Annotated in this window: 45 protein-coding genes (2 of these 45 only partly in view); 31 read left to right on the forward strand and 14 right to left on the reverse strand. The window is 44.6% G+C overall.

Translation table 11 applies throughout. From position 1 onward, the window contains the following. The 7 genes from GZN30_RS17030 to vctC all read left to right on the forward strand — a co-directional run. Window positions 1-262: the 3' portion of an AAA family ATPase gene (locus tag GZN30_RS17030; protein WP_075652354.1), read on the forward strand. 212 nt of this gene lie to the left of the window's left edge; 262 of the gene's 474 nt are visible here — the last part of the coding sequence; the start codon falls outside the window, past its left edge; it ends in the stop codon at window positions 260-262. Between the two features lie 674 nt (window positions 263-936). Beyond that, window positions 937-1,269: a type II toxin-antitoxin system RelE/ParE family toxin gene (locus tag GZN30_RS21390; RefSeq protein ID WP_075651968.1), complete on the forward strand. Its 333-nt coding sequence runs from the start codon at window positions 937-939 to the stop codon at window positions 1,267-1,269. A gap of 2 nt (window positions 1,270-1,271) precedes the next feature. Next, window positions 1,272-1,556, forward strand: coding sequence for a NadS family protein (nadS, locus tag GZN30_RS17040; RefSeq protein WP_075651970.1), 285 nt, complete (start codon window positions 1,272-1,274; stop codon window positions 1,554-1,556). A 686-nt stretch (window positions 1,557-2,242) separates the two neighbouring features. Further along, window positions 2,243-3,148: a siderophore ABC transporter substrate-binding protein gene (locus GZN30_RS17045; RefSeq protein ID WP_075652352.1), complete on the forward strand. Its 906-nt coding sequence runs from the start codon at window positions 2,243-2,245 to the stop codon at window positions 3,146-3,148. A 68-nt stretch (window positions 3,149-3,216) separates the two neighbouring features. Beyond that, window positions 3,217-4,152: an iron chelate uptake ABC transporter permease subunit VctD gene (gene vctD, locus GZN30_RS17050; RefSeq protein ID WP_075652351.1), complete on the forward strand. Its 936-nt coding sequence runs from the start codon at window positions 3,217-3,219 to the stop codon at window positions 4,150-4,152. Next, window positions 4,142-5,092: an iron chelate uptake ABC transporter permease subunit VctG gene (vctG, locus tag GZN30_RS17055; protein WP_075652350.1), complete on the forward strand. Its 951-nt coding sequence runs from the start codon at window positions 4,142-4,144 to the stop codon at window positions 5,090-5,092. The genes vctD and vctG overlap by 11 nt, the downstream gene beginning before the upstream one ends. A gap of 7 nt (window positions 5,093-5,099) precedes the next feature. Then, complete coding sequence (gene vctC, locus GZN30_RS17060) at window positions 5,100-5,855, forward strand: iron chelate ABC transporter ATP-binding protein VctC (RefSeq protein ID WP_075652349.1); 756 nt, start codon at window positions 5,100-5,102, stop codon at window positions 5,853-5,855. Window positions 5,856-5,915: 60 nt separating this feature from the next. Here vctC and cueR read toward each other — a convergent pair whose 3' ends face one another. Beyond that, complete coding sequence (cueR, locus tag GZN30_RS17065) at window positions 5,916-6,302, reverse strand: Cu(I)-responsive transcriptional regulator (protein ID WP_075652348.1); 387 nt, start codon at window positions 6,300-6,302, stop codon at window positions 5,916-5,918. Window positions 6,303-6,768: 466 nt separating this feature from the next. Between cueR and GZN30_RS17070 the strand changes: the two genes are divergently transcribed. Together GZN30_RS17070 and brnQ are read left to right on the forward strand one after the other, a co-directional pair. Further along, window positions 6,769-7,962, forward strand: coding sequence for an acetate/propionate family kinase (locus tag GZN30_RS17070; protein WP_075652347.1), 1,194 nt, complete (start codon window positions 6,769-6,771; stop codon window positions 7,960-7,962). Window positions 7,963-8,401: 439 nt separating this feature from the next. Further along, window positions 8,402-9,727 (forward strand): branched-chain amino acid transport system II carrier protein, encoded by a 1,326-nt coding sequence (brnQ, locus tag GZN30_RS17075; protein ID WP_075652346.1) that lies wholly within the window; start codon window positions 8,402-8,404, stop codon window positions 9,725-9,727. A 59-nt stretch (window positions 9,728-9,786) separates the two neighbouring features. On the opposite strand, the gene GZN30_RS17080 is transcribed toward brnQ, so the two are convergent. After that, a complete protein-coding gene (locus tag GZN30_RS17080; protein WP_161987089.1) occupies window positions 9,787-10,677 on the reverse strand; it encodes a GGDEF domain-containing protein in 891 nt (296 codons plus the stop codon). 853 nt (window positions 10,678-11,530) lie between these two features. Here GZN30_RS17080 and ectA point away from each other — a divergent pair. The 6 genes from ectA (at window position 11,531) to GZN30_RS17110 (ending at window position 18,307) form a co-directional block, all read left to right on the forward strand. After that, window positions 11,531-12,064 carry a diaminobutyrate acetyltransferase gene (gene ectA / locus GZN30_RS17085; RefSeq protein ID WP_075652344.1) on the forward strand — a complete coding sequence of 178 codons (534 nt, stop codon included), beginning with the start codon at window positions 11,531-11,533 and terminating at the stop codon, window positions 12,062-12,064. Between the two features lie 34 nt (window positions 12,065-12,098). Beyond that, window positions 12,099-13,367: a diaminobutyrate--2-oxoglutarate transaminase gene (gene ectB, locus GZN30_RS17090; protein WP_075652343.1), complete on the forward strand. Its 1,269-nt coding sequence runs from the start codon at window positions 12,099-12,101 to the stop codon at window positions 13,365-13,367. Between the two features lie 15 nt (window positions 13,368-13,382). After that, window positions 13,383-13,769 (forward strand): ectoine synthase, encoded by a 387-nt coding sequence (locus GZN30_RS17095; protein ID WP_075652342.1) that lies wholly within the window; start codon window positions 13,383-13,385, stop codon window positions 13,767-13,769. A gap of 157 nt (window positions 13,770-13,926) precedes the next feature. Then, window positions 13,927-15,345: an aspartate kinase gene (locus GZN30_RS17100; protein ID WP_075652341.1), complete on the forward strand. Its 1,419-nt coding sequence runs from the start codon at window positions 13,927-13,929 to the stop codon at window positions 15,343-15,345. 322 nt (window positions 15,346-15,667) lie between these two features. Continuing rightward, window positions 15,668-17,200 (forward strand): putative basic amino acid antiporter YfcC, encoded by a 1,533-nt coding sequence (gene yfcC, locus GZN30_RS17105; RefSeq protein ID WP_075652340.1) that lies wholly within the window; start codon window positions 15,668-15,670, stop codon window positions 17,198-17,200. Window positions 17,201-17,311: 111 nt separating this feature from the next. Continuing rightward, the gene (locus GZN30_RS17110) at window positions 17,312-18,307 is read left to right on the forward strand and encodes a succinylglutamate desuccinylase/aspartoacylase family protein (protein ID WP_075652339.1); all 996 of its coding nucleotides are present in this window, start codon (window positions 17,312-17,314) and stop codon (window positions 18,305-18,307) included. Window positions 18,308-18,371: 64 nt separating this feature from the next. Here GZN30_RS17110 and GZN30_RS17115 read toward each other — a convergent pair whose 3' ends face one another. Together GZN30_RS17115 and GZN30_RS17120 are read right to left on the reverse strand one after the other, a co-directional pair. After that, on the reverse strand, window positions 18,372-19,154 hold the full coding sequence (locus GZN30_RS17115) for a slipin family protein (protein ID WP_075652338.1): 783 nt from the start codon (window positions 19,152-19,154) through the stop codon (window positions 18,372-18,374). Between the two features lie 9 nt (window positions 19,155-19,163). Beyond that, the gene (locus GZN30_RS17120; protein ID WP_075652337.1) at window positions 19,164-20,531 is read right to left on the reverse strand and encodes an NfeD family protein; all 1,368 of its coding nucleotides are present in this window, start codon (window positions 20,529-20,531) and stop codon (window positions 19,164-19,166) included. A 606-nt stretch (window positions 20,532-21,137) separates the two neighbouring features. On the opposite strand from GZN30_RS17120, the gene GZN30_RS17125 reads away from it, so the two are divergent. From GZN30_RS17125 to GZN30_RS17145, 5 genes are all read left to right on the forward strand, one after another. Next, on the forward strand, window positions 21,138-21,656 hold the full coding sequence (locus tag GZN30_RS17125; RefSeq protein ID WP_075652336.1) for a GNAT family N-acetyltransferase: 519 nt from the start codon (window positions 21,138-21,140) through the stop codon (window positions 21,654-21,656). Window positions 21,657-21,687: 31 nt separating this feature from the next. Then, the gene (locus GZN30_RS17130) at window positions 21,688-22,062 is read left to right on the forward strand and encodes a GFA family protein (protein ID WP_075652335.1); all 375 of its coding nucleotides are present in this window, start codon (window positions 21,688-21,690) and stop codon (window positions 22,060-22,062) included. A 19-nt stretch (window positions 22,063-22,081) separates the two neighbouring features. After that, window positions 22,082-22,531: a GNAT family N-acetyltransferase gene (locus tag GZN30_RS17135; RefSeq protein WP_075652334.1), complete on the forward strand. Its 450-nt coding sequence runs from the start codon at window positions 22,082-22,084 to the stop codon at window positions 22,529-22,531. Window positions 22,532-22,560: 29 nt separating this feature from the next. Beyond that, window positions 22,561-23,082 carry an RNA 2',3'-cyclic phosphodiesterase gene (gene thpR, locus GZN30_RS17140; protein ID WP_075652333.1) on the forward strand — a complete coding sequence of 174 codons (522 nt, stop codon included), beginning with the start codon at window positions 22,561-22,563 and terminating at the stop codon, window positions 23,080-23,082. A gap of 118 nt (window positions 23,083-23,200) precedes the next feature. After that, entirely contained in the window at window positions 23,201-24,208 is a 1,008-nt protein-coding gene (locus GZN30_RS17145) for a tetratricopeptide repeat protein (protein ID WP_167521319.1), read from the forward strand. Window positions 24,209-24,252: 44 nt separating this feature from the next. On the opposite strand, the gene GZN30_RS17150 is transcribed toward GZN30_RS17145, so the two are convergent. The 3 genes from GZN30_RS17150 to GZN30_RS17160 all read right to left on the reverse strand — a co-directional run bounded on the left by GZN30_RS17150 (window position 24,253) and on the right by GZN30_RS17160 (window position 27,268). Beyond that, window positions 24,253-24,855, reverse strand: coding sequence for a LysE family translocator (locus tag GZN30_RS17150; RefSeq protein ID WP_075652332.1), 603 nt, complete (start codon window positions 24,853-24,855; stop codon window positions 24,253-24,255). Window positions 24,856-24,963: 108 nt separating this feature from the next. Next, on the reverse strand, window positions 24,964-25,803 hold the full coding sequence (locus tag GZN30_RS17155) for an AraC family transcriptional regulator (RefSeq protein WP_075652331.1): 840 nt from the start codon (window positions 25,801-25,803) through the stop codon (window positions 24,964-24,966). An 85-nt stretch (window positions 25,804-25,888) separates the two neighbouring features. Beyond that, window positions 25,889-27,268: an aminotransferase-like domain-containing protein gene (locus GZN30_RS17160; RefSeq protein WP_075652330.1), complete on the reverse strand. Its 1,380-nt coding sequence runs from the start codon at window positions 27,266-27,268 to the stop codon at window positions 25,889-25,891. Window positions 27,269-27,376: 108 nt separating this feature from the next. On the opposite strand from GZN30_RS17160, the gene GZN30_RS17165 reads away from it, so the two are divergent. Beyond that, entirely contained in the window at window positions 27,377-28,285 is a 909-nt protein-coding gene (locus GZN30_RS17165; RefSeq protein WP_075652329.1) for a DMT family transporter, read from the forward strand. A gap of 24 nt (window positions 28,286-28,309) precedes the next feature. Here GZN30_RS17165 and GZN30_RS17170 read toward each other — a convergent pair whose 3' ends face one another. The 3 genes from GZN30_RS17170 to GZN30_RS17180 are packed head-to-tail and all read right to left on the reverse strand — an operon-like array spanning window position 28,310 to window position 30,813. Further along, entirely contained in the window at window positions 28,310-28,414 is a 105-nt protein-coding gene (locus tag GZN30_RS17170; protein WP_075652328.1) for a DUF2474 family protein, read from the reverse strand. Further along, window positions 28,414-29,412: a cytochrome d ubiquinol oxidase subunit II gene (cydB, locus tag GZN30_RS17175; protein WP_075652327.1), complete on the reverse strand. Its 999-nt coding sequence runs from the start codon at window positions 29,410-29,412 to the stop codon at window positions 28,414-28,416. Before cydB ends, GZN30_RS17170 begins: the two co-directional genes overlap by 1 nt. A 12-nt stretch (window positions 29,413-29,424) precedes the next feature. Next, window positions 29,425-30,813 carry a cytochrome ubiquinol oxidase subunit I gene (locus GZN30_RS17180; protein ID WP_075652326.1) on the reverse strand — a complete coding sequence of 463 codons (1,389 nt, stop codon included), beginning with the start codon at window positions 30,811-30,813 and terminating at the stop codon, window positions 29,425-29,427. A gap of 159 nt (window positions 30,814-30,972) precedes the next feature. Between GZN30_RS17180 and GZN30_RS17185 the strand changes: the two genes are divergently transcribed. Both GZN30_RS17185 and GZN30_RS17190 read left to right on the forward strand, forming a co-directional pair. Continuing rightward, window positions 30,973-32,214, forward strand: coding sequence for an NADH:ubiquinone reductase (Na(+)-transporting) subunit B (locus GZN30_RS17185; protein ID WP_075652325.1), 1,242 nt, complete (start codon window positions 30,973-30,975; stop codon window positions 32,212-32,214). Continuing rightward, window positions 32,204-32,347, forward strand: a complete 144-nt coding sequence (locus tag GZN30_RS17190; RefSeq protein ID WP_075652324.1) for a DUF2256 domain-containing protein — start codon at window positions 32,204-32,206, stop codon at window positions 32,345-32,347. Before GZN30_RS17185 ends, GZN30_RS17190 begins: the two co-directional genes overlap by 11 nt. 74 nt (window positions 32,348-32,421) lie before the next feature. On the opposite strand, the gene GZN30_RS17195 is transcribed toward GZN30_RS17190, so the two are convergent. Both GZN30_RS17195 and GZN30_RS17200 read right to left on the reverse strand, forming a co-directional pair. Continuing rightward, window positions 32,422-33,126, reverse strand: a complete 705-nt coding sequence (locus GZN30_RS17195; RefSeq protein WP_161987091.1) for an SDR family oxidoreductase — start codon at window positions 33,124-33,126, stop codon at window positions 32,422-32,424. 124 nt (window positions 33,127-33,250) lie between these two features. Beyond that, window positions 33,251-34,543, reverse strand: coding sequence for an NAD(P)/FAD-dependent oxidoreductase (locus GZN30_RS17200; RefSeq protein ID WP_075652322.1), 1,293 nt, complete (start codon window positions 34,541-34,543; stop codon window positions 33,251-33,253). Between the two features lie 233 nt (window positions 34,544-34,776). On the opposite strand from GZN30_RS17200, the gene GZN30_RS17205 reads away from it, so the two are divergent. After that, the gene (locus tag GZN30_RS17205; protein WP_161987094.1) at window positions 34,777-35,787 is read left to right on the forward strand and encodes an ABC transporter substrate-binding protein; all 1,011 of its coding nucleotides are present in this window, start codon (window positions 34,777-34,779) and stop codon (window positions 35,785-35,787) included. 84 nt (window positions 35,788-35,871) lie between these two features. Here the strand turns inward: GZN30_RS17205 and GZN30_RS17210 are convergent, their stop codons facing one another. Then, window positions 35,872-36,483 (reverse strand): LysE family translocator, encoded by a 612-nt coding sequence (locus GZN30_RS17210; RefSeq protein ID WP_075648937.1) that lies wholly within the window; start codon window positions 36,481-36,483, stop codon window positions 35,872-35,874. 108 nt (window positions 36,484-36,591) lie between these two features. Here GZN30_RS17210 and GZN30_RS17215 point away from each other — a divergent pair, with 108 nt between their 5' ends. The 6 genes from GZN30_RS17215 to GZN30_RS17240 all read left to right on the forward strand — a co-directional run bounded on the left by GZN30_RS17215 (window position 36,592) and on the right by GZN30_RS17240 (window position 46,030). Beyond that, window positions 36,592-37,470: a LysR substrate-binding domain-containing protein gene (locus GZN30_RS17215; protein WP_075648938.1), complete on the forward strand. Its 879-nt coding sequence runs from the start codon at window positions 36,592-36,594 to the stop codon at window positions 37,468-37,470. 215 nt (window positions 37,471-37,685) lie between these two features. Then, the gene (locus GZN30_RS17220; RefSeq protein ID WP_075648939.1) at window positions 37,686-39,245 is read left to right on the forward strand and encodes an amidase; all 1,560 of its coding nucleotides are present in this window, start codon (window positions 37,686-37,688) and stop codon (window positions 39,243-39,245) included. A 114-nt stretch (window positions 39,246-39,359) separates the two neighbouring features. Continuing rightward, entirely contained in the window at window positions 39,360-40,358 is a 999-nt protein-coding gene (locus GZN30_RS17225) for a DUF2860 family protein (RefSeq protein WP_075648940.1), read from the forward strand. Window positions 40,359-40,453: 95 nt separating this feature from the next. After that, complete coding sequence (locus tag GZN30_RS17230; protein WP_075648941.1) at window positions 40,454-41,476, forward strand: helix-turn-helix transcriptional regulator; 1,023 nt, start codon at window positions 40,454-40,456, stop codon at window positions 41,474-41,476. Between the two features lie 36 nt (window positions 41,477-41,512). Further along, a complete protein-coding gene (locus GZN30_RS17235; RefSeq protein WP_075648942.1) occupies window positions 41,513-42,178 on the forward strand; it encodes a DNA alkylation repair protein in 666 nt (221 codons plus the stop codon). Window positions 42,179-42,775: 597 nt separating this feature from the next. Continuing rightward, window positions 42,776-46,030, forward strand: coding sequence for a M66 family metalloprotease (locus tag GZN30_RS17240; protein ID WP_075648943.1), 3,255 nt, complete (start codon window positions 42,776-42,778; stop codon window positions 46,028-46,030). A gap of 82 nt (window positions 46,031-46,112) precedes the next feature. Here the strand turns inward: GZN30_RS17240 and katG are convergent, their stop codons facing one another. Beyond that, the gene (gene katG / locus GZN30_RS17245) at window positions 46,113-48,293 is read right to left on the reverse strand and encodes a catalase/peroxidase HPI (protein ID WP_075648944.1); all 2,181 of its coding nucleotides are present in this window, start codon (window positions 48,291-48,293) and stop codon (window positions 46,113-46,115) included. Between the two features lie 391 nt (window positions 48,294-48,684). Here katG and GZN30_RS17250 point away from each other — a divergent pair, with 391 nt between their 5' ends. Then, on the forward strand, window positions 48,685-57,671 hold the start of the coding sequence (locus GZN30_RS17250) for a retention module-containing protein (protein WP_075648945.1). 9,676 nt of this gene lie beyond the right edge of the window; only the first 8,987 of its 18,663 coding nucleotides appear in the window; the start codon lies at window positions 48,685-48,687; the stop codon falls past the right edge of the window.

A 57,671-nucleotide genomic window follows, 5' to 3' on the forward strand; every position in this document is an offset into this window, starting at 1 on the left:
TGGGGTGCCGGTTATTTTTGATTTTGGTTTCTGGCGTAAAGCAGATCGTGATGCCGTTGTCGCTTGGGCGTCGCAATTGGGTATCGACAGTGAAGTGCATTATTTAGATGTTTCATTTAATACCTGTAAGCAAAGGGCGTTTACTCGCAATGCAGATCGAAATGGCAAGTCCTATGAAATGACCCCTGAAATGTTAGAGCTATTTTGGTCTTGGTTTGAAACTCCTGACTCAACTGAGCACGTTGTGTTGATTCAGCAATAAATGTCGGGAGTATTCACGTCTCCCGAAGTATCGCATTCTCCTTTAAAGCGACAGACACGATTACCCGCTAGTGAATGAGTTCGTTTGATCACCATCGCGAGCCCCTCGCGATTCCGTAAGCTTGCGCTTTGGCGCGAGCGTTCCCGCATCTCAATTCCACATTATTGTCTCTCGAAGCCCTGCTTGGTAGGGCGTTCCAAATTCTCAAGACTTACACATATTGTATGTCCCGCTTAAGACTTTGGCGTATTTCTCTACATTTGTACAAGCGGTCCAATTACTCTTTGCCTTGCCAAAGAGTAATCAGAAAGGCGTTTGATTTGCTGTTGTTGTCCGGACGGTTTTAGGTGTTCCCGACACCGAAAACCTAAAAAATCGTCCTGATTTTTTCCTAGGGAGTCGGTTCGTTCTAGTTGAAGCGCTAAGTTTTGGATTTATTGATTAGTTTTGTTGATCGCCATCGCGATTCCGTAAGCTTGCGCTTTAGCGCGAGCGTTCCCGCATCTCGATTCCATATTATTGTCTCTCGAAGCCCTGCATGGCAGGGCGTTCCAAATTCTCAAGACTTACACATATTGTATGTCCCGCTTAAGACTTTGGCGTATTTCTCAACATTTGTGCAAGTGGTCCAATTATTCTTTGCCTTGAGTAATCCATTGGCTTACTATTGAAGTATGCATACAATCGTCGAGTTGCCTGAATACAAGAAACGAGTCGAGAAACTCCTTTCAGATGGCGAGAACAAACAAATCATCAGTTATCTTGCTGAGCATCCGAAAGCAGGTGTGTTAATGCAAGGAACTGGTGGTGTTCGTAAGCTTCGATGGGCGCGAGAGAGTGGTGGAAAAAGTAGTGGTGTGCGAGTTATTTACTACTATCACAATGAAGACATACCACTGTTTCTGCTGTCACTCTTTGGCAAAAATGAAAAAGCCAACTTATCAAAAGCAGAATGTAATGTGCTGAGCAAGCTAACCAAAATACTTGCAGACAGTTATAGGAGGTAATTATGACTGACGCATTTAAAAGCATCCAACAGGGGTTAATGGAAGCGATTGAGTTTGCAGAAGGTCAAACTCAATCAGCTACCGTTCATAAGTTCGATTCTGTTGATGTTAAAGCTCTTCGGAATAATGTGGGAATGACTCAAGCAGAATTTGCCGCAACATTTGGTATTAGCCTCGGCACATTACGTCATTGGGAGCGTGGTGACAGAACCCCAAGAGGACCAGCACTCGTGTTGCTCAATGTTCTTGCTAAAGATCCGCAAGCAGTTATCCGAGCTCTGACATAATAAGCCTTACGATTTTTAGGCTTGCTCGTATCCCGATTCCATCTTTTCATTTCTCGAAGCCCTGCTTGGTAGGGCGTTCTAAATTCTCAAGACTTACACATATTGTATGTCCCGCTTAAGACTTTGGCGTATTTCTCTACATTTGTACAAGCGGTCCAATTACTCTTTGCCTTGCCAAAGAGTAATCAGAAAGGCGTCTGATTTGCTGTTGTTGTCCGGACGGTTTTAGGTGTTCCCGACACCGAAAACCTAAAAAATCGTCCTGATTTTTTCCTAGGGAGTCGGTTCGTTCTAGTTGAAGCGCTAAGTTTTGGATTTGTTGATTAGTTTTGTTGATCGCCATCGCGATTCCGTGAGCTTGCGCTTTGGCGCGAGCGTCCCCGCATCCAGAAGCACCGCGTACGCCCTTAGAGGGACAGACGTAATTAGATACTAGTGAATCAGTCCATTTGTTCACCATCGCGAGCCCCCTCGCGATTCCGTGAGCTCGTGCTTTAGCGCGAGCGTTCCCGCATCTCGATTCCATATTCTCGTTTCTCGAAGCTCATGCAAAAAGCATGAGCGTTCCACCAATTCTCTTTAACACCTCTCAATCTTTGTTTACGAATGTAAAAAACGTAAATGCGAGATGACTTCAATTTAAATCTAAATGATAATGCATTGCATTAGTAATTATGGAGTTGGGTATGAAAGCATCAGTTTTAGCGTTGATGACAGGCTTAGTTGCACTATCTGCAAATGCAGAGATGATTGAAATTGAGCATCAAAAGGGAACGACAAAGGTAGAAACGAATCCTGAGCGAGTGGTTGTAATTGGTGTTGGTGCACTGGATGCAGCAGTCACTTTAGGTGTTGAGCCTGTGGCTATTTCAACGGTAAGCATCTTTCCTGATTACCTAGCGCAATACCGTGATTACAAGTTTGTTTCGGCAGGTAGCCTGTCTGAGCCAAACTTTGAAACGATTTATATGCAAAAACCTGATTTGATCATTGTCGGTTCGCGTGCTGCGAAGCAGTTTGATGAACTGTCAAAAATTGCACCAACGATTGTTTTTGCCGCTGATGCAGAAGAAGGTTACTGGAAGAGTACCCAACAGCAATGGCGTAACCTTGGTCAGGTATTTGAGAAGCAAGAATTTGTTGAGCAGAAGATCGCTCAGCTTGATAAAGAATTTAAAGCAATTAGTGACTACAACCAAACGAATAAAGTTGATGCACTAACAGTAATGAGCTCTGGCGGCAATATCACCGCATTTGGCGCTGATTCACGTTTTTCAGCGATTTACCAAGATTTTGGATTCCAACAAACCGCGCGAAACGTTAAAGCAAAAACTCACGGTGACTTGGTGTCTTACGAGTTTATTCGTGAAACTAACCCTTCAACGCTACTGATTGTTGATAAAGATCAGTTGACCAACAAGGGTAACAGCACAGTTAAACGCGATTTTGAAAATGATCTAGTAAAAGCGACTAAAGCGTACCAAAACAAGCAAATGGCTTATCTAGACATTAGCGCTTGGTACTTGGCTATCTCGGGCATTCAAGCGACCGAACAGATGATTAACGATGTTAAATCATCAATGGCGCAATAAAATTAAAATTTGAAGTGTTTGCCCAAGCAATGCAAGTTGTTTGGGCTTTTTGACGTTAGAGGCATGTTTTGAAGAAGTTACTCCCAATACTGTTTTTACTCAGTATCGGTTCTCTGTTTGTTGGCGTGAGCGATTTAAGCCCTATGGCACTGCTCGCAGGGGATGCGAATAGTTGGCATCTATTGTTTACCAGTCGTATTCCACGTCTCGTTGCGGTGATTCTTGCCGGCGCAGGTTTGAGTATTGCTGGTCTTATCATGCAGCAAATCAGCCAAAACCGTTTTGCTGCGCCTTCTACGTCAGGCACTATCGAGTGTGCCATGCTGGGTTATATTTTGAGCTTGGTGCTGTTTGGTTCTCAGCAAATCTGGCTAATCTTTTTAATTTCTATTCTTGGCACTTTGCTGTTTGTTCAGTTTATCAATCGAATTCAATTCAAGAACGCTATTTTTGTCCCGCTGATCGGCATCATTTTTGGTAACGTGGTTGACTCACTGGCAACCTTCATTGCTTATAAATACGATGCACTACAGAACCTTTCTGGTTGGACAGTGGCGAACTTTGCTAACCTGCTGCAAGGTGATTATGAGCTGCTTTATATTGCGATTCCGATTGCGATTTTCAGTTATTTATATGCCACGCGTATCTCGGCAGTGGGCTTAGGCAAGGACTTTGCGACTAACTTGGGTTTGAACTATCAACAAGTGATTGTTATCGGCGTTATGCTGGTGTCGATTATGGCGGCGAGCGTAGTGATGATTGTGGGTCAGCTGCCTTTCCTTGGTCTAATCGTGCCAAACCTAGTGAGCAAGTTCTATGGGGATAACTTACGTCGTAATATCCCTTTGACCGCCGTTCTGGGTGCCTTGATAGTGCTTTGTTGCGACTTGGCTGGACGCTTAATTATTTTCCCTTATGAGATCCCAATTTCCATGATCATCAGTATTTTAGGTGGCAGTGTGTTCGTGTTCTTTATTCTGCGAGGTCAAAAAAATGCAGGATAGAACCAAACTCCTGATCCTAGGTGCGATTGCTGTCGTGTTTGCTGCGCTGTTTATCGGTCTAGGGTTAAATGCTGACAACTACCAATATTTTTTATCGCGCCGCGTGCCTAAGGTGCTAGCGATGATCTTAGCGGGTGTTGCGATTGGTCAGTCTGCGTTAGCATTCCAAACCATCACTAACAACCGCATTTTAACACCGAGCATCATGGGCTTTGATGCGCTGTACATGTTTACCCAAGTTTTGGTTGTGGCGGTGTTTGGCGGCTTAAGTAGTTATGTAATGAATGACTATTTGAACTTCTCATTGTCAGTTACGGTAATGCTTGGCTTCTCAATGTTGCTGTTTACATTCTACTTTAAGAGCAATAAACAGAACTTGATGGTATTGCTGCTACTTGGCGTCATCTTAGGTCAACTGTTTGGCAGTATTTCCTCATTTTTGACCATGCTAATGGATCCAAATGATTTTGCTGCGTTGCAAGAGAGCATGTTTGCAAGTTTCAACAACATTAAAGTTGAACTGGTCTATATGTGTGCACCGCTGCTTCTCATCATCAGCGCATTGCTATTTAGACTAAACCGCGTACTGGATGTTTTCTGGCTCGACAAAGATAACGCGACCAGCTTAGGTATCGACGTTAAGCGTGTCACCATGCAGGTGCTCGTGCTTTCTGCGTGTTTGATTGCTATTTCTACCGCATTGATTGGTCCAATTATGTTCTTTGGTCTGCTGGTAACTAACTTGGCGCGTGAAATGCTGCGCAGCTATCAACATCGCGTATTACTGCTTGGTGTATCGTTGCTATCAGTTGCTTCGTTACTGGCAGGGCAGTGGATTGTAGAGAATCTGTTTGGTTTCTCCACCACACTTAGTGTTGTAATTAACTTTATCGGCGGCATCTACTTCTTATCAATGCTGCTTAGAAACAAAATCGTTTAGGTTCACTATGATTAAATTAGAAAAACTAACCAAACTTTTCGGTCAAAATGCAGTAGTTAAAAAAGCTAGTGCAGAGTTTGAGAAAGGCAAAGTTACCTCGATCATTGGACCTAATGGTGCTGGTAAAAGTACGTTGCTTTCCATGGCGAGCCGCTTAGTGAGTAAAGATGAAGGACAAGTCTTTATTGATTGCAAAGAGATTGCTGATTGGGACACCAAAGAGTTGGCGAAACGCCTTGCTGTGCTGCGTCAAGCGAACTCGATTACGATGCGCTTTACCGTGCGTGAGATGATCGCTTTTGGTCGTTTTCCTTACAGCCAAGGTAAACTTACCTCGGAAGATCAGACAATCATCAACCAAGCGATTGAGTACCTAGATTTGGTTGCCATTCAACATAAGTATCTGGATGAATTGAGTGGCGGTCAGCGTCAACTTGCCTTTATTGCCATGGTAATTGCGCAAGACACAGACTACGTGTTTTTAGATGAACCACTTAACAACCTTGATATTAAACACTCACTGCAAATCATGCGTAATGTGGGTCGACTGGCTCGTGAGATGAACAAAGCGGTGGTGGTGGTGATCCATGATATCAACTTTGCTGCTTGTTACTCAGATAAGATTATCGCGCTTAAGAAAGGGCAGGTCGTTGCTCAGGGTGATGTCGAAGCCGTTATCCAAGCTGATGTGCTTGAGAGCATCTACGAGACGCCATTTAACATCATTGAGATGGATGGCAAACGTATGTGTACCTACTACTAGCGGTTGGTTATTCGCCTACAGAAAGCCTTTCCAGTGGAAAGGCTTTTGTACGAAAGGGGGTTACTTTGTCAGATCTTCAATGATCGGACAGCAACTACTTGAATTCCCTGGGCAGGCAGCAATCCACTGTTGCAATTGATGTTCTATCTCTTTGAGTTGACGGATTTTGAGTTCAACTTCTTGCAGTTTTTCTTGTGCTTTGGCTTTTACTTCACTGCTCTTACGTTCAGGGTTTCTCGCGAGTTGAACAAACTCTTTGCATTCTATCAAAGAGAATCCTGCATTTTTTGCACGCGAAACGAGGTTGAGTTCTTGCAGGTGCTGCGCTGAATATTCTCGGTAACCCGATTCACTACGGTGGGGTGGGGTGATGATTCCTTTGTCTTCATATAGACGAATAGACTTACTTGACAGCCCCGTTAGCGTGGCTACTTCACCAATGTTCATTAGCTCAATCTCGATGTAAACTTGCCTATATTCTAACTTCTAGAGCCCATTTTGCCTATGCAGAAGAGTCTGTGCCAGACAAGCCAGTGTGTATGGACTAAAATTTTTTTAGAATCTAGCACGAAAAAGCCGGATTTTTGCAACAAATTAGGATATATAACGCCACAGATTTTGAAGTTTCAGTTAGCAAAATTGCTACAAGCTAGGTTTCATAAGGGATTTGGCGATAGCAACCATAGAATGTAAAACTAGCAAACTAATCTTCATTATCTTGATAGAGCTACCATTTTGATTAAATTCCGTCCGCGAAAAAAATCGAATATTGCTTTAGATCAACAAACAAACGTTTCTATTGGTCTAAAAATTAAAACAAAGTTGAAAGATTCAAAAAAAATTTGAATAATTAAACTCAATACACAATGGAGCGAAAGCTTCGATAATAAGTATGAAACAGGATACGTACCACATGTCTAATTCGTTTGTATTGGTGATTAACTCAGGCAGTTCTTCACTAAAATTTGCAGTAATCGATTCGCAAACTGGCGACGCGATTGTTAGCGGTTTAGGTGAGTGCTTTGGATTACCGGAAGCCGTCATTAGTTGGAAATACAATGGTGAGAAAACCGAAGAGGCGATCACTGCTGCCGACAATCATCACCAACATGCGATTAACCGCATTGTGGACCTAATTGAATCTCTTGGATTCACAAAAGATTTGGTTGCTGTGGGTCACCGTATCGTTCACGGCGGCGAGAAGTTTACTTCTACCGTTCGTATCGACGAGAAAGTACTGGCGGAAATCGAAAGCCTTTCAGACCTGGCTCCGCTCCACAACCCTGCAGGCGCGAAAGGTATTCAAGCAGCTATGGTAGCTTTCCCAAGCTTGCCACAGTTTGCTGTTTTCGACACAGCATTCCACCAAACTATGCCTAAGAAAGCGTTCACTGGCGCTATCTCTAACGAGCTTTACACTGATTACGGTATTCGCCGTTACGGTTTCCACGGCACTAGCCACTACTACGTTAGCCGTGAAGCTGCGAAGTTGGTTGGCAAACCAGTGGAAGAAGCAAGCTTTATCTCTGTTCACCTAGGTAACGGTGCATCTGTATGTGCAATCGAAAACGGTGAGTCAGTAGATACTTCAATGGGCTTTACTCCGCTATCTGGTCTAATGATGGGCACACGTTGTGGTGACCTTGACCCTGGTATCATCGAGTTCCTACTGAAGAAAGGCTGGAGCCAAGAGCAAGTATTTGAAGCACTGAACAAGAAATCAGGCTTCCTAGGTGTGTCTGGTCTAACTTCAGATGCACGTGGTGTACTAGAAGCGATGGAAAATGGTCACGAAGGTGCGAAACTAGCATTTGAAGTGTTCACTTACCGCGTAGCGAAATACATCGGTTCTTACCTAATCCCACTAAGCAAGCTTGACGCTGTGATCTTTACTGGTGGTATCGGTGAGAACTCTCTACCAATTCGTCGCGAAATCTTGAGCAATCTTAAGCTTCTAGGTTTCGTTGAAGATGAAAAGGGCAACGAAGACGCTCGCTTTGGTAACGCAGGTGTAATTGCAAAATCTGACATGCTAAATGCCATTGCTGTAGTTATTCCGACTAACGAAGAGTTCGTTATCGCTCAGCAGTCAGTAGAACTGCTATAAAAATCTACTCATTTTTGGGAAATAAGTCGAAGCCCTTTCCGCATGGAAAGGGCTTTTCTTTTTGCAGGTGAAATTTTAGAGAGTAAAACTGGCACAAAAAGAAAATGTAACTTTTCTGTCTGTAAGTGGTTTACTTTGTAAATTATTGGCTCTATATTGGTCCCGTAGACGTAACATATCACTAGGACATATCCATGCCTTTACTATTAGCACACCACACTGCCGCTTTTCGCCGAGCAACGCGTTGTGCTTTGTCACGTCTAACATCAACTGTTTCAGTCGTCATTCTAGTCATTATTAACTAGGCTGGCGGCAATTTCCCGTCAGCCAGGCTGACGGAGAGATTCCACATCGTTAATACCCTTATTTTCCCCCCAGCCAGCTGACGGTCCATTACAAAAAAGATTAGAGTAATGTCTAATCGTACGAGGACTGTACATTGAAAAATCAAAGTTCGTTAGCGATAGGTTTGATGACATTTGCCATGTTTCTTGGCGCGGGGAACATCATTTTTCCACCTTTCTTAGGTTTAGAAGCTGGCACACAGTATTTGCCCGCTATGGCAGGGTTTCTGATCACTGCGGTGGGATTACCCGCGCTTACCTTAATTGTTTTTGGTCGTTTGAGCGATAGTGCTCAACTGACCCAAGCGTTACCTAAACCGATTGCGACAGGCTTCTGGGTGCTGCTGTTTACTGCGGTGGGTCCTGCTTTTGCGATGCCACGAGCGGTAACCGTTGCCTACGAAATGGGTATTAAGCCATTTGTTTCTGGTGATTATCTGGCGCTGTTCTCATTCATCTTTGTTGCCCTGACATTGGTATTGGCACTACAGCGTGGCAAGTTGGTTGACTATATCGGCAAATTTATGACACCAATGTTGGTATTGATGCTGGCGGCGCTGGCTCTAGCGGCGTTAGTGATGCCTTTAGGCGAGTTGAGTACGCCGACGATGGATTATCAGCAACAAGCATTAACCAGTGGCTTAATTCAAGGCTATATGACCATGGATGCGATCGCTGCGGTTGGTTTTGGTTGGGTGATCATCAAAGCGATCACTGACAAAGGTCATGTGACTTCAAAATCGATTTTTAAAGTGACGTTAAAAGTAACCTTGGTTTACGCACTATTGATGTCAGGTTGCTACCTTGCGATGGCTTACGTTGGTGCTACGTCGGCAAGCATTGCAGAGGGTGTGACTAATGGTGGTGAGCTTCTAACTCGTTACGCAGCAGAAGTATTTGGTACGTTTGGTTTAGTTTTACTTTCGGGCATCATCATCATGGCGTGTCTAACCACGACGGTAGGTCTGACTAACGCTTGCGCTGAGTACTATCAGCAAACCTTTAACTCACCGTTCTCACTAACGGCAGTGATTGTTGTCGTGCTTACTGGCGTGATTGCTAACTTTGGTTTGAACCAGATCCTTGCGGTGAGTTTGCCTGCAATTCTAATTTTGTGCCCAGTTGCTATCGCGCTGGTTTTGACGGCACTTGTCATCCCGACGGATCGAGCGAATTGGTTTGCGTATGTTGCGGTAGTGGCAATCAGTTTGCTGTTGGGTTCTATTGATGCGTTAAGCATTCTTGAGATGCTGCCTGACTCCTTGGCATCACTATTAAACCAATACTTACCGCTGTTTAGTGCGCATGCGAGTTGGTTTATGCCTGTTGTTGCGTTAATCGCCGTATCAAAGTGGAAACTGTCGCGCCAAATCGAAACGCAAACTGCAGAGCTAGATATCGCAGTTAAGACCAATCGTTAAGCGTGTAAACGGATAAGAACTAGAGACTTCCCTGAGGCGCTTGAGGGAAGTCTCATTAATTAAGCGACAGTAATCTGCTGAGCGAAAATGATGCGATCTTTTCCGCCGCTTTTGGCTTGATATAGCGCGCTATCAGCTGCTTGAATGAGCTCGATATAACTAATATCTTGCAATATCGGAGAGTATGCAGCCCCCACACTTAGGGTTAGAGAGTGCACGTTTTGGCTATTTGAGTTAGTGATCTTGAGCTCACGCACTGCAACTAAGATCTCCTCAGCGATCATTTTTAATTGCGCTTCTGTTAAGCCTACAAATGCGAAGATGAATTCTTCTCCGCCATAGCGAGCGAGAATGAAATCCTGTGTCTTTACAATGGTCTTCAATCGATTGGCGATAGCGACCAAACATTGATCGCCTTCCAAATGACCATATTTATCATTAATTGACTTGAAATTATCGATATCCAGCATGAGTATCGATAAAGAAGAGTAGTTATTTTTAGAGCTGGCTGCAGTATCGTCTAAATATCGTTGTAGTGCTCTTCGATTGGCAATCATTGTTAGAGGATCAATAAAAACAAGTTGCTCAAGTTTTGATGTTAAATATTCTAGTTCTTTGTTTTTTAATTCAAGTTCTTTATTTGCAATAATTAACTGATCTTGATACTTTCTTCGTACAATATTTTGCGAAATGATAAAACCAAGCATCTTGAGAATATTAACTTGCGAGGGTTTTAATGGCGTTGCAGTGATTAAGTTGTCACACGCTATCCAACCAATGGCTTCATTGCCATCCCAAAGGGTGACATAGCCGTTCCAACCGATACCCACATTCGCAAAATTGTGTAATAAAGAGGTGTGTTGCTGAAAGCCGATAAAGGTACGGTTACGAATCATCTCAGAAGCAAATACATGTTCATCAATGGTGGAAGTAAACCAGCGCTCATCCACGACATTGCCTTCAGTATCAGTGCCATAGGTGCCTTGAACTTGGTTGTCTCCCGTGATTAGAAAGATCGCTAACCTATCAATAGTTAGATTAACTATCGCATGTTCGACCGCAATTCTATACATCTCGTCATTGGATTCTGCGCGCCCTAATAGATAGGAAATATCATGCAAGATGTCTATTTCTTTATTATATCGAGTTTGACGTGTACTCATGAAAACTGACCTAGTAATTTATTATTATTTTATAAAGTTTAAAACATAAGAATATGTAGGGTTAACCTCACATTCAGATAGATAAAATAATATTAAATTGCCGCTAATTCGTGATCTATTACGCAAAAGTGTGGGGTGGTTCAACATTATGTTGTCGAAGAATTAAGACTTTTGATCAATAGCGAAAAGTAACTTTGTGAAAATTGTCATGATATCGATTACATTATGATTTATAAAAATATTCATAGTAATCGCTAGAGCGCATAGGTAGCTGCATTAATATCACAAATTGCTATTAAATCGATTATTAATATTAATGGTGGTAGTCATTTTATTGTAAGCAAGTGTTTTAGAATCCTATCGGATATGCGCAAATCTGTTTATTTAGATTGTTGCTTTGATAGCTACCGCTCCACATTCTTACTTGTTAGCAGGTACATGTAATTTACTTACTCACGACATAGGGGATCTTAACGGATTAGTGATTCATTTAAGTTAGAGTTCAAACTAAAATCACCTACTTTTATGCGAGTAATATCACATTAATGCCCCTTATTTGAGCAAAAATTTGATTTTTGCCTCCCTTTGGTGCGCATAATAATAAGGGATTTTGATTAGAGCTCTAAGGAAAGTTTCTAACATGATTACAGTAGAACCTTGGTTGGATTCGCCGGATACGAAAACCAAACTAAGTAAACAATTGATATTTCGTGAACCTAATGTCACCGATGGAGATAGTATTTTTAGTTTGATAGCGGCTTGTCCGCCTTTAGACACCAATTCTTCATACTGCAACTTCTTACAAGCTACTCATTTCAGCAATACCTGTATTTTGGTTGAGCAAGACAACCGTGTTGGCGGTTTCATCTCTGCTTACCGCAAGCCAGATCAGCAAGATGTGCTTTTTGTCTGGCAAGTAGCTGTCTCTCCAGATTTTCGAGGCAAAGGTCTCGCATCCCGCATGTTAAACGCTCTGCTAGCCAGAGACGGTTTAGAGAATATTAAAGCGATAGAAACCACTATTACTAAGTCAAACAAGGCTTCTTGGGCGTTATTTGAAAAGTTCGATGCCAGCCAAGGCGGACAAGGAGATGTGACGATCTTCTTAGACGAACAAGCCCACTTTAAAGGTAAGCACGACACTGAATACCTCTATCGCATTCCCACCAAATAACTTCAATTTTAACTAGGAAAGATACGGTCTTATTATGGACATTTTTAACAAGCAAGAATCTAAGGTTCGTTCGTACTCGAACAGTTTTCCCGTGGTTTTCACCAAAGCACAAGGTAGTTGGTTAGAGACGGAAAACGGCGAGCGTTACTTGGATTTTCTTGCCGGAGCAGGTTCTTTAAATTACGGTCACAACAATCCAGAGCTAAAACAAGCGCTAGTTGAATATATTTTGGCGGATGGCATTACTCATGGCTTGGATATGCACTCTGAGGCGAAAGCTAATTTCCTACAAGTGCTGAAAAACGTCATTCTTGAGCCAAGAAACCTAGATTACAAAGTGCAGTTTACTGGACCGACTGGTACGAACGCAGTAGAGGCAGCACTAAAGCTGGCTAAAAAAGCCAAAGGGCGCAGTAGCGTAGTCGCCTTTACTAACGGTTTCCACGGCTGTACGGCAGGTGCGCTTGCCGCCACTGGTAATCAGCACCACCGTCAAGGCGCGCCACAAGGTAGCTTGTCAGGTATTACGCGGATTCCTTTTGAAGGATATGCAGGTGTGGATGGGTTAGCGTTGTTTGAAACCATGCTTAACGATAATTCAGCGGGCATGGATAAGCCAGCGGCAGTACTTTTGGAAACGGTGCAAGGCGAGGGGGGGCTTAATGTCGCTTCTAATGCATGGCTTCAACGTCTAAGCAAGATCTGTAAGGCTAACGATATCTTGCTGATTGTCGATGATATTCAAGCGGGGTGCGGTCGCACAGGTACCTTCTTTAGCTTTGAACCAGCGGGTATTCAACCTGATATTGTGACCTTGTCAAAATCAATCGGTGGCTATGGTTTACCGATGGCAGTTGTGCTGCTTAAACCTGAGTTAGATATTTGGAAACCGGGTGAACACAACGGTACTTTTCGTGGCAACAACCACGCCTTCGTAACAGCCGCAAAAGCGTTAGAGCTATATTGGTCAGATAACGCGTTAGAAAAGCACATTGCGCGCAGTTCACAACAGGTTACTGAGGTGATTGAAAAGCAACTTAAGCGCTTCCCTGAACTGTTTGTACAACAGAAAGGGCGCGGAATGATGATTGGCATTGAATGTCAAAATGGCGCTCTTGCTGGCGATATTGCCAAAGCGTGTTTTGCTAACGGTATGATCATCGAAACCGCAGGTCCTAACGATGAAGTGGTGAAATTTTTCTGCCCGCTAACCATCACTGAGTCTGAACTTGGACAAGGTCTCGCGATTTTCGAGCAAGCCGTTGAGTCCATCGCGCAGAAACACTTCAAAAAAGCATCTTAAAAATAGGAAATAATCATGATTGTTAGAACGCTAGAGGAATGCCGTAATAGCGAACGTCGCGTAGCATCAGAAACGTGGGAAAGTGTTCGTATGCTGCTTAAAGATGACAAGATGGGTTTTTCGTTCCATATCACGACTATCTTTGAGAATACTGAAACCCATATTCACTATCAAAACCACTTGGAGTCGGTTTACTGCATGAGTGGGGAAGGCGAAATTGAAGTGGTGGGCGGTGAGACTTACCCGATTAAACCAGGTACGCTCTATATTCTGGATAAGCATGACGAGCACTATCTCCGTGCTTACAAAGATACCCCTATGGTGATGGCATGCGTGTTTAATCCACCAATCACAGGCGCAGAGACTCACGACGAAAACGGTGTATACCCTCTGATTGATTAATGAATCAAAAGCTAACTTTGTCTGAAACGGTGAGGCGATTAAGCCTCACTGTTTTTATCCCAATTTTGTTTTTAACTCAGGCGTTGAATCACTTAATCAATTTGCTTAACCAGTTTAATTAAGTGATTCAATTTAATAATTCGACTAAGGACAGTCCATGACTTATACCGTAGAAAAAATCGGCGGTACATCTATGTCTGCTTTTGACGCAGTGCTAGACAATATTATTCTTCGCCCTAAAGACCCGTATAACCGAGTGTTCGTGGTATCAGCTTACGGTGGTATGACCGATGTACTGCTGGAGAACAAGAAAAACGGTAAACCTGGCGTGTATCAACTGATTGCCAAACGCGATGACACTTGGGGGGAAGCGCTCGCCCAAGTAGAACGACAGATGTTATTAGTTAATGAGAACATCTTTGCTGATCCAATGAGTCGTATGCGCGCGGATAAATACATTCGCTCTCGCATTGCTGAAGCCAAAAATTGTATCAGCAATATTCTCGATACTTGTCGCTATGGTCAATTTTCTTTGCGTCATTATCTGCCACAGATTCGCGAGTTTTTGTCGTCGATTGGCGAAGTCCATAGTGCGTATAACAGTGCACTCAAGTTAAAGACGTTAGGGATCAACGCTACGTTTGTTGACCTGTCAGGTTGGGATTGCCAAAAACCGCTGACACTGGATGAAACCATCGCCGAAGCGTTTGAAAAAATAGATGTAACTAAAGAGCTACCGATAGTGACGGGTTATGCTTATACCAAAGATGGTTTGATGAAGACCTATGATAGAGGTTACAGCGAAATGACCTTTAGCCGTATCGCGTCGATCACCAATGCGGATCTCGCCATCATCCACAAAGAATATCATCTAAGTTCAGCCGACCCGCGTATTGTAGGAACCGACCAAGTGCTGCCGATTGGCAAAACTAATTTTGATGTGGCGGATCAACTTGCGAGTTTGGGTATGGAAGCGATTCACCCCAATGCGGCGGCAGGCTTACGTCAAAGCGGGATTCAACTGCAAATCAAAAATACGTTTGAGCCAGAGCATCCAGGCACATTGATTTCATCGGACTACAGTCCAGAAACCGACAAGATTGAAATCATTGCTGGTAAAGAGAAGGTTTTCGCTCTGCACTTATTTGATCAAACCATGGTGGGGCAGGTGGATAACGTCAGTTATGATTTAATGCAGATCATTGCAGAGACCCGCGTAAACCTGATCGGTAAAGAGATGAACGCTAACTCGATTACTTATTACTTAGGTGGTCATGAAGATGCATTGAATAAGGTGCTTTATCGTGCTGAGAAGCGTTATCCTAATGCGTCAATCAAGGGGCGCATGGTTGCGCTAATTTCGGTGATTGGCTCGCAGATTGATACTAACAAAACTTTAACTAAGGGTGTGCTTTCTCTTATGGAGAACGATGTGACGCCAATTGCGGTTCACTCATCAATGCGCAATGTGAACGTCCAATTTGTCGTGGCAGACAATGAGTACCAACAGACAATTTGTGCGCTGCATAAGGTATTTTGCCTACCGAAAAAAGAGCAGCAAGCGTTAATGGCATAAATATCCATTAATCTCTGACGAAGTTGCGTGATTCAAAGAGTTGGCTTGCCCAGCTCTTTGTTGTCTTTGATAGCTGAAAAATTGCGCATTAGCAGGGATGTTTGGAATACGAAATACAGTTAAGGACGATGAAGTAATAAAGTTGTTATTGACGTTAATTATCCACAAATATTATTAACTAAACCAAAACGATTGATGCTTAATATATCACCGTTTTATGCGTGCTTAATGAATTTATAGTCTGATATATACTATTTTGTTGACTTTTTATTCTGTAGTTTGCGATATTTCACGCATCTGAAAACTAAGCGTGAAAAAGGTTATGTCTCACACTCATGCACAGCCAGCGGACTCGGCTGTAACGAAGAAATCTTGGCAGATGCCAGATACCCTAATTTTAATCTTCTTTGTTGGTATCTTTGCTGCGATTCTTACTTACTTAATCCCTGCGGGCTCTTTTGATAGCCAACAGGTGACATACATGGTCGATGGTGCTGAAAAGACACGTACAGTTATTGACCCTAACTCTTTTGCTTATGCGACTGATGAAGCTGGTGAACTGGTTTACAACACGGTAAGCCTATTTGCTTCAGGCGGTGGCATTGGTCTAATGAACTTCCCATTTGAAGGTCTAACTTCAGGCTCGAAATGGGGCAGTGCAATCGGCGTAATCATGTTTATGCTGGTGATCGGTGGTGCATTTGGTGTGGTAATGCGCACCGGTACTATCGACAACGGTATCCTACGTCTGATTGATAAAACCAAAGGTAATGAATCACTATTTATCCCTGTACTTTTCCTACTGTTCTCACTTGGTGGTGCAGTATTTGGTATGGGTGAAGAAGCGGTGGCGTTTGCAATTATTATTGCACCGCTAATGGTTCGCCTTGGCTATGATGGTATCACTACTGTTATGGTTACCTACATTGCAACTCAAATTGGTTTTGCAACGTCTTGGATGAACCCATTCTCTGTAGCGATTGCACAAGGCATCGCGGGTATTCCAGTTCTTTCTGGTATGACCGTACGTATGGGTCTATGGGCTGGCTTTACGCTTATCGGTATCGCTTTCACTATGGCATACGCAGCGCGCATCAAAGCAAATCCAGAGCTATCATACAGCCGTCGTACTGACGCGTACTTCCACCAACAAGAAGCATCGGTTGCTGAGTCTCGTTGGAACATTGGCGATACGCTAGTACTTCTAACCGTAGTAGCTTCGACTGCATGGGTGGTATGGGGCGTAGTAATGCACGCTTGGTACATTCCAGAGATCGCATCGCAATTCTTCACTATGGGCTTTGTGGTCGCGATTATTGGTACGATTTTCCGCTTGAACGGTATGACACTAAACGAAGCAGCGGCAGCGTTTAAAGAAGGTGCCAGCATCATGCTAGCACCAGCACTACTAGTGGGTTGTGCGAAAGGTGTACTACTGCTGCTAGGTGGCGGTTCTTCAGAAGAGCCAAGTGTACTGAACTCAATCCTAAACGGTGCAGGTAGTATGTTAAGCGGTTTGCCAGCAGTGGCATCGGCATGGCTAATGTACGTGTTCCAGTCAGTGTTCAACTTCTTTGTAACCTCAGGTTCTGGTCAAGCAGCACTAACAATGCCACTACTATCGCCGCTGTCTGATATCGCAGGCGTGACTCGTCAAGTAGCGGTATTGGCATTCCAACTGGGTGACGGTTTCACTAACGTAATCGTACCAACTTCAGCGCCTCTAATGGCAACACTTGGTGTATGTCGTATCGATTGGGGTGACTGGGCGAAATTCTGCTGGCGCTTTATGCTACTATTGTTCGCAATTTCGAGCGTAGTGGTAGTAGTTGCTCAGCTAATGGGCTTCTCATAATAAACTCAAGCGAGTTTGATGCTTAGATTCGATGGCGAGATATTTATCTCGCCATTTTTTATTGTCTGCCTCAGTTGATAGGCAAACAAAGATTTTGGAGAGACCATTTTAATGGCGACACAATACTTAGACGATGTGATTCAAGGTCACCGCGTTATTCACTCTTTAGATGTGGTAGATTTGGCTGCAGGTGAGCACAAGTTCATGTTCCGTATTGCCACGGATGCACTTTCTCAATGGCAACATTTGCCAGTAATGGTATTCAAGGGCGAAAAGCCGGGCAAAAAAATCATGATCACTGCGGGTGTTCATGGTGATGAATACAATGGCGTATTAGCCGCGCAGAAGACGGCGCGCGAATTAGTTGGTAAAGAACTCGCGGGTACGGTGACGATTGTGCCGATGATCAACCTGACGGGTATGCTAAACCATAGACGTGATTTCTTCTCGGCAGATCCAGATGCGTCTCCTTGTAACTTAAACCGCTTCTTCCCAGGTGATGCAAACGGTAATGAGGCAAATCGTTTTATCCATGCATTGTGGCACAACTTGCTAAAATCGAATGCGGACTTGGCGATTGATCTGCATACCCAAACCAGTGGTACAGTATACCCACTGTATGTGTTTGCGGATTTCCGTTTAGAGCAGGCAATTGAGATGGCGCGTTTGATTAATCCAGACGCTATCTTAAATGATCCAGGCGATGCCGGTGTACTTGAGACAGTATGGAACACCAGTGGCATTCCAAGCATTACGATTGAAGTGGGTATGGGTCGCTACACTGAATTGGATCTGATTGAGCGTACCGTGAATGGTATCTTTAACGTGCTTAAACGTCATGAGTTGCTTCAAGGTGAAGTGGAAGCGGTTGTTCCATGCCTAGAGGGACAGGATATCACGAGTATTCGTGCGGACATCGGTGGTTTTGTTATCCCGCAAGTTGCGATGATGGATAAAGTAGAGCAAGACCAATTGGTTGCGATTCAATACGATAACTTTGGTGATGAGCTGAAGCGTTACTGCGCACCAAGTGCAGGCACGGTTCTGAGCCACAATATTGAGTCAATTCGCGCTCCGGGTTCTTTGGTCGTACGCTTGATCCACTAAAATCTCGCTTCTCAGAGCTCGACTTTAAATTCTCAAAGGTCTAAGCCATGCTTAGACCTTTGCTCTATTCGTCTTCGTTTGATTTAACGTTCTCAGCGGTCTTTGCCAATGTTGATAAGGTTTCAACTAAGTTCATCGGCATTGGAAAAACAATGGTTGAGGTTTTTTCATTGGCGATTTCCGTCAGTGTCTGCATATAGCGAAGTTGGAGCGCATTGGGTGCTTCGTTAAGCATTTCGGCGGCTTCTTTCAGTTTGCTCGATGCTTCTAACTCACCCGTTGCGTGGATCACTTTCGCGCGGCGGTTTCGTTCGGCTTCCGCTTGTCTTGCCAGAGCTCTCACCATACTATCGTTAAGATCAACATGCTTTACTTCAACAGTGGCAATCTTGATCCCCCAATCATCGGTTTGTTGATCTAAGATCGCTTGCAAATCTTTGTTGAGTCGCTCTCGCTCAGAAAGCAGTTCGTCAAGTTCGTGTTGTCCCAATACCGAGCGTAAAGTCGTTTGCGCCAATTGGCTGGTGGCATCGCTATAGCTTTCAATGTTGTTGATTGCCATTTGTGGGTCGACGACGCGGAAGTAGACCACCGCGTTGACTCTGACTGAGACATTGTCTCGGGTAATTAAGTCTTGGGTTGGCACATCCAGTACCACGGTACGCAGATCGACACGAACCATTTGTTGAATAAAAGGGATCAAAATAATAAGCCCCGGTCCTTTGACTTCCTGGAATCGTCCAAGAAAGAACACGACGCCACGTTCATACTCACGTAAAACTTTGAATACTTGCGTCGCCAATGCGAGTAACAGTACAAGTACAACCGCTGTGGTATAGAGCATCATAAGCGCCTCCTAATTTTTAGCGTGTTGTTTTTTCACGGTTAAGGTTAACCCTTCAATTTGAGTCACTTCGACTTTATCGCCAGTTTGTAAGGGCTCTTCTCCCTTGTAGAGCGCGCTCCAAAGTGCGCCATTAAGTTGCACGCGCCCCTTACCGTCGATGAATGAATCGGTCACGATGGCGAGTTGACCAGCCATGGTTTCAACGCCCGTTGTGACGCCTTTTTTGCGTATCCTTAGCAGCAAGGCGATAGTTAAGAGAATGATAACCGCAGAAACGGCAGCGACGCCAAAAATCAGTGGTAGGGCGACTTGAAAGCCGGGGATGTCACTATCCATAAGAAAGATCGAGCCTAAAACAAATGCCACGATTCCACCAAGCCCGAGAATGCCAAAACTTGGGCTGAACCCTTCTGCAACCATTAAAGCTATCCCAAGCAGCAACAAACCAAGTCCTGCATAGTTTACAGGCATCATTTGCAGTGCGTACATCGCCAGTAGCAAACAGATCCCGCCCAATACGCCGGGCAAACCAATTCCTGGGTTGTAGAATTCTAGCAAAAGCCCATAAATACCAATCAGCATTAGGATATACGCAACGTTTGGATTGGTGATGACAGCCAGTAGTTCAGCGCGCCAGTCGGGTTGCCGAAGCTCGAAGCTGGGATTATCAAAATTTAGAGTAAGTTCTAAGCTATTAACCGTGACAGTGCGACCATTGGCAAGGTTAACCAGTTCTTTGGGTGAGGCGGCAATGTAATCAATTACGTTAAGCGCTAATGCTTCTTCGGCATCTAAACTCGCCGCTTCAGTCACAGACTTTTCTGCCCATTCCGCGTTACGACCATGTAGCTTTGCTAATCCTTTGATGTAAGCTTTAGCATCATTAATAACTTTTTTCTCCATGGCAGTTTTGGTTGGTACCTTGTCTTGGTTTTCACTTGGAGAAGCGGAGTCTGCCGTATCATCGTTGGAGGCGTCATCACTTGGTTTAGCGGGACTTGCGCCCCCGATCTGTACAGGTGTTGATGCGCCTAAATTAGTTGCTTTTGCCATTGAGGCAACATGACTAGCCAGTAGAATGTAAGTCCCAGCGCTTGCCGCCCGAGCACCAGAGGGGCCAACCCAGGTTGCAACCGGAACACTGGAGGTTGTGATGGCGCGAATAATGTCACGCATCGCGCTGTCTAAACCGCCAGGCGTATCCATTTTTAAAATCACTAGGCTAACGCCAGAGGTTTGAGCCAGTTCGATTTCTCGACTGATGTAGTCGCTTGTCGCGGGTCCGATTGCCCCCTTCACTGGGACAACCCAAACGGTTTGTGCGTAAGCTGCGCACGATAGCAGTAAGGTTAGGAAGAATGTGCAAAATTTTTTCATACAACCTCCAGAAGTAAGGCACTCCATAGCAAAAGCTATTTAAGGCTAGGGCGTACCATCGACCACCACTGATGTTGTTCTTGATTGTTGTTTTAATTATAGCTACGTATCATTCGCAGATAAGGTTTACATCAACAACGGTGTAATAAGGAAAAGCATTAAAGTAGCTGTCGTTCAGCGGAAAAGGAGTATGATGGGCGCCAGTTGGCTTGCTTAGCCCTTTCCACGTTAGATCATAGGTATGTTAGATACACAGATATGTTCTGTTACTAAACAAACTCAGTATCTAGTTTATGGATATTAGGGTTAACGCTATGCTTGTTATGGGTTTTATTGATTGGATTGTTCATGTTTATTGTTACGCGCCTGATTAAATTAGCTTTGATTTCTGCTGTGTTTTTGACCATTTTTGACCTTGTTGAACACGGTCATATCACTTGGGTGTCACGCCTGCTAGGCATTCATTAATTTCTTCTATCTTCGCGCTTGAAAGTAACCAATTTTTGATTGTTTAACTTTTGAGCGCACACAATTCTTATTTTCCCCTCGCGTCTTGCTTAAAGTGACGTTACTGTATTTGATTAACATTTAGTTAACGGATGATGTATGAGGTTAAGTCCCCCCAAAGTCGAACTAGAGCAGTCGTTTTTGCAGTTTTACTTTGATTATGTCGCGCATGATCCAGTCAATGGAGAGTATTACTCTGAGTGTTTGCATGACTTCATTGGTTATGTCACTCGATTAAAGCAAGAGTCTCTCGGGATCAATTTGCGATCAGGTTATGTACCTTGCAGCCATTTTTGGTTGGTGAATCGCTGTGATGAGGTGATAGGGGTTATCCGTATTCGGCACAACATCGACAGCGCTTTTCTCGCGCATGAGGCAGGGCACGTGGGTTATGACATTTGTCCATCGAAACGTGGACAGGGGTATGGACAAAAGATGTTGTCGTTAGCGTTAAGCGAGGTCGCCAAGTTAGGGATTAATAAGGCACTGGTCACGGCAAATAAACAAAACCAAGCTTCACGCAGAGTCATTGAGGTCAATGGTGGTCAGTTTGAAGGTTATGTGCAGAGTGAAATCTTTGATGAGTGCATAGCTCGCTATTGGATTGAAGTCACATAATTCATTTAATTGAGACTATACGGAGGTAGTCATGCATATTAAACCGGTTCATAACGCGAGCTGCCACTGCGGTGCTGTCGAGCTTAAGTTAACGATGCCAAATGGCTTAGAAGATCCAAGACGGTGTTCCTGCTCAATGTGTCGTAAACGAGGAGCCATCGCTGCATCTGTCTTATTAGACAATCTCGAAGTCGTAAAAGGCGAGGAGAATCTCACTCTATACCAGTTCAATACGATGACTGCAAAGCACTACTTTTGTAAAACTTGCGGTATCTATACCCATCACCAACGTCGGTCTAACCCGCATCAGTTTGCGATTAATGTTGCCTGTTTAGAGGGTATCAATGCTTATGAGCTTGAACCGGTAAAAATATTCGATGGTATTCACCATCCATCAGATAAATAAATATCAGCTAGGATTGATAATGAACTTAGTCATAGGATGTGACTCGTTACTTATTGAGCAATCGCATGCGATACGTCAGGAAGTGTTTGTCATCGAGCAAGGTATGCCACTCGAGCTTGATCGTGATGGAAAGGATTCTGTTTCTCAACATGCGATTCTCTATTTGGATTGTCAGCCAGTTGGTTGCGCACGCTTAACCATTTCACAGCACAGGGCAGTATTATCCCGAGTTGCGGTTCTTGATGCTTACCGAGGAGCGAAATTGGCAGATATGTTGGTCAATGCGCTGTTGCGTTATGCTCGGCGTCAGCGAGTGCATTATGTTAGCGTGGATGCCCATCAATACCTCGAAGATCATTATAAAAAGCTGGGTTTTACCTTTGCCAAACATGGCGAGGTTGTGGGCAAACACCAGTTAATTGAGTTAGCTATAAGCTTGGAAACACCTGTTAACGTTATGACGGCTTAGCTCTGCGTTAAACTGAGTAAGGATCAGCGATGAGAGTGTTTTATGCGTTAACGTTTACCCCTTCATCACGGCAAGCAATTACGCATTTGCAGCAAAAGTTAGCCGCGGTGGCTAAACGTAATCAAATGGTGGATTGCGATAATTTCCATATTACCCTAGAGTTCGTCGGCGAAATATCTCAGGATGATCTTGAACGCTATGCTAACGTGATAGAACAACTTCATGTAGAAAACAGATATGTCGAGGTGACAAGTATCGGGGCGTTTGGGCGTGGAAAAGAGAAACTGATTTGGCTGGCGGTTAGTCAGGAAACGTGGTTAATGGAATTACAGCAACAATTAGCGATACAGTTAGCCAAACTTGGATTTGAACCAGAAACTCGCGGTTATATCCCTCATATTACCCTTGCTCGTCATACGCAATTAGATGGTCATCTTGAGCCGTTAACCATGGTGCCTCAGCAACTACAATTAGACACTGTTGCGCTAATGGAAAGTCGCCGCGATGGGAAGAAGTTGAGATATATTCCTCTTAAGAAACTGAATTTATAGATTTTTGTGCTTTAGACCTAATTTCAACAGTGATAAAGCGTGACTTAACCTAGAGTTGCTTAAAAAGCTCGGTGTTATAGTCGCGCAGTACTCAATATCACGACATGGAAAGGTTTGAATGATAAAGCAACGTTGCACTTTCTTAACCTCATTGACATTGGTTTTATCAGCCAATGCTGCCGCTTACGACCTCAGCGAAGAATATTTTGAAGCAGATGAACTTGCCATATTAAAAGAAGCGGAAACGTCAAATGATCCTGGCGTATTGCTATTAGCTGCTGATTTGCTAATTGAAGATGCAATGTATCAAGAAAACGTCGAACGCGGCTTTCAGTATATGACGAGACTAGCGCAAGCAGGTGAAGAGAAAGCAATGATTGCTCTAGCTGACCAACACTATGGCAATGAAGAGTACAAACAAGCACTTGCTTGGTACCACAAAGCAGAAAAGAGTAACGACCCTTATGTGCTTTACAGCTTAGGCGTAATGTATTTTGACGGTGAAGGAACTAAGGTTGACTACCAAAAAGCCAATCAATATTACTTAGCCGCAGCAAAAGGTGGTGATGCTGATGCCATGTACCAACTGGCTTTTTCATACAATGATGGCAAAGGTGTCAGCCAAGACTTTACCCAAGCAGCACATTGGTTTGAGCAAGCTGCTAACAAGGGGGATGTAAGTGCGATGTATAACTTAGGCATCGCTTATCTCAATGGTGAGGGGGTTGTGCAGAACTGCACTAAAGCGATGCAGCTATTTAGCCATGCGATTAAGCAAGATGAACATGCACTTTCTTATGCCAAAATGGGCGATATTTACTCTTACGCTGAGTTTAAACAGCTTTGCGGTTTTAATACCACTGACTATAAAAAGGCGTTGGACTACTACACTGCTGGAGCGATGCAGGGCAATGCTTATAGCCAGTATTCGGTGGGTTACGCCTATCGAAATGGGCAAGGCGCTTGGAGTGATTTCGTTAAAGCCCTTGCATGGTTTGAAGTGGCGCAAGAATATGGTGAACCGGACGCGATAAAAGGCATTACTGACGTTAAACGGTATATGTCCAAAGAAGATATTGGCGCAGCTCAGCAACTTAAAAGCGCATTGCTGGATCAAATCTGGTAGGCGATCTTTTATCAAGAGCTTGCGAAAACAAGCTCTTGGTGTTCTCAATTGTTTATCGGTAGGTATATGTGTTCATAACCAATTGAAAAAGCAACGTACACTAACAGCAGCGCCATGAGTTTGTTGAAGGTAGTGAGTATCGAACTAGATTGCAGTTTTCTACCCAGTATTGAGCCTAAAGCGGCATAGCTTGTTGGTGCGCCTGTTGCCAACAGTGCTAACACCACTGACCAAAAGAGAATATTCCAACCATCAATATTTGCACTAGGGAACTGAACGGTTGAAATCGGTAAAGTAGCCACCACACCTTTAGGATTAAGTAATTGCAATCCTAAGCCATCCCAATACGTGAGTTTGCTTAGTTGTGATTTATTGCCTATCTCAACCGTACTGCAACCCACTTTGTACGCAATATACAGAATATAGCTACATCCCAGAGCAGCGAAGTAGGGTAAAAAGCTTGGTTGAACGTATTCTTCCCCCAAATAACCAAAGCACAAAAACAGTAGCAGCATCGCACTACCCACCCCAAAAAAGTAACCAAATGAGTGTTTGAATAGTCCGCTAAGACCGCTGTGCAAGCCGAGAAAATTGACAGGTCCAGGGCTATACATAATCGCTAATGCGTAAATAAAAATCTCGGTCATTTTATAATCCGTTTTTTGAAGTCCTTTATCTTTGAATTAAAGGCGCAAGAAATTAGCCCAGAAGGAAACCTCTAGACAAGATGGGGCGGTCGGGATGTTTACAAAGCTCTAATTGGCGCTATTCGGGCGGCGTTGCAGCTGGTATTGCTTTGGCGTCATGCCATATACCCGTTTAAAACGTCGATTAAGATGGCTAATATCCGCAAACCCTGCAAGTTGAGCACTTTGGGTTGTTGACCAGCCGTGGTCTAGATAGCGACGCGCAAGATTGATACGACAGTTCAGTACGTATTGGTGGGGAGTGATGCCAAATTGACTACGGAAAAGGCGGATAAAGTGATATTTAGAGATGCTTGCTGCATGAGCGATATCATCAATCGAGATATCAACGGCTAGGTTGGCGTGGATGAATTCTTTCGCTCGATGTAATAGCGTATCGATTCGCGTTGTGTTTATCGCGTGCTCGTTTTTCTCACTATGCTTTGCCAAGCTTTGAGCCAGCTGGTAAACGCCATGTTCATACTCAATCTGCGAGAAGTTTTTGTGTTCAATCAAGTGTGACAGCTCAATGATTTGCTGACGTAATACAGAATCGTCGATTAAACGGTTCTGGACTCTAACATCATTAAGGTTTTTGATGCCCATAGAGTGAAAAGCGGGGGCAAATTCGTCTGGATGAACATAGAGCATTACATACTCTAGGTTTTGCTTAGCGCCTGAGTGACCATCATGAATGTCATCGGGGTTAAATACCATAACACCACCTTGGGGACTCTTATAGTAAGCATCGTGGCAGAAGAAATCTTGTCGTCCTTGGAGTGTGACGCCGAGAGAAAACTCTTCGTGAGCATGCTTACTGTAAGTAAAGTCACTCATCACAGCTTGCAGTTTGGCGACATTATCGAACTTTGGGTTCGCAATGTATTGAAAGTAGTTGTCTTTATCCACTACACGTCCTTGTTGCAGTCATTTCTATTTATCCTACAGCACTATAGTTGAAGCCCTGAGCAAAAACTTGAACAATATTGCTAACCTAACAGTGACGATGGATAAGCTCAGCCAATCGCTGCAAATCATCTTTGGCTTGTCCTTCAAGCTCATGACCGATGTTAATCCTAATACAGTCATCATAAAGGTTGAGAGTTGAGAAGAGGTAACCAACGCGACAATCTAATTGCATTTGATGCGCTTCTTTCTCTAATAAATGTGTATTTAACTGAGGAATTTGAAGCCAAAGTACCAAACCACCTTGAGGGTCGCTGATAGTAGCATTGCTTGGTAAGTGTTGCGCCAAGTACTCCATGTAGTCATGACGAATCTTGAGTAGCTCACTGCGCTTCTTTTTTACGTGTTTAGCGTAATGACCACTTTCAATAAAGTCGGAGAGGGCTAATTGCATTGGCGTAGGGACACCGTAGCTACCCACAGAAAAGTGATTGAGAAACTCGGTTTGATAGCGCCCAGGTAAACACCACCCCACGCGGTAGCTTGGCGATAGACTCTTTGAAAATGAGCCACACCAGAGAATATAACCTTGGCGATCATATTGCTGCGCAGGGATGGGTTGATCTAAATAACCGAGCTCAATATAGACATCATCTTCAATAATAGGCGTCTGATAATGGTTCGCTAGCCACGCGAGTTGCTGTTTCTGTTCGGAGGACATGGTTATGCCATGTGGATTGGTGAATGATGTACAAAATACCCCAGTTGCGATCGTTTTATCTTTGAGATGTTGTTCAAGTTGGACTAAATCGATGCCCTGATCTGTTGAAGGGATTTCAATCACTTTACGTTTCATATAGCCAAGCAATTGGATGATACCATTAAAGCAAGGGGAGCTTATCGCGACGGCATCACCTTCAACACTACAGCACTCTATTGCTGCCTTAATCGCGGAAAGGCAGCCAGAGGTGATAACCATATCATCAGGATTAAACAAAATGCCCAGTTTTCTAAAGTGGTTGGCAAGGCTATTTCTAAGGGGGGCTTCGCCATTAATACTCGGGTAGAGATTGAGTCGATTACCCATCCGAAGAGATGCGCGCTTAAAGCTGCGTTGTAGCTCTTGAGCATCGGCAGGGTGGATCGAGGTACTGGCGACCCCCAGTGGTCCATTAAAGGGATTACGACTCGGAGGGTGTAATGTCGCCGTAGATACCTGGCTTTGAAACTTTGCCCATTTTGGTGTTGCTCTAGGATTTGACAGAGTAGAAACAAAGTAGCCAGATTTTGGGCGGGCATGAATCCAACCTTGTGAATCGAGCTCTTGATAGCAACTAATCGCGGTTGAGAGACTGACATTATGCTGCTGTGCGAACTGTCGCAATGAAGGTAGCTTCACGCCAGCCGCGATTTTCCCTTGTTTGATGGTGGCAATTATATTATCTGCCAACTCCCTGTACTTACTCATATCCCTATCTGTACTCCTTATTTGTTAGAAAATTGTATCTGTAATGGTTTCTCTCCTCAAGGGATACTGAAGACGGACAAAAAACTCATGCAGAAAAAGGAGAGGGAGATGCAGAGCAGGGATCTATTTTTAGCGATAGTAGTCATGGTGATATGGGGGGTTAACTTTACGATGATTAAGCTGGGAGTGAGTGATGTCAATCCACTCATTGCCACAGCAGCAAGGTTTGCTCTAGCGGCAACTCCATTGGTGTTATTTATCTCAAAGCCAGACACTCACTGGCTCTATGTGGTGAGTTATGGAGTGGTATTTGGGGTTGGTGTTTGGGGTATGGCATCGTGGTCAATCGTTGCTGGTTTATCATCGGGTATGTCCTCGGTACTTTTGACGACAAATGTGATTTTTGGGATGCTAGTTGGAGTACTGGTCTTTAAAGAGTCTTTAACGCGAAGAAAGCTCATAGGTGGCGTTTTGGCGACAATAGCAGTTGGGCTATCTATCGTCACTACCAACGGAAATGTTACCTTGCTTGGGGTGTTGTTAATCATGATTTCAGCCCTAAGTTGGGTTGCCATGAGTATTATTATTAAGGTCTCGAAAACGCAAGAGCCCTTTGCTTTTAGTGTTTGGGGAATGTTGGTTGCACCGATACCATTAATTGCACTAGCCGTCAGTCTTTATAGTACCGATGTGATTTTTCAAGCGTGGCATAATTGGAGTTGGAGTACCAGTGCAGCAGTGATTTTTCAAGCCTATCCGACCTCGTTATTTGGTTATTGGGTATGGAATAAAATGCTACTTAAGTATCCGTTAAGTGTTATTTCACCGCTTCATTTACTCGTTCCATTAGCAGCACTGATAAGTGGATATGTGGTTTATGATGAGAGTTTAAGCGCATCACAGTTGGTTTCATGCGCACTTTATCTCATTGGTATAAGCCTTATCGTCGTTGCTCCCAAGCCGTCGTCGCAACAGACGAAAAAACAAGGGATATCTGAAGCCGTCAAACAGGCTTAGGGGAGACAATCTGTCTAAGTGATATTAACCAAGAATCCAGCGGATCAGTAGGCTAAAAAGGGCTAGCCCTAACACCGAGGCTAGCCAAATCCCCACAAACCAACTGAGTTGAACTTTGCGATTTTTCATTAGTGATATCCTTCACCATGCTTGAGCTTGCCGCGAAATACCCAATAGGAGTAGGCGGTGTAGGCAATGATAAGTGGGAGCAAAAATACCGCACCGGCAAGCAAGAATTTAAGGCTACTGTCAGGCGCAGCCGCTTGCTGATAGGTGAGTGCGAATGGAATGAGATACGGGAACGTACTGACGCCAAAACCAACCGCTGCAAGTACAAATATGCTCATGCTATACAGGTAGGCAGCGACGGCTCTATGATCGATCAAGCTGGCAAACAGACGCCACACACATAAAGCAACAAGCGCTGGGATAACAAAATAGAGCAGTGAGGTTGGAAAACTGAACCAGCGTTCGGCAATCAACGGATTGGTCAGTGGCAGCCAGATACTCACGACGACCACGCAGCCAATCAATGCCAGCGCCCAACGCTTGGCGATGGTGTAATAACGACTGACCAAGTCAGATGGCATTTTAATAATTAACCAACAAGCACCAAGCAAAATATAGGCACACATAGTGGCAAGGGCACAAAATAGACTAAAAGGTGTGAGCCAATCAAACCAGCCGCCAGCATAAGCACGTCCTTCAATAGCGATTCCTTGTAGTAATGTGCCTAACATGATGCCTTGCATCAGAGTTGCCAGCAGCGACCCAAGGAAGAAAGCACTGTCCCAGAGAAACTTGCCGCGCTCGGTACGAAAGCGATACTCAAACGAGACACCACGTAAGATCAACCCCAACAACATGAGGATCAGCGGTGCATACAGTGCGGGCATCACCACCGCGTAGGCAAGCGGAAAAACAGCAAACAGTCCTCCGCCTCCTAACACTAGCCAAGTTTCATTGCCGTCCCAGACTGGGGCGATACTGTTCATCATCAAATCGCGCTCGTTGTCACTGTGAGCACTGGGGAAAAGCACGCCAATTCCTAAATCGAAGCCATCGAGTACTACATAGATGAGCACCGCAAGTCCAATTAAGGCATACCAAATTAAAGCGTAATCCATTGCTGCCTCCGGTTAAGTAAGGTGATTTGATTGAGATACAGGGGGCACTGGGGTGCCATCTGGAAGTCGACTTTCCAATGCTTCTTCATAACGGGTTGGCGACTTTCTCATTAATCGCAATAGGTAGAAGAAACCTGCGCCAAACACAATAAAATACACGACGACAAAAGCGGTCAAAGATACGCTGATAGCTGCTGCATCAATTGGCGAAGCGGATTGGGCAGTCGTGAGTAATCCATACACAGTGTAAGGCTGACGACCGACTTCAGTAGTAATCCATCCGGCAAGCACGGCAACAAAGCCTGCAGGACCAAACAGCACACATAAGCGATGGAACCAATGGGCGTGATAGAGGGACTTTCGCTTACGAAGGATTAAGCTCGTCAAGCCCAGAGCTAACATGCCAAAACCGATAGCGACCATGACGCGGAAACTCCAGAATACAATCCCAACCGGTGGATGTTGATCATCTGGAAACGCATCGAGCCCTTTGACCTCACCATCGAGAGAGTGGGTGAGGATTAAGCTGCCTAGTTTTGGTATTTCGATTTTATAGTCAACGGTTTTAGTCTCGTCATTAGGAATGCCAAACAGGATCAAGGGTGCGCCTTTGTGGCTTTCGTAATGACCTTCCATTGCTGCGACTTTGGCGGGTTGGTGCTCAAGGGTATTGAGACCATGCATATCACCAGCGACAATTTGGATTGGTGTCACAATTGCTGCCATCCACATCGCCATCGAAAACATGGTGCGCGCTAAAGGGTTTTGCGGCGATTTTAATAAGTGATAAGCGCCAACAGCGGCTACGACGAACGCCGTCGTCAGGTAAGCGGCTAACAACATATGCACTAATCGGTATGGGAAAGAGGGATTGAACACCACTGCCCACCAATCCAGTGGGATGAATTGTCCAGCCTCGTTGTAGCCAAACCCTGCTGGCGTTTGCATCCAGCTGTTGACTGATAAAATCCAGAATGCGGAAAGAAACGTCCCGAATGCGACAATACAGGTTGCAGCAAAATGAAGTTTTTTGCCGACGCGATCCATACCAAACAGCATGACCCCAAGAAAACCAGCTTCTAAAAAGAAGGCGGTGAATACCTCATAACCCATCAAAGGACCGAGCACTGGACCTGTCTTGTCGGCAAAAACGCTCCAATTGGTGCCGAATTGATAACTGAGCACAATGCCACTGACCACGCCCATACCAAAGCTAATCGCAAAGATCTTCAGCCAGTACTTGTAGAGCTGTAGATACTTGGCGTCATTCGTTTTGAGCCAAAGTCCTTCAAGCACCGCCAGAAAGCTTGCAAGTCCAATAGTAAAGGCGGGAAAAATGATGTGAAAGGAAACAGTGAAAGCAAACTGAAACCGAGCTAAGTCGAGTGCAAGGGTGTCCATAAGTTCCTCCAGCGCTGAATGAGTCATTACATACGAGTTAAAGGGGGAAATGTTCAAAAATGTTTCAGAGTGTTAGTGCCCTTTTCGCGCTTAGCGCTCGTATGCAGTTGAGTATTAGAAGAGAAGCTAATCAGCGAAGAAAACCAAAAGGAGAGTCCTATGAGTTTCCGAGATAGACTCGAAGCGATCGCACCGATATTCGAACCGGGAGGGAAGTACGAAAAGTTCTATCCCTTGTACGAAGCGGCAGCGACCATCTTTTATACGCCAGGGACCGTAAATCGCGGTCGCACTCATGTTCGCGACAGTATCGATTTGAAACGCATAATGATTATGGTGTGGTTTGCCACGTTTCCTGCAATGTTCTGGGGTATGTACAACATTGGTAACCAATCCGTTGGTGCACTGCTTGCGACCTATAGTGGGGCGGAACTGCAACAAGTGATCGACGCGAGTTGGCGCGTGTCGTTCGTATTTGGTAGCGAGCAAGCCTTACAAACCAGTAGTTGGATAGGAAAAATGCTGCTTGGCGCTTGTTACTTTGTGCCTATTTACGCCACCGTCTTTGTTGTCGGTGGATTCTGGGAAGTGCTGTTTGCCATCGTTCGTAAGCATGAGGTTAACGAAGGGTTCTTTGTCAGCTCAGTCCTGTTTGCTTTGATTCTGCCTCCAACACTACCGCTGTGGCAGGCGGCTTTGGGTATCACGTTTGGTATTGTGGTTGCCAAAGAGATATTCGGTGGCACAGGACGCAACTTTCTTAACCCCGCATTGGCTGGTCGAGCCTTTCTTTATTTCGCTTACCCAGCCAATATGTCGGGAGGTTTAGTTTGGGTTGCTGCCGACGGTTATTCAGGAGCGACACCGCTTAGTCAGTGGTATGAGAGTGGGCTATCGGGCTTAGTCAACAATACGACAGGGCAGGCATTAGCGTGGAGCGACGCATTTCTTGGTAATTTACCCGGTTCAATGGGTGAAGGTTCCACACTATTTATCATGCTAACCGGTTTAATACTCATCGGAATGCGAATTGCCTCTTGGCGAATTGTTGCAGGGGTAATTGTCGGCTTAGCGGCGACTTCAACGCTGCTTAACTTAGTCGGCTCTGATACTAACCCTATGTTCTCGATGCCGTTCTATTGGCACTTTGTGCTGGGTGGTGTGGCATTCGGGACCTTCTTTATGGCAACGGACCCCGTCTCTGCCGCGTTTACGAACAAAGGCAAATGGGCTTACGGTATATTAATTGGTGTGATGACGATTGGTATTCGAGTGCTCAATCCAGCCTATCCAGAAGGAATCATGTTGGCTATCTTGTTTGCAAACCTATTTGCGCCGCTGTTTGATTTTATGGTCAAAGAGGGCAACGCCAAACGTCGGAAGAAGCGTTTTGCGAGTTAAGAACAAACGGGATTTACCCAGTAAATTATGCAGCGTATGCGGCAGACCGTTTGCTTGGCGTAAAAAATGGCAAGCTTGCTGGGAGGAGGTGAAATACTGCTCCCAGCGCTGTCGTCGGTCTCGAGTTAAATAGCGCTTTTAAACAGAGTTGCGGCGCAGAGCGTTTGGGTGGGACATCCTTTCAAATAGTGATTACTTAAGAGAGTTTTACCAAAGAATCGTACTGCCATCGTAGGCGAGAAAACTGCCGGAATCGTCCTTTGTCGTGTTAGTGATTAAATCGATCAGCTTCTCGGCGACAAACTCAGCGCTGAAAAGCTTGCCTTGAGGTACATTGGTTTGAAAGGGCTCAGAGAGTGGGGTGTCTGTTGTTCCGGGGTGGAGTGCCAGTACACACGCTTTCGGCAGGGTTCTACTCCATTCGACACTGATGCCTTTGATTACCATATTTAGGGCAGCCTTGGAGCTACGATAACTGTACCATCCTCCTAATTTATTGTCCGAAATACTACCGACACGGGCAGAGATGACAGCCAGTTTTGGCGACATGCTGGGCTTGAGGTTGGCGCCAAAGTGTTTCGCGAGCAGCAGCGTGGGAAGGGTATTGGTTGCTAAGCTTGTCATGAACCAATCGGGCTCGATGGATTTTAAGTTTTTTTCAGGCTGGTGGTTAGAGTCGTGTAGGATGCCGACGCAGTTAATTATCCAATCTAGACTGCCAATGGTTGCGCTTAATGACAAAAGCTGTGATTCATTAGTGACATCGAGTTGATGCCAATCAAGATCGGGAGCTTGCCAGTCAGGATGATGATTATGGTAGGTGGCAACGATCTGATTGTCTGTGTGTTGCGCCAGTCTTTTCACTATTGCCAGCCCAATGCCACCGCTGCCGCCTAATATTAGTATTTTCATTGGTCACCTCGCTACATCCCATAGACTCATATAAGCAATTTACGAAGTAATACTGTAATTAGCTCAAACAAAAAGAGCCCAATGGGATTGAGCTCTCTGTATTAGGTCTTTTGTGACAAGAGGCTTATTTGTCTAGTTTTTCACCTAGGACATCTTCAAGGCGTGCTTTCCAAATTGCCAGTGCCAGTGCAGGTGTGCGCAGTACTTGAGGGGTTGGAATCCATTTATGTTTGATCTTCGAGAAAACATCAAAGCGCTCTGCGTTGCCCGCCATTGCTTCAGCAACCACTTTACCTGCAATGTTGGTTAGACCCACACCGTGACCAGTGTAGCCATGCGCGACGTAAACATCGTTTCCTAGGTGGTCAATTTGTGGCATGTATTCGCGGGTTACGGTGAACAGACCACCCCAGTGGTATTCCATTCTAACGTCATCAAGCTGTGGGAATACTTTCACCATGCGTTGGCGTAGGCGTTCCATTGAATCTTTGTATTCAAGGTTAAATGGGTGGTTAACGCCACCAAACAAGATGCGTCCATCAGGTGTTGGGCGCATGTAGTCGAGACTGTTTTTAATGTCAGAGATAGCCATCATGTTAGTGATAGGTTGGCGGTCGCCAAGCTGCTCAGTCACGGCAATGTAGGATGCGACAGGTAGCACGACACTTTGTGCTTTGCGGTTTAAACCATCAAGGTATGCATTACAAGCAAGTAGGATAAATTTCGATTTAACACGACCTTTCGGTGTAACTACCGTGTGTGGCTTACCTTTTTGCAGTTTAACTGCTGGGGTGTGCTCGAATACTTGCGCGCCAAGGTCAATCGCTGCTTTCGCCAAGCCTAGCGTGTAGTTTAGAGGGTGCATATGTGCACTGTTGGTATCGTGCAAGCCGCCCAAGTAGCGCTCAGTATTGGCAACTTGGTTGATTTTCTCTTTATCCCACCATGACGCGCTAGGGTAGTTATAGTGACCTTGCTTTAGCTCATGCCATGATTTCAGCTCTTTTTCGTGTGCTTTGGTTAGCGCAACTTCGATATAACCTTGTTGGAAATCACAGTCGATATTGAACTCTTTTACGCGATCACGCGCTATGTCGATAGCCTCAACAGACAAGTCCCAAAGCTCTTTGCCCCATTTGTTTCCGTAGGTTTCATCAACCTCACGTAGACCTAGGCAATAACCCACCAAACATTGACCGCCGTTACGACCAGAACCACCCCATGCAAGGCGCTTTGATTCTAGAACAGCGACAGTGTAGCCACGTTGACGAAGTTCAATCGCAGCGTTAAGACCTGTCATACCACCGCCAATAATACACACGTCAACATCGATATCTTGTGTTAACTCTGGTTGTAGGGGCAGTGGATTAATCGTTGCTTGGTAGTAGCTATCGATATATTCGTTTTGAACCGACATTTAATAAATTCCGTAGGGTAATAGGATAATAGTTCACAAAACCAGTAAAAAACTGATGAAAAAAATATTTTCTCATGTTTCCATATGCGCGGCAAGTGACTGATTGTTCTGTAAAAACAGCAATTGTTCGTTTGTTAGCAGTGGTGAGTTAATTAAGTTAATTCATCTTTAAGAAATTATTTTCATAGAGTTTTGTATAAAAATGAAAAAAGCAACAGTTTATTACTGGTTTAATGATCGCTTCTTGCAGTGTTTCTGCGTTCAGTGTGACCGCGGGTGAGCGCATGCTGAACGTATACAACTGGGCTGAATATCTGCCAGTGGACGTAATTAAAGCGTTTGAAAAAGAGTATGACGTGACCGTCAACTACTCGACTTTCGAAAACAATGAAGCCATGTACACCAAGTTAAAGCTACTCGATAGCAAAGGGTACGATGTAGCATTTGCCTCAACTTATATCATCGCAAAGATGGGTCGAGAGGGAATGTTGGCGGATATCGATAAAGCTCAGCTTTCTCACCTTAAAGATGTGACTCCAAGTCTACTCAATCAATCATTTGATCCGAACAACCAATACTCAGTCCCATACGTTTGGGGTGTGACGGGTATTGCCTATAATGGCGACTACTACCAAGCAAGTGACGTACAAAGCTGGAGCGACCTGTGGAACGACGAGTTCCGTCAGCAAGTGATGCTTTTAGATGATGTACGTGATGTATTTGGTATGGCGCTAAAATCTTTGGGCTACAGCATCAACTCCACTAACGAAAATGAAATCAAACAGGCATACCAACGCTTGCGCGAACTAAAACCAAACGTAGTGGTGTATAACTCTGATGCGCCTCAAGTTCCTTTTGTGACAGGTGAAGTCACCGCGGGTATGCAGTGGAATGGTAATGCCTATTTAGGGCGTGAAGAACTGCCAGAACTGGGTTTCGTCTACCCACAAGAGGGGGCGATTTTATGGATGGACAACTTTGTGATTCCGAAAGGTTCTGCGCACAAAGAACTTGCCCACCAGTTCATCAACTTTATCCTGCGCCCAGAAAACCAAGCTGAAATCGTTAAAACGTTAGGCTATCAAGCGCCAAGCAAAGCGGCAAAACAACATCTACCAGTGGAAATGCAAAATGATCCGCTGATCTTCCCTGATGACGCTTTGATCTCGAATGGTGAATTTACTAATGATATCGGCACATTTGCCGAGGTTTATCAGAAGTACTGGCAAAAACTTAAGAGCTAGTTAGTTACTTAAGAGTGAATCATTACTGAAGCCTCGCATTGTCGGGGCTTTTTTGTTGGTGTTATATCTTTTTAACGCTAAATCTCAAGGTTTAGTCGCGAGCAAAATGCCGAAGGCAAACAGACCGAGACCGCATGCTTGATTTAATCGCTTCTTGGTTTTTTGTAATAGTGCGCCAAGAAATTCGGAAGTAAATAAGGTAGCGACAAAACAAAACCATACCGCGTGCATCAAGATCATATAAACGCCGTAAATGAGTGCATTGCTTAAGCTGCCACCATCAAGTGCGAATACTTGGCTAAAAATACTCAAGAAAAACAGCATGGTTTTAGGGTTGAGTAGATTGCAAAGCAGCCCTTGAGCAAAATATTGCTTGCTGCTTAGCTCGGCATTAAATTCACTTGGCGCTGCGTCTTCGCTACTTGCATTGAAGAATCCTTTTACACCAAGGTAAATCAAGTAAGCAGAACCACAGTAACGAATTAGCTCAAATAGCCATACATTTTGTGAAATTAAGTAACTGATTCCTAGCACGCTGTAAGCGATATGAACGCTAATAGCTGCGCTAATTCCAAGCGCTGTCACGATGCCTGCCTTGCGCCCTTGATTCAAACTGTTTTTTAGTACGAGAACAAAGTCAGCTCCTGGACTTATGACGATTAATAGACCTAATAAGGCAAGAGTCATGGCTTCCATTTTAAATCCTCAAGTAATTGGTATTGGTTAGATGGGCTGTATGCTAATCTGAAACTGAAATTTTAATAATCGAAACGATTTCTGAAAAAATGTGAGGAAAATTCACGGATGAGGCATTTGAAAGCGTTCCATGTATTTCATGTGGCGGCTAATTCAAGCAGCTATACAGAGGCAGCGGATAAACTGAATCTTACCCATGGCGCTGTAAGCAAACAGATCAAGACATTAGAGGAATACCTTTCTCAGTCTCTATTTTTTAAGAGTGGTCGTAATGTTTTGTTAACAAAGCAAGGTGAAACGTTAGCGCGTTATACTTCTGCCGCGTTTATGGAATTGGAGCGTGGCGTTGAGACGCTGACAAAAACACAGCAATACCTTGAAGTGTCATGTGAGCCGACTCTAACCATGCGCTGGTTAATGTCTCGAATTACGGAGTTCAATGAACTGCATGAGACTGATGTGAGACTTTCTACATCCGGTGGACCGGTGACCTTGGGCTCGACAACTGGGCTATCGCTCGCGATCCGCCGTGATGATTTCGAGATTGACCCGAATTACGTAAAAATTCCTTTGGTAGAAGAGTGGGTAGGGTTGGTGTGCTCTCCTGACTATTGGCAGCAAGTTAATGGGAGTTTACAGCAAGCTAAGTTGTTACACAGTCAAACCCGACCGGATGCATGGCGAGATTGGATGCGCATAAGCGGTCAGTCTTTATTTCAAGGTAACCAAAGTCAAACTTTTGGGCATTTCTATTTTTGTTTGCAGGCGGCAGTTGATGGCTTGGGTATGGCGATAGGCTCTTATCCATTAATTGTTGATGATCTTAAACGTGGAAACTTAGTCGCGCCGTTTGGCTTCGTGCTATCAGGGCACAATTACGTACTAATCAGCCAAGATAAACTGGTTGATGAACTCGAAATTGCTTTTTTGACATGGCTGGGTGCTAATATGCATCAATGCATACCAAAGCCGGAAGGTAAAGATTAGCCGCATTCATCAAAGCTAATGTTTATCAGTACGTCTTTCCGACGCTCGAGAAAAGTAATTGCTTAAATCTTAAGTTGGCGTATTGGGTATATAAGTTGGCGTTATTGGTCGAGTTTCATCAATACAAATTGCGTAAATTGTCTTCATCGAATCGTAAGGCGAAGAGCAAGGTTGTGAAGTGAATCAACCTAACTTCTTCAAAGTAGGTGAAATTTATGCAAATCAATAATCTAAAACGTCGCGAGTTTTTTAAGGTGCTGGGTGCAGGGGCGGCGACTGCAGCAGCGGTATCCTTGCCAGTTGGCGCGACGAGTTCTCATGCCGCACCAATTGATTTTAGAACGCCAGAACAACCTTTAGATGGTACGGCGATGGCGGAACTGGTGCGTAGTAAAAAAGTAACGCCTAAAGAGCTGGTTCAAGAAGCAATTTATAAAATTAATAAGACCAATCAGCAAGTCAATGCTGTGGTGTCAGAATGCTTTGATCTCGCGCTAGAGCGCGCCGATTCAATCAATCCTAACTCGCCATTTGCAGGTGTCCCGTTATTAGCCAAAGATTGTGTCGATGTTGAAGGATTGGATTGCACTTTAGGCTCATTGCTTAACAAAGGTCGTCGTCCTGAAGAGACATCATGGTTTATCCGCGCCGCGCATAACGCGGGGTTAAACACCATTGGCATGAGCAACATTCCTGAGATGATGACCTTGGGCTGCACACAAAATCCACTCTATGGTGCGACGCGTAACCCTTGGGATCTTGCTAAAGGCGTGCACTCTTCAACCGGTGGTGGAGCGGCGGCGATCGCCGCAGGCTATACACCAATTATCCACTCGACTGATGGTGGTGGTTCATCGCGCATGCCCGCTTCCGCTACAGGCATTTTTGGCTACAAACCTAGCCGTGATCAACTGATCACTGGCTTAAGCAACGGCTCGACGCAAGAAGACTTTACTCACCAGTCTTTTATGTCTCGTACTGTACGAGATACGGCTTTAGCGATATCAGTGACTGAAAATCATATTAAAGATGGTTTTGATACCCCTTTTGCGCGCACGGCAATAGGCATGGTGCATCGCCCGTTAAATCGCCAAATTCGCGTCGGTGTGACTATGCGTGACATTCATGGACGCTTGCCAGATACGCCAACGCAACTCGCGATTAAATCGACGGTTGAGCTATTGGAGCAATTGGGGCATATCGTGGTTGAGGTCGATCAACCCGTAAATAACGCTGAACAATTTATGTTTAGTTATATGGGTGTATTTGGTAACAAAATGGCGCAGTTCGCTAGTCAGTTTGACGCTTTAGGTAAGCCGTTAGAATCAATGCCTGAGTTGGTTAGTGATAATGTCACTTATCTTGCCCGCACCATGCAGCTACGCGTGGAGAAAAATCCAAACTTGTACCAGCAATCACAGCAGGAGTGTCATCAGTTTGCGCTTAAACACAATCATGAGTTTTTCAAAAACATCGATGTGTGGCTAACACCATGTACTCATCATGTACCAAAAGATATTAGTTATTTTGATCAAAAACAGCACTCAGGTGAAGAGATTTGGTTGCGTTCAGAAAGGTTGATGTCTTACACGCCAATAGAAAATGTGGCAGGCAATCCTGTTATGTCAGTGCCGTTATATTGGAGCAAAGATAATATGCCTGTGGGCAGCCATTTTTCTGCGGCGCGAGGCAATGATCGATTGTTGTTTGAGTTAGCCTACCAACTAGAGGCAGCTCGACCTTGGTCGGATAAAAAAGCGCCAATCTACCTCTAACTAAAACATCTTAAACATAAAGCGCTCTAATCACCAACAACAATGTGTGGAAATAACGCTATGCCGCTTGGGCGCTAGCGTGGTTTCTTTACGTCCTAAATTTAAGGTTAATTAATGAAAGCAGCATGTTTTAACTTGGTTTTGCTCTCTTTGTTCACTTGTTCCGCAAACGCGGCTTTAGCGCCAGAGCAAGGCTTGAGCGGCAATATTACTGTTTTATCTGGGGTTACTTCGAATTCAAGTAACCTTAATGTGAAACAAGATAACCAGCAAACAGCAGCGGATCTCGCATCAAAAGGCAGTGATGAAGCAAGTATCACTGCTGGGCTTCTTGGTTCTTTGCAATACACTTTTGGTGATTCCCTCGATAAGCAGCTCTTTATGGGGACCTCCCGTGAAGATATCGTGACTGGTTCGCTGGCGTTTGAATTGGGTTATCGCCAACAACTAGCGGGTGGCACCATAGTTGATATTGCAGTGCTGCCAACGCTAATCTCTGGTGAAGTTTGGGATGATCCGTATGCAGTCGAGCAATCAAGAAACAAAACCGATTTGTCGGGCAACGTCTATCGTTTGCAGTTAACCAGCATCGTGGGTTCGAACTTTGATATTGATATGGCGGCGGGGGAATCAGATGTTGATGAGGAACGCACTGGAACTAAAGGTCTCGATCTAACGCAGCAGCAGCGAGATCTATTAACACGCGAGCGCAAATATTATTATTTTAAAACCGCCTATCGCCATGTAATACCGCAACAACAAGCGATGTTGATACCATCTCTTAACGTTTTTGCATCAGACTCTGAAGGGGATGCGCTTTCTTTCATGAGTTATGGAGGAGAAGTGAGCTATGCACGCAGAATTAACCAGCATGGTTTTGTACTAACAGCGAGCGCGGCATGGCGAGACTATGATGCAGAAAACCCTATTTTTGCACAGACACGTCAAGATAAAGATTTTGGGTTATTCCTCGCTTATGAATATGCCAATATCTGGGGCTACAAAGACTGGTCGTTGGTATCATTTGTTGGTGCACAAACTACACGCTCAAATATCGATTATTATCAGTCAGAACAATACATCATGTCCGTGGGTTTAGATTACAAGTTTTAAACTTGGTGCGCGTAGCAACTTAGATCTTAACGCAATGCGCTTTGAGGTCGACTTGGTTACACTATCATCAAAACCTCAAGCTTTGATGAACAGTAATGAAGACCACGGAGTTTAGCATTCAATTACCGATATTTTGGTTTAAAACCTTTGATGCGGCGCTTAAGCGAAAGTTTGGCGAAAGTCGCAAGTTTTGGGGCGATGATGAGCAGTACCAAGCATTATGTTTAGCTAACTCAGTGTCCGCATATCAACTTGAGCACGCGGTGGCGCAAGTTTACCAATGTCATGGCGAAGAGCTAATCGAGTGTTTTAGTCTAACCGCCGAGCATTTTGATGAAATTGAGCTGGGAGCGCCAGTACTGGCGATGTTAACGGCTCCAACACTGACTCGTTTTTGTGAGCTACTTTGTCGTTACTCTATTCATATCCATCCACTTTTAAAATTGATATGTCGAGAAACAGAGCAAGGGGAGTTGGAGCTATGGACAGTCACACACGAGTTTGTGGACGAAATAACCTTAGTCAGTCATCTCAGTTTAGGGTTGTATTTGAGTGTGATCCTCAAGTTGATCCGCAGTTACTGTAAAAATGCGAATTTGCGTCTACCCATTCATATTAATCGCATCACCATTGATAAAGATGTGACGCCGCAGTTCGAGCGTATTTTTAACGTTGAAGTACGTACGGGTTATCCTGCTCGCTACTTCTTATTCAGTAAAGCATTAGTCGATAAGACTCATCGCCAGTTTGATCCTAATTTGCATGAGCAATTACAACTATTAGCTGAAAAACAAACCGAAAGCGTGGCGCAAAGCAGCTTCTTGTATAAAGTAAATAAGGTTTTGCAAAGTAAAGAAGTGAATATGATTAGCTTGGAAAGTGTCGCCGCTGAGCTAAACATGAGCCCACGCACCTTAAACCGACGTTTACAGCAAGAAGGGGTGAGTTTTCGCCGTCTGTATGACAAATATCGCCTAGAGCAGAGCTTAAAAATGCTCAATCAAGATAATCTTAGTGTCACTTACATTGCTCACGAACTAGGTTTTTCAGATTCCAGTGCTTTCAGTCGCGCTTTTAAACGTTGGACAGGCGAATCTCCCAAGCAGAAAGTAAGTTAATGGTTAAGCGTCAGTTAACCGGAAAAGCAGAAAATGATGAAACCTATAAGCCTTGTTCGCCAACAATTTGATTCGTTGGGATACCCAAATCATCCTGTGACTACCAGCCAAATTCGCCGCGTCTCAGCGCAAGTATTTCGACAACTCGAGAGCAAAGATATCGAGTCTGTTTTAGAACAATGTGAAATTTTACTGGCAACTCAAGACTGGGCTTGTGGTGTTGTTGCTTATGACTGGGCGTTTCGGGTTCGTAAGCAATATACAGAGGCGACGTTTGAGGTGTTTGAGCGTTGGTTGTTTACCTATATTAAAGGCTGGGGAGATTGCGACGATTTTTGCACGCACGCCTTTGGTGAATTATTGGCGCAGAATAACGCGTTATTTCCGCGAGTACTTCAGTGGGTAGAACATCCTAATTTTGCCGTACAAAGATCGGCAGCAGTGATACTGATCTACCCGATAAACAAAGGTCGAGACAGCGGCTTAAAGCCATTATTGGTCGCTGATAAGTTGATGGGAAGCGATCATCATTTAGTTCAAAAAGGCTATGGGTGGATGTTAAAAGTACTCAGCCGGCATCAACCCCAAATGGTGATTGACTACCTGCGTCTTAAACATAAGCAGATGCCAAGAACTGCTTTTCGCTATGCTATCGAAAAGCTAGATAAGACGACTAAAAGCCAATTAATGTCTTTGAACTGATGTTTATACCCAAGTGGCTTCAAGATGCAGGATTCAGAGCGTTGCCATTGATTCGAGTTCAAGGAAAACAACCCTGCTCTTTCCAAGTTGTTTGACGCAGCAATCGGGTCAATGACACGCTCCCAAAGGGCGAGTTGACTTGGTTTGTATACTTTGTTGTCGATTTTTGATTTAGACCCACTAGACCTTTAAATCGCCGCCGCGTCTACAAACCAAGTCATTCTCGCTGAACCTAGCATCTCGAGGTTACTTGGGGATAAGTATAAAAATGGAACTAAGTTCTATTATTGAGGTTTATTTGTGATTTTTTGCCCAATTTTATCGTGGTTAATAAGGTTGTTTGTATTTAAAAATGTTCATTAAATTAATTGGTTAGGTAAGAATTTTTCATATTTTGAAATCTAAGTGTATCAAAATGTGACATTGAGCCATGGAATGACTTTTAGTTCCTTTATTGCCTCGAGTTATAAGTGCGTGGGCAGTATATTCATCGGTAAATAGGTTGATAGTTCGGTTTTAATCCTATTTGGCTGTGGTCTTAAGTGAGTTAATGCTGCATTTGACCGCTCTGTCGTAATACCGTTGATGAGTATCGCAATGATCAAAAAAGCCCTTTTAGCCAGTGCCATTGGTGCGCTGCTTCCTGCTCAGAGTGTGATGGCAGGAGAAGATATTCGCATCACGATGATGCAAGAGATGGCAAAAAAAATTGAAGCCCGTGTTAATCAGGTCAATCAGTTGGCGCAAAATCCTGACAATTGGGAAGAACGTAATGGTCGACGTTTCTTGCGTTTTGGCGAATACCTATATCCAATGACGCCGGATAACAAACCATTATTTATGCCGTTTGTTCTAGGTTCATCGTACGAAGAAAATGTGGCTTATGCAGACCGTTCTGCGGAAGCAATGTTTGACTTTGTTAAAGCTCCTTGGCGTTTAACCAATGAGCAGGATGGCGTGTATGTTTATCATGATCAGTTTGGACAGAACTACTTAGAGTGGATCGAGAACGACAAACTATGTAGCGTGCGTTACCTTGCAGGCAGTGGAGTCAGCACGACTAACCAAGATTGTAAACCTTTTGACGAAAAGCAAACCGATGCGATTGGTTTCATTGATGATCTTGAGGTAACCAACCATCTAGCAGGCACTTTTGCTGCGCAAATTCGTTTTGTACAAAACCAAACTTCAGAGCCATATGGAAACGCAGAAAAATCTCAGCAAAAATTAGTCACACATCGTGAAGCTTTGTTAGTGGTTACGCCTGAGAAAGAAAGTCTCGATGAGAAAAGTATCCTTGTCTACATCTACAAAGATGGTCAGCTGTTAGAAAAACGTGTTCTAAATAACCCTTCTCAGCTACTAAGTGCTGACCGTACAGTAGAAGATGAACGACCTGACATTCTGTACTCGAAGCGCTCTTACTCTACGGTACTGCCTTGGAACTATGTTGAAAAAGGTTTGAGCCTGCGCTTTGAAACTTATGATATGCGTGAAGGTGAACTAGCAGCAGACAGCATCGAGTTTGGTGCGCCAATGCATGTAGAGATGCCTATGGTACGCATTGGTATGCTCACTGAGCCACCTGCGGCTAAGCCTTTAGAAACGCGTATGGCAAACCACGGTTCAGAGTTGTTCCAACGTTTCCCACTTGCGACCATGACTATCAGCCCATACTTACCGGTTAAGTTAGATAAAGTGGTTACCGCGTACGGTGAGGTGGAAGAGGAATACAGTCAGTTTGATAAACCTGATGTGTACTCAGGTGATATGCGCGAGAACATCACCAAATCGTTGATTCAGACAGGTATCAACAACGCAAACTTTGGTGTGCCAAGCACCGCGGGTACTCACCAATGGCAGCCTGCTAATTTTCCAACGGTGGTGATCGGTCACTCAATCGGTCGTTACCTTAACAAGAAAGGCGAGGTTGTCGATGTCACCCACGGTCTATCTGGTGGTAACGGCATGGCGCTGTTAGTCGACTCTACGGGTAACGAAGTGACTCATGAAGTTGGTCACGCATTTAGTCTATGGCACTGGCCTGGTGGTCCGGATGTGTACTACCACAGCACGACAAGTGGCTGGGGTTATGATGCCTACCGTGGACGTATGTCCGATAACATCGTTTGGTATAACCGCGGTTATGATGATCGTAACTTTAAAGGGCTTGTTGGCTATCAAAAAGACCCAATGGCGGGTGGTGACTTTGACTCAAGTGCGAGCAGCTATCCACTGTTTACTGGCTATACATCAAAAGTGACCCAAGACTATCTGACAGGGCATGACCTACTGGATATGTCTACCGAGTCAGGCTTTACTCATTGGGATGAAAATACCCAAACGATGGTTGAGGTTGAACAAACCACTAAGCTTAAGCCGCGTGTGTCTGGTGTCGATGTCATGACCATGGTGGGCTACTACGATCCGATCAAACAAAATTTAAGCTACATTTATCCACCTATGTATGGTGCATCAGGTAATGTATTTGATTTACCACAGCCACAAGTGGGTCAATGTTGGGCTGAAGTGAGTTACGCAGGTGGTAAGCTTGAAAAAGTGGCGCTGGATGGTCGTCGTTTAGATGGCAACATGAGTAACAAATTCCACATTAACTTAGAGCGTGCTGCTAACCCTGAAAGTATGACGATTTTCTGTCCAGAGCGTCTACTGGAAGATGTGGTTCGTGATGCAATTTTGGCGGATGTCGATCAAGAGCGATTCTTCGATTGGGGTGAAAACAACCGAAATGGTAACCCTGGCGATGTGTTCCATTACCATCGCAATGGTCGAATTGAGCTGTTTGAATTGCAAAACCACCATTACTGGTATTTCCCTGACAGCGGTCAATCGAATGGTGAATGGAAGTTCATCGGTTACTTTGATGATCTAGTGGACCAATATGTCGAGGAGCAACAGCCAAGCTATGGCGACTTTGGTAAGGTTGAACTAACTACTCGCCAATTTGACATGAGTGATGAATATCCGCAGCGTGCAGTAAGCTTTGGTAAAGATTATGACGGTTATGCGCAAGGTGTTGAAGATACCTTAACGTTTGCTCAGATTAGTCAACTGCATAATATTGATTACGCAAGCGTAGCGGAATTTGATCGTGCAGTGCTAGCGCAAGTACAGTATCAATTATTTGGTCAAAACGCTTCCGTACTCTCTGCGACGCAAATGGAATCAGGCTTCGTTGGTGCACTATTTGCTCAAAGCAACCCTGAGACTGGTACTCGTGACTACTTTATGATGAAACGAGTTAACGCAGGGGCAATGCCGTCAGATCAGTTGTCTAACCAAGATTGGAAATATCTCGGCAGTGCAGAGACTTATGTTAACTTTGACCTAAACCCGATCCGTGTGGAGCGTAAAGGATTAGATCATAGTGCGCGTCTTAAAGCTTACTACGGTGTTGAAGAAGTACTCACTGTAGAGCAAGCAGGCATAACAAGTACGCCATACCAGTTGTTCAAGACTAGATTGAAAGATGGTCAGCAAGGGTATTTCTTACAAAAGACAGCTGGTGTTGTAACCCAGATGCCTAATGGCGAGTTCTCTAACGCCGAGTGGCATTTTGTTGGCAGCGACAACTCGTTAAATGAAACGCTTAGCCGTTGGTTAGACCGCGATGAGTTTGAGCAAGATGTGGTGAATTGGTACCGTCAAGATGCACTCGGTGTATATGGTGATACAGGTAAAGTGGGCGATGTATTCTTGTATGATTTTCATGATGGTAAGCGTCATTACTATCAACTGAAAACGGATGGATACGGTTACTTCCCATGGCCGGATAAACCAAACATGGATGATTGGAGCAACCATAACTGGCAATACTTAACGTCGTTTTAAGTAGTAGTTTGAAGCAAGCCCTCGCACTGAGCGAGGGCTTTATTTTATCTGCAATATTTTATTTGGACTGATGAAGCTGATGCTACAAATCGAATCGGTCGGCATTCATCACTTTGACCCAAGCTGCGACAAAATCAGCAACGAATTTACCTTGGTTGTCATCTTGGGCATAGAGCTCGGCATAAGAGCGCAATACCGAATTTGAGCCAAAGATCAAATCAACCCGTGATGCAATCCATTTAGTACTGCCAGAGGCGCGCTCACGAATCTCATACAAGCCGTTGTCAGCAGGGTGCCATGTGTAGTTCATGTCGGTTAAGTTGACGAAGAAGTCTTGGCTTAATGCGCCGACTCGATCGGTCAATACACCGGTCTGACTGCCACCATAGTTGGTACCAAGTACGCGCATACCACCGACGAGCACCGTCATTTCAGCGGCAGTAAGCTGCATCAATTGGCTGCGTTCTAGTAGTAACTCTTCAGCCGTGACTGCGTAGTCATCTTTGAGCCAGTTTCTAAAACCATCGTGGATCGGCTCCAAAACATCAAACGAGTGCTCGTCGGTCATTTCCGGCGCAGCATCCCCGCGACCTTGAGCAAACGGCACGCTAATACTCAGTCCTGCATTAGACGCTGCTTTTTCTATCCCTACACAACCGCCAAGAACAATTAAATCAGCAAGGCTGATTGGTGAACCGAGGCTGGCTTTAATCGATTCGAGTTCAGCGAGCACGTGAGCAAGTCTTTCAGGCTCGTTACCTTGCCAGTCTTTTTGTGGGGCTAGGCGAATGCGGGCACCGTTCGCGCCGCCTCGGCGGTCGGAACCACGATAAGTTCGGGCACTGTCCCATGCAGTTGTGATCAGATCACTAATAGATAGGTTACTGTTGAGAATGGCGAGTTTAAGGCTGTCGATGTTTTCATCACTGAGATGATAGCTAACACTTGGCACTGGATCTTGCCAAATCAGATCTTCTTTTGGTACATCTGCACCAAGGTAACGTGATTTTGGACCTAGGTCGCGATGAGTGAGCTTGAACCATGCTCGGGCAAACACATCGACAAAGTAGGCAGGGTCATCGCGAAAGCGCTCAGCTATTTTGCGATACTCAGGATCAAATTTAAGCGCCATATCGGCATCAGTCATCATTGGCTTACATTTGATGGTAGGGTCTTCTACATCGACGGGCATATCTTCTTCACTGATATTGACCGGTTCCCACTGTGCAGCGCCCGCCGGGCTCTTGGTCACCCACCAATCGTATTTAAATAGCAGTTCGAAATAGCCGTTGTCCCATTGGGTTGGATTTGTCGTCCAAGCACCTTCAACGCCACTGGTGACGGTGTTGCGCCCAATCCCACGCGAGGTTTTATTTAGCCAACCCAAACCTTGATCTTCAATTTCAGCCCCTTCGGGTTCTGGTCCTAACACGGAGGCATCGCCATTACCATGTGCTTTACCGACAGTATGTCCACCTGCGGTTAGAGCAACTGTCTCTTCATCATTCATCGCCATTCGAGCGAAGGTGATGCGCATATCGTGAGCCGTTTTGATTGGATCTGGTTTGCCGTCTACACCTTCAGGGTTGACATAAATTAAGCCCATCATCACCGCGGCGAGAGGGTTTTCTAAATCGCGCTCGCCAGAGTAGCGGTTATTCTCCCCGCCACTCGGTTGTAGCCACTCCTTCTCTGCGCCCCAATAAATGTCTTTCTCAGGATGCCAAATATCTTCTCGTCCGCCCGCAAATCCAAAGGTTTTAAAACCCATTGATTCATACGCCATGTTGCCCGCAAGAATAATCAGATCCGCCCATGAAATTTTATTGCCGTATTTTTTCTTGATTGGCCAGAGTAGGCGTCTTGCTTTGTCGAGGTTACCGTTATCTGGCCAACTATTGAGCGGGGCAAACCTCTGGTTGCCGCGACTCGCTCCGCCGCGTCCATCAGCAATACGATAAGTCCCTGCTGAGTGCCAAGCCATGCGGATCATCAAGCCGCCATAGTGCCCCCAATCTGCCGGCCACCAATCTTGGCTATCGGTCATAAAGGCTTTGAGATCTTTTTTCAGCTCCTCGAGATCGAGTGAGTTAAATGCCTCAGCATAGTCAAAGGCTGCGTCCATTGGGTCGGTTTTATTGTCGTGCTGGTGGAGTATGTCGAGATTCAAGGTTTTCGGCCACCAGTTAAACTCCGCAGCCTGCTGATTTGTGTTTGCGCCATGCATTACAGGGCACTTGGATTGGTTCGATTTATCACTCATTGCTTGCTCCCTGACTGGGTTGTTTTAACCAAGTTTAGTCAGCAGATGTAGGTTTCGCGTTAGTGGCGAGGTATTGCTTTTAAGGCGAATGCAAAGGAGTTGGGTTATAGATTTGAAAACATATTGATATTTAAAACAAAAGTAGATTTAGGGTCGATAAAGAAATAAAGCGGCTTCATTCTTATGGGTAATCTTAAGGTTCGTTCATTGGTTTAGCTGCATCAAACGTGGTGTGTGTTTGTTATCCATATGTTTTATCAAATAATTGATAGAAATCTCAAAATCAAACATATGCAAACTATTTTACGCAACAAGTTCAGTTTTTTCCTATGCTTATCAGTAGTGATATTGATCGAAGAAATAAACCAAAGTTAGCTTAGGGATGGTTATTATGAACGAGCAAACTGTTTCAGTACCAGGAACGATTCATGAAGTGGTGGGAACTCCTATTGTGGTGCGACCTGGGGAAGCAGCAGTTGGAGCAACTAAAGGATTTGAGCTAAAGCCCAATGATTTGTTGTTTACCCCTGCGGGTAGTGAGCTAGTGGTAGCGATTAATAATGAGCTATTTTTGGTTGATGAGAACTGTGTTGGTTGTATTAATATTGCCGCTAATCAACAACCGCAACTGAGCATTGCTAATCTCAATGGTGAGCTAGTGACTATTGATGAGCCAACAGATGCGGTGCTTGATGTTAATGCGATTCAAGAGGCTATTTTGGCGGGAGAAGACCCGACTGAGATACTTGAATCTACCGAGGCGGGTGGGACGCCGGACGGTTCTGCGATCAGTACATCATCAACCATACCACTAAATTTGGCTCAAACCATCGCTGCGACGAAGTTTGAAACTGCTGGGTTTGATAATCAGCGTGAGCAGTTTGAGTATGAAGACGGTAATGATGTCGTTGCTGCTGAAGGTGGTTTGATCATTAATACCACGGTAACAGAAGGCAATTTGTCGGATGGGACTTATCCACAGCAGACGCTCACGCAAGCGACAGTAACGGCTGGTACTCTCAGCCTAGACCCAAGCTCTTTTGTTCCAGTAACCAGTAGCTTAAGTGCGTTACTCAACGAGCTAAATTCAGAGATCACGTCATCGGGGCAGCCGGTTGATTTTATCTATGATCCAACGACCAACGCCATTATTGGCTCTCAAGGTGAAGAAAAGGTACTGACCATAGATATTGATGCCCTGCAAAGTGGCAAAGATATTCTATTGCGCCTGACAACCACATTAGAAAAACCGATTGACCATGATGTCGAAAACGGCAGTCAAGGTTTAGTCCAATTTAGTGATAATTTATTGCAAGTCAGTTTGACCTTAACTGGCGCAGATACCAATGGCAATCCTCTTAAGCAGCCGCTATCCATTACAGTGTCGGTAGAGGATGGTGATGAGCAATCAGCGGTAGAGGTGGATGAAAGCTATACCGAAGCGGTAACGCTAAGTGAAGACAACCCTTATCAGACATCGGGCACTGTGTTTGAGCTTGGTGCCGATGAGCTGGAAGTGGTTCGATTTGATGCCAATGCTATTGATCAATTCGTTGGTGTGTTGTCAGACAATCAGGAGACAGAAGCGACGCTTACCGAAGATGGTAAAACGCTAACCTTAACGATTAAAGATGCACCAGAGGCGGTCATATTAGCCATTGTTTTGTCAGAGGATGGCACTTATTCGATTACTCAGAATCTGCCGTTAGAGCAAAATAATGATCAGGATGCGCTCAATTTCGCCATTCCAGTGACATCGATTGATTATGATGGTGACGTTGTCACTAATGTAATTAACTATCAAGTGATAGATGGTGCTGCACCGACGGTTGAATTGCCTAATTCAATCGAACCCGTTTTAGAAAGCCAGTTGGATAGCGGTAGTCCCGTGTTGTCTCAAGGTATGCTGGGTTATCAAGGTAGCGACGCTGTGCAACATTTTGAAATCGATGTTGAGGCGTTTAATAGCCAGTACCAAGGGTTGCTTCAAAGTGGTGAGCTAGATATTACCTTGGTCGACACGACACAAGATGACGGCTCGTTTATCCATTCATACGCAGGTAAAGATGAAGATGGTGGCACTGTCTTTACGATAACCCTACAACCGGATGGCAGTTACACATTTGAATTGCTAAAACCATTAGATCACAGTGGTCCAAATGACCCTAGCAGCGCTGACAATAATCTATACCATCTCGATTTTCCTATCTATGCTGTTGATAGCGATGACGATAAATCAGACTCAGATAGCGCACTTGATGGTGCCCAAGCAACAACGCTAACTATTGCGGTGGTGGATGACGTGTCGACACTTAAGGAGTCGATACTGTTTGACCAAGTTGTTGAGCCTACCATTGGTGTTGATGGTATCGTCACGGCTACACAAAATATCTTCAGTGATGTGAGTCAAGATGGCGACCAGGTGACTCATTTTGTCTATGGTAACCAGAATTATAATCTCGATGACTACACACCAAATGCTCAAGGTGTATATGCAGTTGCACTTAATCCTGTCGGTGATGATGATACCGGAATAGGGACTGTTTACATTACTCGAGATGGCGATATTTCGTTTCAACCTAACTCAGATATTCTGCATACTGATGACACCTCAATTAATGACATTCTTACCGCTAACCTCGAAGTGTTTACCAAAGACGGCGATGATGACGTTGATTCGGTTGATGTAACGCTCAAGATTAAAGATGGTGACAACATCAGTTTTGTCGGTGAGCTTGAGTTGAGCTTTACTGAAACGCAAAACCCTCAGACTTTCACCCTAGACAATGACGGACACCCGCTTGATATTGGCGTGCAAGTTGGCAGCGACAACATCGTCAGTTTGGATTTTGTTAGTGATGAAAATAGTGGCTCAGTACTAAATTCTATTACGGTCGATGAAGCGCCGACTTATGTACATATTATTGATGATGGACAGAGTATTGTCGTCTCACTTGCTAGTGATCCCAATGACCAAACTGGCTATGTACTGCAAGCCACGTTGAGCGAAGATGCGCAGGGTGTTCGAAGTGGTGAATATACCGTCATACAACATCAAGCGTTTGATCAAGTGGATGATGTGTTAACCATAGAGTTTCCATTCGCAGCGGAAGATAGTGACGGAGACATAACTCGCGACACGATTGATGTCACCGTCAATGATGGCGCAGACATAACGGTTTGCAATCCCGATTGTTTTGTCAAACTTCGCGAAACCAAACGACTCGATGGTAGCGAAGAGAATGCGATCACTCGCTATGCTTCGGTAGAGTTAAAACAGGGCTCTGACGAAATCGACACCGTTGTATGGCAAGTTTCGCCTGAAATGGAAGCGGCACTGGCAGCGCTCACCACACAAGGACAGGACACGCAATATCAGATCACCGATGGATTGATCCGTGTATTTATTCAAGATGAGCATGGCAATCAGCAAGACGTGATTACCTTTGAATTACAAGGTGATAAAAGCGGTGATTACACCGTGACGCAATACTTGCCAATCGACAACGACATGAGTGACAACAAAGACTCCTTTGAGTTCTCGATTGTAGCCACCGATGCTGATGGCGATTCAGTGGTTGCCGACATCGAGGTGATCTTAAAAGATGGTGCCAATACCAAGTTATCAGATAGTGCGCTTAGCTACACCGAGAAGGAACATAAGTTTGGTGATGCCAAGAATGGCAGCGTTAAGTTAAAAGCAGGTTCTGATGGCGTTTCTGAGATTAGTGTCGCGTTGGATAATCTTGCCGATGTAGAGCAGTGGACAAGTCAAGGGCAAGCCCTGTCAGTGATACAAGATGGCAATGATTTTACTTTAGTTTATGAGAGTGACCCATCGACCGCAGTGCTTGAGTTTATTTTTAATAACAATACTGGCGCTTATCAAGTTATTCAGCATCTACCGATAGACCAAGATGGCTCAAATCAGAGTGAACTTAATTTTACGGTAACGGCGAGTTCAACGGACGATGCTGACACACAAGCGTCAATCGATATCACGATTAAAGATGGTGTGGAAACATCATTGAAAAACCGCACGGTGACGCTAAAAGAGCAAGACGATAGCGACAATCAATTTATTAAAGGTGAAGTAAGCGGAGATGTGAATTTGAAACCCGGCGTTGATGGGGTTTCTGCACTGGTGTTGGGCTTAAGCGCAGCGCAAGTGAATGATATTGAGGCAAATTGGAGTAGCCAAGGCAATGAGCTCTCGGTTGTGGTCGACTATGCCAACAACATCTACACACTAGTATACAAAGATGATCCGGACAACCATGTGCTTCAAGTTTCACTCGATGGTGAGGGTAATTACCATGTCGAGCAGTTACTGCCTATCGACCAAGAGGGTGCGACTAGCACGTTAACCTTCTCTATCACCGCTTCTTCAACGGATGATGCGGATATCAGTAAAACCCTCACGGTTAATATCAAAGATGGGGTGGATACTTCTCTGAAAAACGATGAGGTGACCTTGCATGAAATGGTGGACAACCAAGGCGACTTTGCGCCAGCGACTGTTCATGGTGATGTGCAGCTGAACCCAGGACCGGATGGCGCCGAAACGAGTATCGAGTTAGTCAATCTTGATCAAGTCGAAAACTGGACCAGTAATGGTCAGCCGACCACGGTGACGACCACAGACAGTTCGATCACCCTATGGAACAGTGATGATGAGAAGGTTCTGGAGTTAATTTATTACCCTGAAGAGGTGGGCAATAACGCGGCTGGCACCTATCAGGTTACCCAATATGCGGCGATTGATCAGTTGACCAACAACGTCAATAAGTTATTGGTGGATGTTACAGCAACATCGACAGACGATGATTCATTGACCAAACAGATCACCGTTAAGATTAAAGATGGTGTTACGCCTTCAATAGAGGTGAACGGTGATGCGGAGTTAACTGAAACCACGGATATGTCTGATGTGACACCGGCTATGCAAACTTTTGCTGGCTTGCTAGGTATTGAAAGCGGTACGGATGCATTAACGACTGTCTTTTTCCAATTAGCTAACGACAGCGCATTTAAACTGAATGATTTGACCAGTGAAAATCGCCCGCTTGAAGTGAAAAGTGATGATGGCTCTTATTCTCTGTTTATCAAAGGCAGTGATGAAGCAGTACTCAATATCTCGTTGGATAAGCAAAGCGGTGACGTAACGGTTAAGCAATACCTGCCGCTTGACAACCCAGCCGACGATAATATCGTCTTGACGATCAAAGCCACAGCCAGTGATACCGACCTTGATACTGGCAGCAATAGCTTTAAGCTGACTTTGGTTGATGGGCAAGATCCGGCAATAGACCCAATTACGTCGTTAGACGCTTATGAAAAAGGTATCGATGAGCAAAATGACAACAGTGAGTTTGCCTCAACTAAGCTCACCTTTGCTGATAGCTCCGACAATATTGAGACCATTGAATTCCAAGAGCAGGGCATTGTGGTTACCGACCAAAATGATGCGGCAGTGGTGCTGAAGTCTGACGGACAAGTGGTGCAATTTGAGCAGAGTGATAACGGGCTCATCGGCTTTATCGGCAGCGGTAACAGTAAACAGACCGTGTTAGAGGTTACCGTTAACTCAGATTATGGCAGTGATGATTTTGGTCTAGTTGAGTTCACTCTGCATCAACCCGTAGAACATCCCGGTACGGGGATAGATAGTCTAAAACTTACATTGCCTGTCGTTGCGACGGATTTTGATGGTGACCCAAGCCCAACCGCCTATCTAGCCGTAAACCTGATTGATGACGTGTCAACGCTCAAACCAACCTTGGTGTTTGACCAAATTGTTGAGCCAAATGTTGGGTCGCAAGGGTTAGAAACTGGCGTGCAAAATATCTTTGCTGATGTAAGTAAAGATGGCGATCAGGTCACCAATATTAAGTACGCAGATGTCAGCTATAACCTAGATGATTATACGCCAAATGGTGATGGCGTTTATGCGATTGAGCTCGATCCGGTAGGTAGTGATGATAGCGGTATTGGGACGGTGTATATTACTCGCGATGGTGATATCTCCTTCAAGCCAAACTCAGACATATTGCATACAGATGCCACTGCCACGAACGATATTCTAACCGCTAAGCTTGAGGTATTTACCCAAGATGGCGACGGCGATCCAGACTCTATCGATGTAACTCTCAAGATTAAAGATGGTGACAATATCAGTGTTATGGGTGATCTCACTCTGAGCTTTACCGAGACCCAGAACGCACAAACCTTTACCAAGGATGGCAATGGTCAACCGTTAGATGTTGGCTTACAAGTGGGCAGTGACAACATTGCTAGCTTGAGTTTTGTGAGTGACTCAAATCCCAATTCGGTCCTCAATAGCATCACAGTTGATGAAGCGGCAACCTTTGTTCATGTGATTGATAATGGACAGAGCATCGTGGTGTCACTGAGCAAGAACCCGAGTGATGCTGCAAGTTATGTACTGCAAGCGACATTCAGTGAAGATGCACAAGGGGAACGCACTGGTGCTTATAAAGTGATTCAGCATCAAGCGTTTGACCAAACATCTGACGTATTAACGCTCAGCTTACCGTTTGAAGCCAAAGACAGTGATGGTGATATCACCGCAGAGACCATTGATATCACCGTCCATGACGGCGCAGATATCAGTGTTGGCAAGCCAAACTCGACCCTTTCACTGACGGAAACATTGCTTCTAGATGGTAGCCAAGATAATGCGATTGTTAAGCATTCGACCGTTAAATTTATTCAAGGTTCGGATGAGATTGATACGGTTGCGTGGCAATTATCGACAGAGGCAAAGGCTGCGTTTGAAGTGATTAAGACTCAAGGTCAAGATACTGACTACCAAGTCGACGATGGTGTGATTCGGGTGTGGTTTACAGATGGTAATGGTGTCAAGCACGACGTAATGACCTTGGTATTGGATGACGATAACAGCGGTGGCTACACCGTGACGCAGTATTTACCGATTGACAACGATATTAGCGATAACAATGATTTATTTGAGCTCTCCATCGTTGCCACCGATGCAGATGGTGACCCTACGGTTGCTGATATTGAGGTTAGATTCAATGACGGCGTAGAAACAAAACTTTCAACTAGTGCAATCACTTACACTGAAAAAGAGGGCCAGTTTGGTAATGCCAAGAATGGCAGCGTTCAGTTGAAAGCAGGTTCTGATGGCGTTTCTGAAGTATCAGTAACGCTAGATAACGAAGCTGAAGTCATGGATTGGACGAGCCAAGATCAAGCTTTGGATATTGTTAAGTCAGGTAACGATTACACGCTGGTGTATGAAAGCGATCCGGATAACAAAGTGCTGGAGTTCATCTTTGATAGTACGACGGGCAATTACCAAGTTATTCAACATAAGCCTATTGATCAAGATGTGAGTAATCTCAGCAAACTAGAGTTCACCGTGACTGCTACATCAACTGATGATGCCAATGTACAAGCGAGCATTGATGTCACGATTAAGGATGGGGTGGAAACCCGTCTAAGTAATAGCACAATTCAATATACTGAGAAGCAAACGGGTATCGATCCTGATGTCTCTTACGGTTTTAAAACGGGTAGCGTCAACATCAAAGCGGGTGTTGATGGTGTCAGTGAAGTTGAAGTTAGCATTGATGATAGCGACGCTTTATCCAGTTGGACTAGCCAAGGTAAACCTCTTGAACTGCTCGAAAATGGTAATGACTTCAAGCTTGTTTATGCAGACGATCTGAATCAGACAGTCATTGAGTTTAACTTTGACGACGAAACGGGTGACTATTCAGTCGAGCAGTTCTTACCTATCGATCAAATCGGCGCTGAGCAGAGCGTGATTAACTTAACTGTTGGTGCTTTCTCTACCGATGATGAAAAATCCACTGCGACGATTGCTATCACCATTAAAGATGGGGCGGAGACATCGCTGAAAAACCGTACAGTGACCTTGACAGAAAAAGATGATGGCGATAACCAATTCATCAAAGGTGAAGTGAGCGGTGATGTAAATCTCAAGCCGGGTGTTGACGGAGTTTCGGCAGTCGCCTTAACGCTTAGCCAAGCTCAAATCAACGATATCAATGCGAATTGGACTAGCCAAGGTAAGGCTCTTGCGGTTGTAGAGGACCTTGATAGCAATACTTACAGCGTGGTCTACAAAAATGACCCAACCGCGCAAGTCTTGAAAGTAGTGCTTGATGATGAAGGTAATTATAAGGTTGAGCAGTCACTGCCAATTGATCAACAAGGCAGCACTAGTAGCTTAGTGTTTGACGTCACTGTTTCATCAACTGACGACGCTAACATCAGCAAAACTTTGACGGTGAATATCAAAGACGGGGTAGACACATCACTGAAAAATGACCAAGTGACACTTAAAGAGAGTGTCGATGGTGATGGGGAGTTTGCTACTAAGTCTGTTAGTGGCGACGTCAAACTGAACCCGGGTCCTGATGGCGCCGAGTCGAGTATTTCGCTCAACAATCAAGATGATGTCTCAAAATGGACTAGCAATGGTAATCCGCTCAAGCTGGTGGCAACCGACGACACCATTACTTTGCTCGACGAAGACAATAACAAGGTATTGGAGCTAATTTATTACCCAGAAGCGGTCGGTAATAAAGTCGCTGGCAGCTATGATGTGGTTCAGTATGCTGCGATAGATCAATCAAACAATAATGTGAGTACGATGTTGGTCGATGTAACCGCAACCTCCACAGATGATAATCCACTCACTAAGCAAATTACCGTCAATATTAAAGATGGTGTGACACCATCGATTGACATCAATGGCAGTGCAAGCCTAACTGAAACCACTGACATGGATGTGGCGACGCCAGCTAAGAAGACTTTCACGCAATTGCTGGATATTCACAGTGGCACGGATGATATCGATACTGTGTTGTTTGCTCTAGCCGATAATAGTCCATTGAAATTAGACGACCTCACCAGTGAAGGGCGTGAGCTTGAAGTGAAAAGTGAAGATGGATCTTATTCACTGTTTATTAAGGGGAGCACAACGGAAGTGCTCAACATTACGTTGGATAAACAAAGCGGTGATGTCACTGTTGAACAGTATCGCCCACTGGATAATCCGTTAGATAATCATATTGAATTGAAGATCGTCGCGACCGCTAAAGATACCGATGGCGACTCTGGAAGCAACAGCTTTAATCTCACCTTGGTGGATGGACAAGATCCACAAATAAAACCAGATTCAAGCGTAGACGTTTATGAGAAAGGGCTGGGTGAAAGCGATGACCACACCGAATCAAACTCAGTCAGCGTCGAGTTTGAGGCAAGCTCAGATAATATCAAAACCATCGAAATTAAACCGACGGGTATCATCATTACCGATCAAAATGATGCGCCAGTCACTCTAACCGCTGATAAACAAGCTGT

Origin of the sequence: Vibrio ponticus, from assembly GCF_009938225.1 — a bacterium.
Classification (GTDB): Bacteria; Pseudomonadota; Gammaproteobacteria; order Enterobacterales; family Vibrionaceae; genus Vibrio; species Vibrio ponticus.

Excerpts from the sequence above, each read along its gene's own strand:
- GZN30_RS21390 (WP_075651968.1), top strand. The coding sequence starts at position 937 with ATGCATACAATCGTCGAGTTGCCTGAATACAAGAAACGAGTCGAGAAA.
- nadS (WP_075651970.1), top strand. The coding sequence starts at position 1,272 with ATGACTGACGCATTTAAAAGCATCCAACAGGGGTTAATGGAAGCGATT.
- GZN30_RS17045 (WP_075652352.1), top strand. The coding sequence starts at position 2,243 with ATGAAAGCATCAGTTTTAGCGTTGATGACAGGCTTAGTTGCACTATCT.
- vctG (WP_075652350.1), top strand. The coding sequence starts at position 4,142 with ATGCAGGATAGAACCAAACTCCTGATCCTAGGTGCGATTGCTGTCGTG.
- vctC (WP_075652349.1), top strand. The coding sequence starts at position 5,100 with ATGATTAAATTAGAAAAACTAACCAAACTTTTCGGTCAAAATGCAGTA.
- cueR (WP_075652348.1), bottom strand. The coding sequence starts at position 6,302 with ATGAACATTGGTGAAGTAGCCACGCTAACGGGGCTGTCAAGTAAGTCT.
- GZN30_RS17070 (WP_075652347.1), top strand. The coding sequence starts at position 6,769 with ATGTCTAATTCGTTTGTATTGGTGATTAACTCAGGCAGTTCTTCACTA.
- ectA (WP_075652344.1), top strand. The coding sequence starts at position 11,531 with ATGATTACAGTAGAACCTTGGTTGGATTCGCCGGATACGAAAACCAAA.
- ectB (WP_075652343.1), top strand. The coding sequence starts at position 12,099 with ATGGACATTTTTAACAAGCAAGAATCTAAGGTTCGTTCGTACTCGAAC.
- GZN30_RS17095 (WP_075652342.1), top strand. The coding sequence starts at position 13,383 with ATGATTGTTAGAACGCTAGAGGAATGCCGTAATAGCGAACGTCGCGTA.
- GZN30_RS17100 (WP_075652341.1), top strand. The coding sequence starts at position 13,927 with ATGACTTATACCGTAGAAAAAATCGGCGGTACATCTATGTCTGCTTTT.
- yfcC (WP_075652340.1), top strand. The coding sequence starts at position 15,668 with ATGTCTCACACTCATGCACAGCCAGCGGACTCGGCTGTAACGAAGAAA.
- GZN30_RS17110 (WP_075652339.1), top strand. The coding sequence starts at position 17,312 with ATGGCGACACAATACTTAGACGATGTGATTCAAGGTCACCGCGTTATT.
- GZN30_RS17115 (WP_075652338.1), bottom strand. The coding sequence starts at position 19,154 with ATGATGCTCTATACCACAGCGGTTGTACTTGTACTGTTACTCGCATTG.
- GZN30_RS17120 (WP_075652337.1), bottom strand. The coding sequence starts at position 20,531 with ATGAAAAAATTTTGCACATTCTTCCTAACCTTACTGCTATCGTGCGCA.
- GZN30_RS17125 (WP_075652336.1), top strand. The coding sequence starts at position 21,138 with ATGAGGTTAAGTCCCCCCAAAGTCGAACTAGAGCAGTCGTTTTTGCAG.
- GZN30_RS17130 (WP_075652335.1), top strand. The coding sequence starts at position 21,688 with ATGCATATTAAACCGGTTCATAACGCGAGCTGCCACTGCGGTGCTGTC.
- GZN30_RS17135 (WP_075652334.1), top strand. The coding sequence starts at position 22,082 with ATGAACTTAGTCATAGGATGTGACTCGTTACTTATTGAGCAATCGCAT.
- thpR (WP_075652333.1), top strand. The coding sequence starts at position 22,561 with ATGAGAGTGTTTTATGCGTTAACGTTTACCCCTTCATCACGGCAAGCA.
- GZN30_RS17145 (WP_167521319.1), top strand. The coding sequence starts at position 23,201 with ATGATAAAGCAACGTTGCACTTTCTTAACCTCATTGACATTGGTTTTA.
- GZN30_RS17150 (WP_075652332.1), bottom strand. The coding sequence starts at position 24,855 with ATGACCGAGATTTTTATTTACGCATTAGCGATTATGTATAGCCCTGGA.
- GZN30_RS17160 (WP_075652330.1), bottom strand. The coding sequence starts at position 27,268 with ATGAGTAAGTACAGGGAGTTGGCAGATAATATAATTGCCACCATCAAA.
- GZN30_RS17165 (WP_075652329.1), top strand. The coding sequence starts at position 27,377 with ATGCAGAGCAGGGATCTATTTTTAGCGATAGTAGTCATGGTGATATGG.
- GZN30_RS17170 (WP_075652328.1), bottom strand. The coding sequence starts at position 28,414 with ATGAAAAATCGCAAAGTTCAACTCAGTTGGTTTGTGGGGATTTGGCTA.
- cydB (WP_075652327.1), bottom strand. The coding sequence starts at position 29,412 with ATGGATTACGCTTTAATTTGGTATGCCTTAATTGGACTTGCGGTGCTC.
- GZN30_RS17180 (WP_075652326.1), bottom strand. The coding sequence starts at position 30,813 with ATGGACACCCTTGCACTCGACTTAGCTCGGTTTCAGTTTGCTTTCACT.
- GZN30_RS17185 (WP_075652325.1), top strand. The coding sequence starts at position 30,973 with ATGAGTTTCCGAGATAGACTCGAAGCGATCGCACCGATATTCGAACCG.
- GZN30_RS17195 (WP_161987091.1), bottom strand. The coding sequence starts at position 33,126 with ATGAAAATACTAATATTAGGCGGCAGCGGTGGCATTGGGCTGGCAATA.
- GZN30_RS17200 (WP_075652322.1), bottom strand. The coding sequence starts at position 34,543 with ATGTCGGTTCAAAACGAATATATCGATAGCTACTACCAAGCAACGATT.
- GZN30_RS17205 (WP_161987094.1), top strand. The coding sequence starts at position 34,777 with ATGATCGCTTCTTGCAGTGTTTCTGCGTTCAGTGTGACCGCGGGTGAG.
- GZN30_RS17210 (WP_075648937.1), bottom strand. The coding sequence starts at position 36,483 with ATGGAAGCCATGACTCTTGCCTTATTAGGTCTATTAATCGTCATAAGT.
- GZN30_RS17215 (WP_075648938.1), top strand. The coding sequence starts at position 36,592 with ATGAGGCATTTGAAAGCGTTCCATGTATTTCATGTGGCGGCTAATTCA.
- GZN30_RS17220 (WP_075648939.1), top strand. The coding sequence starts at position 37,686 with ATGCAAATCAATAATCTAAAACGTCGCGAGTTTTTTAAGGTGCTGGGT.
- GZN30_RS17225 (WP_075648940.1), top strand. The coding sequence starts at position 39,360 with ATGAAAGCAGCATGTTTTAACTTGGTTTTGCTCTCTTTGTTCACTTGT.
- GZN30_RS17230 (WP_075648941.1), top strand. The coding sequence starts at position 40,454 with ATGAAGACCACGGAGTTTAGCATTCAATTACCGATATTTTGGTTTAAA.
- GZN30_RS17235 (WP_075648942.1), top strand. The coding sequence starts at position 41,513 with ATGAAACCTATAAGCCTTGTTCGCCAACAATTTGATTCGTTGGGATAC.
- GZN30_RS17240 (WP_075648943.1), top strand. The coding sequence starts at position 42,776 with ATGATCAAAAAAGCCCTTTTAGCCAGTGCCATTGGTGCGCTGCTTCCT.
- katG (WP_075648944.1), bottom strand. The coding sequence starts at position 48,293 with ATGAGTGATAAATCGAACCAATCCAAGTGCCCTGTAATGCATGGCGCA.